Raw genomic sequence first — 57671 nt, forward strand, 5'->3', positions numbered from 1 at the left:
CGTCGTTGCCGCCACGACCGTCAATCCAGTCACCGCCCTGGAAACCCTCCATCCAATCTTCACGATCGGTGCCGATGAGTGTTTCTGCACCCGCGCCACCCTCGATAATGTTTGCCATCGAAAAATACTCCTAATGATGTCCCTGCCTGAGTCGTTCATATTCGTCATCGGACAATTGGAGAAATCGATTGCTTGGATAGGCACACATTTACGAAATGGATGCACTCTCGTTCGCTTCGCCCTTCTGCTGAGCAGTTGCGGGCTCGCAGGCGGCGGGGACCGGAAACAAGCGCTCTCGCAGCCAATCGTCCAGCCCGTCAACGCGGTCGGCCGAACAGGTTTACCAAACGGAACGGTCCCGCCGTGGCGGAGATACCGACGCACCGTGTTGCGCGCGCACCCGAATTCCTTCGCCCATCGGTTCGCTCCACCAGCCAAGTTCATGCAGCCGCAGCATCGCTGCTACCTCTTAGGCTGAAGCATCAGCTCTCTCCACATCGTTCTCGACAATGCAGGAATCTCCCAATTCCAATCGCCATCCATGCCTCCTCTCATAGTCGAGGGGGGAGCAGTTTCTCAATTTGCGGACAACTGAGACGTCCGGTGCTCTTAGGCAGAGGAATCATACGAGATCCCTCCTGCAACATCATTTCACGCATCCACAAGCTTGCCGGATCACTATTGTGGAGCGCAGGCCATTGGATGGCCTCCGTGAATGCGGGAGGAAGTGGTGGCGGAAGTTGGACAATCCGCAGGGGTGTTGTTTTTGCGAAATGCTGCGCCAGCCGTAAGGGCATGGTCCCGATGCGGCTGGTGCCGGATACAACGGGCGGGATCAGGCTAAAGCCGTGTACGACAACTTCGATACGTCTCTCGAAACCGTGCTCAAGCAGATACCATTCCTCGACGGAGAGCTGCCGGGTGTCCCCGAATTTGAGGACAACCTGCCCCATCGATAAGTATCGCTCCAATGTAAGTGGCTCTGACAGCTGCTTGTTCGTGCGGCAGCCTACGCATACGAGCTTATCTTCGAACAGGGCTGCGCGAGGATGTTTCGACATGAATACTTCCGGCATGATCAGAAAATCAACGTCGCCGCGCCGGAGAAGCTCCTCGGGGTCGTCGGAAATAGGGAGACATTCAAAGCGGACGGCGGGAGCTTCCCGCGCAGCACGTTCTACGATCTTCTTAAAAAATACGAGCGTGATGTAATCGGAAAGGATGATCCGGAAGCGACGATCCGATTGGGCTGGGTTGAAGGCGTCCCAGGAAATAATCGATAGCTGGATGTGCAGCAATGCCTCCCTGACTGCTGGGGCGAGCCCCTCAGCGCGCGGTGTCAAAATGAGCTCGCGGCCGCTCATCGTAAATAGCTCATCGCTGAAATAGGCGCGTAACCGAGCAACGGCGGCGCTCATTGCCGGCTGGCTCAGGTTAATACTGCGGGCCGCCGCGGTGACTTTACGTTCCCTGACCAGAGCGTCCAACACAACGAGGAGGTTCAGATCGAGTCCTTTAAAACGCATGTCTTGATCTAGGCGGCGTGTGAATGGGTTGCGCCCAAACATCCAATTCGAATGGTGAGTAGCGTCAACGCATCAGCCTTCGACGAAAAAGAGCAATCGAAAAGAAGAAGGGCAAAACCGTGTATATGCAAAGCGCGCCGATATGCAGGCCCATTTTGTCAATCGGACGGCCAAGCATCGCTGGACGAATGAGGTCGACTGCATGTGCGAGCGGCAATAAGGAGGCAGCATACTGAAAAGCGCCGGGCAATTGGTTGACCGGAAACATCGCGCCGCAAAGGAACAGCATGGGTGTAATAACAAGCGTATTATAAAATATGAAATATTCATAGCTGGGCGCAAGCGCCGTGACGACCATCGCTAGACTCGCGAAGGCGAGGCCATTGAGAGCGATGACTGGCAGCAAGCAGAGGATGGATGGCCACGATGCGTATCCGAGCGTGGTGGCAACAATAGTGATTGCTGTGCCCGCCATGAGGGCCTTCGTGGCTGCCCACGCCAATTCGCCGAGTAAGATATCGCCGAGCGTCAGCTGAGTGCATAGCATTCCTTCCCAGGTGCGCTGGTCGCCCATGCGGCCGAAACTCCCGTAGACCGTTTCAGCGGTCGCCGATGCCATCACGCTTGTGGCAACCATGCCAGCCGCGAGAAACGCAATGTACGAAGTGCCCTCAACAGGACCTATCATTGTTCCGATGCCAAAGCCGAGACCGAACAGATAGATCATCGGATCGGCGAGGTTGCCGAGAACCGATGCAAGCCCGATTTTCTTCCATCCAAGATAGTTGCGGCGCCAAACCGCGACCCAATTCCACGCATTGGCGGGCATGCCCGCCGCATAACGTTCGCCCATTGTTCAGTCCTCCATCTCGCGCCCGGTTAACCGCAAAAACACATCCTCGAGATTGGGGGGACGCTGCAGAAGGCGTAGACCCGTGCGCCCGCGTAGCTGCGCCAGCACCTGCTCCGGATCGGGTGCATAGCAAAAAAGCGTCTCACCGCTCACCTCGATGCGCTGTGCGTACGGCCGGATCAGCGCACCCAGTTCATGCGGATTGCCGCCGTAGACCTCGACCACGTCACAGCCGATCTGCTCGTCAATGAGTTCGGACGGGCGACCTTCGGCGATCTTGCGCCCCTCCTCCATAACGCACAGCCGATCGCACAGCCGCTCGGCCTCTTCCATGAAATGGGTAGTCAAAAGAATAGTCTTGCCCCGCGCCAGCAGCGATCGCAGCCGATCCCAGATCAGGTGGCGGGCCTGCGGATCGAGGCCGGTGGTCGGCTCGTCCATCACCAGCAAGTGCGGGTCATTGATCAGCGCACGCGCGAGCGTCAGGCGCCGCTTCATGCCGCCGGACAGTTCGGCGACGCGCGCATCCGCTTTGTTCTCGAGGCGGGCGAACTCAAGCAGCGATGGTATGACCGCATCGATCTGGCGTCTGCTCATCCGGAAGTAGCGCCCGAACACCAACAGGTTCTCGCGTACAGTGAACGCGGCATCAAGATTGTCGAACTGCGGGACCACGCCGATGCGCATACGTGCCAAACGCGCGCGCGCCGGCACTGGAGCGCCGAGCACAGTAATCTTCCCCGCATCAGGCGATGTCATGCCGAGGACCATACGCGCAATCGTGCTTTTGCCCGCGCCGTTCGGTCCCAAGAGCCCGAAGCATTCCCCCGCCGCAACGCGGAACGACAGCCTGTCGACAACGAGCTTGTCATAAGTTTTGCTTACGTCAGTAAGGTCGATCGCTACCATGGACATGGGTTCATTTTACCGAGAGGGACGACAAAACTGGCGGTTGCTTGGTTGCCTGCCGACCTGAAACTGTGACTCGTCTTCGCCATCCCCGCCGTCGATAACGAACTGATCGACATCACAAGGATCTAGCCGCTGCTCCGCTAAAGCGGCAACAATTGCGTCGAGATTATCGATGGATTGGTAACGCGGATCGTTGTGCCGCTTTTCCTGGTCAACGCAGAAGACGAGCCGTCCATCCTCGACCAGGGCGATCGCCCCATCATGGGTCAGCTTGGTACCACAGATGCGCATAGTGTCTCCACGTTAACGGCGATAGATTCGATTCATCAGGAAGCGGAAATCGGGTTCCGGAAACGGACGAGCAAGCAGTCTTCGTTGACCGACTCGCCCCGACACTCAAGACGCTCTACCTCGATCAACGTTTCGTTCAGCATGGCGATGACCGGCTCAGCACCAGCGGCGTGACCCCAGCGACGGCAATTAGCATCCCTTGCCGATCCGAAGATCAGATGCCCGCCTGGCGCAAGCACCCGCACCAGGTTTTTGACGGCCGCGCGCATCTCGGCTATGTCTCCGAGGTAGTAGAGGACCTCCGCCACAACGATCAGGTCAAACAACTCGTTGGTCGAAAACTGTTGAACATCGGAGACTATCCAGTTGATGCGCGACGGCTCCTTTATCCGTTGACGTGCTCGAGCAATCGCTTGCGCCACGACATCGATGACGGTGAGCCCTTGGCAGTAGGGGGCTAGTTTTTCCGTGAATGCGCCGGCAGCGCACCCGACTTCGAGGGCATTTGTAATGGAGCCTTGGGCAAGCGCCAGCTGGAGCATTTGCGTGTGGCGCTTCTGCTCGAACGGATTGCCGTCGAGGCGCCACGGATCGTCTGCGGCCAATTCCCGATCAAGCAACTGATGATTCGCGTTCTGGGTCAAACTCGTGCACCTCTCGTCCATCAGGTAAGTAGCGATCACTCGTCGCCGCAAATGTTGTCCGACAGGACTAATTCCGAAGAATCCCGCGCAAGATTGAGCCTGCGAAGCGGAGCCGAATGGGGCGAGAATTCTGCCCTGCTGGAACCAGTGATCGGAGTTTGGGTGGGGGCCTGTTTTCCCCCAGTGTTCGATGTAGCGACAGCAGAGCTTCGTGACAGCCAATCGCTATTGCTCAAGGTACACAGCGCGTAGGCCTTCAACGGAAGCAAGAGAAAGACGTTGATGAACGTGTGCAGCGAAAAGCCAAGAAATCGAAATTGTCGAGCACGAAATGCTACCACGCTGCATCGGAGCATGGTCATGGACACAATCATCAGTCCTGTCCACCAAGGCACAGTGCCTGTCAGTGCGAAATGTGCGAGGCCCGTTAATACCGATAGGGCGAGGAGTAGCGCGCCGAGATTCTGTCCGACCACGTCCAACGTGAGATAGCTATTTAGGCTAGGCAGCAAGCGCAGCCCAAGCAGCGTGTCCCGGAATGTGCTTCGTGCCCAACGGAGTTGTTGGCGCAGATACGGTCCGAGTCTGTTCGGAACGACTGTGGCCGCGATGGCGCTCGGAACGTATTCGGTTCGAAAGCCTGCTTTCAGCATCAGGATAGTGAGATGGCGATCCTCACCGAAGTCGCTTGGCTTGCCCCGAAAAAATTGCGACTCGTACTGGTCCAGTAACAAAAGGAGCGCAGACCGGCGGTACATGGCACATGGGCCGCAACAGCACATAACGGCACCGAAGCGAGCCTGTGCCGCGCGCTCCTCGTTGCAAGCCAGCCAGTACTCCATGTCTATCAGCCTGGTCAGCCAGCTCTCGGTTCGGTTACTGGCCGTCAACTGACCCATGACTGCGCCGACCGCTGAATCTCGCATCTTCGGTACAAGCTTGGAAATGACGTCGGGTGCGAGTACCGTGTCTGAATCAACGTTAAGCACCAGATCCCCTGATGAGCGGCGTATCGCGGCGATCTGCGCCTTGCGCTTTCCAACATTCTCGGGAAGCAAAATGATGTCGAACCTAGGGTCGCGCGCGTAGTCTTCGTGGACAGTTCCTAAGGCTTCGCGATTTCCAGAACCGTCATCAACCAAATAGACCCGAAGTCTTCCGGCGTATTCTTGGTCTGCAATGGAAGCCAGGCACTCTGAAAGCGTGCGCGGATCCTCGTTGAAGCAGGGGACGATGACATCCACGCTGGGCAGTTTGTCGGAGCCGACGAGAACCTCCAACGCCGACGAATCCTTTGTCGGCATAGCATAAAGCCCTTGCATGCTCTTATAGGCAGTCGAGAGCAGTGCATAAAGCGAAATGGCCACAGTGCTGGTTGTACCAAGAAGTGTCATGGGATCTCGTTTGTTCAGTGATGTTGAGGAAGTGAGCGGATTACAAATCCGCGCTCACGCAGTGCTGGAATCAGCCGGGACAGCGCCGTGACCGTCTGGTCGCGCATGCCGGCGTGAGCGCCCTGGCTCAACTCGCCGGGAGGGCATCCGTCGTGCAAGAGTACAATTGCGCCCGGCCGGACAGAGGCGAGCACTGTATCAATAATCGCCTCGACTCCAGGGCGAGACCAATCTCGAGGGTCGACGGACCAATGAAGGGCCGCCAGCCCGGCGATCTGTGATGCTGTGCAGACTTCTTCGCTCCAGGCGCCGTAGGGCGCGCGAACAAAGCGGACCGAGGCCTGCGGGCACGCTCTCACGATGGCGTCGTTCGCTTCAAAGACCTCACGTTGCACTTCGCCGAAACCGCATTGGTACAGGTCCGGATGAGACATCGTGTGGTTGCCTACCTCGTGCCCTTCTGCGATCATCCGTTGGATTAGATCTGGGTGCTCTAAGGCGTAGGCGCCGATGACGAAGAAAGTCGCCGGCACCCGCTGCTCTGCCAGCACGTCGAGAATCTCCGGTGTGAAAAGTGGATTGGGACCGTCGTCAAACGTCAGATAAACGCTTCGACGGCCGGTGCCGTCAGAGCACTCACGGCGCACTTCGTACAAGCAATCGGACCGGCTCATAGCTCTGGTCCGTTCCGATCTATCATCGTGCCCGTGGGCCATTCGCTGATCGGCCGTCCAACTGGCAGAACAATGGTGAGTGCGTCATCGATGCGTGTGGGCGGCAGGTCGAGGCGGGCCTCTGGTCGGGTGGAGCGCACGCGAATTCCCGACAAAACGGCCATAGGGCTGTATCGCCGTCCGAACCTCTCAACATGATTCCGCAGCGCGTCCCTGACCGTTCCGAAAGCGAATGGAACGCCAAGCTCCTGCAGTATTGGAAGCATGACATGGATTGAATGGGCGATTCCCAGACCCTCAAGGTCCGGACGTACCCCGTACAGGCCCAGCTCAGCCACCAACAGGTCGACCGCGTCGACCTTGATGAAACGGCGCAGTATGCCCATGTGAGCCGCTACACCGCTTGAATCATAGGCGATTACGCGGAGTTCAGGCCTGGCTCCGGCCCAGCTTCGACTACCTTCGAACGGTTCTGCGTTGGACGCCCCAGTCGGCCCGTACGTATCACGAAAGAACTCGGCGAGCTTAACGTGATCGGAGAGCTGCAACTCGTTTTCCCAGCACAACTTCCACTGCACCTGATGGCGCATTCAGGACCTCTCTTCATATTGGTTTTTGCGGCCGCATTACTCGACCAAAGCGGCGTTGGTGGCTGCACTCAGCCGTTGTCGTTGGCGAAGGTGAGCCAGACGCTCTCTCGAGTTCCGGCCCGTGTCGTCGATTTGAGCTTGACGTCGCTCACTTTCCGTTCCTCTAATGCATGGCTCGTAAATTCGTAAAATTGATTGTTTGAATGATACGCATCCACACGTTGGATAGAACATGACATGCGTTTTAAAGGGCTGGATCTAAATCTCCTCGTTGTGCTGGACGCTCTGATGAGGGAGCGTAAAGTCACTGCCGCGGCTCGCAGTATCAACCTGAGCCAGCCGGCCATGAGCGCCGCCGTTGCTCGGCTACGCGCCTATTTTAACGATGAGCTATTTACGATGAACGGCCGCGAGCTCATTTTGACGCCGCGCGCCGACGGGCTCGCCCCAGCAGTCCGGGACGCATTGCTGCACATCCAGCTATCGATTATTTCCCCCGACGCCTTCAACCCGGCCCAATCGGATCGTCTCTTCCGAATCATGCTTTCCGATTACATCACGCTCGTATTTTTTAGGAAGATAGTAGAGCGCGCTGCGCGGGAAGCTCCCGCCGTTCGCTTTGAATGTCTGCCTATTTGCGACGACCCCGAGGAGCTTCTCCGGCGCGGCGACGTTGATTTTCTGATCATGCCGGAAGTGTTCATGTCGAAACATCCTCGCGCAGCCCTGTTCGAAGATAAGCTCGTAGGCGTAGGCTGCGGCACGAACAAGCAGCTGTCGGAGCCACTTACATTCGAGCGATACTTGTGCATGGGACATGTTGTGCTCAAATTCAGGCACACCCGGCAGCCCACCATGGAGGAATGGTATTTGCTCGAGCACGGTTTCGAGAGACGTATCGAAGTTGTCGTACAGGGCTTTAGCCTGATCCCGCCCGTCCTGTCAGGCACCAACCGCATCGGGACCATGCCCTTACGGCTGGCGCAGCATTTCGCAAAAGCAACACCCCTGCGGATTGTCCAACTTCCGCCGCCACTTCCTCCTCCTGCATTCACGGAAGCCGTCCAATGGCCTGAGCTTCACAATAGTGATCCGGCAAGCATGTGGATGCGGGAAATGATGTTGCAGGAGGCATCTCGCCTGGCGCCTTTGCCTGAAATCATTGAGCGTCTCGTGCACGCCGATCCGACCTTTCGTTTCTTGGTACCGACTGCCACCTCGAAATCGCGTGCGAAGTCCCGGAAGATGTTGAGCCCCACCTAATCACCGCCTGTAAGACAGGCTGATCAGCATGTTCGACAAGCGCCGGCGCGGCGCGTGTTACCTACGTTCTGGGGCTGATCTCAGGCGAGTTGCTCGTCGAGGATGTGTGGCAGAGTGATGCCAGCTGCCTTGATTGCCCGCTTTGGCCGTAGGTGGTGACGACGCGAGCATTCTTTTCGATGGCGGCTTCTGGAGGCGGACGCGATCGCGTAGGAGCGGTTGCCCTTCGGGCGTCGGGCCTTTGGCCCGGCAGAGCGGCGCAGTTCCTTGCTAAGTGCGAGGGGCCGGAACGAGCAGAACACACGCCCGGGCTGCTACTGAATTGACTGCCGCCTCGATTTGCGTGCGAAGTCCCAGAAGATGGTTAGCCCGGTTAAATTCCTACCTTGCCGGCTGTGCCGCGGCTTTTCACGTGCAGCCAGGCGAGGAGATGGCGGTCGACGAGGTCGACCCCAAATGGACTGTGCTGGCCTCGCTCGGCTCTTGCCGTGCGGGATCATTGACCACACCCCCTGCACGAGAACGTGGGGCATGTTGGCAAGTGAAGCCGGTGGAGGTTGACGCTGCGGATCTAGGCAATCTACCTCGCGCTTCCGCCTTCATATATTTTCCGGCAGATGGATGTCGAACGGCAGAAATGTCTGTCCGGGTGTTTCAGCGGTGCCGGTCTCGATAGCCCGTGTCATCAGCGTTATCAGCTCCTGGCAAAGCCGGCGCATTGGCGTGGCGACCGCCATCGTGACGATGTTATCTGCGAGCGCTGCCCGAGACTCAGGTGTGATTTCATTCACGATCGCGACGAGATCCCGACTTTTGCCCTCTTCTCGGAGCGCGGAGATCGCGCCCTCCATGCCGCCGCCGGCGACATAGAAGCCGACGAGCTCGGGCTCCCGCTGCATGAGATCAAGCGTTGCCTCGTAGGTGATCTGCCGTTTCTCGAGGTTCATGACCGGATCCAGCACCTCGAACGTGGGCGCGTTCTCACGGCAATAGGAGCGAAAGCCGACGTCACGGAGCTCGTGCCCCTGGAAACGATGGCTGCCGACAAACACCGCCACTTTGCCGGGCCGTTTTGCGACCTTGGACACCATCCAAGCGGCCGTGCGCCCCACCTTGCGGTTGTTAAGGCCGATATACCCCTGTCGCACGCCGGCGGCGAAGTCGGAAAGCAGCGAGAAAACCGGAATGCCCTTGGCCTTGAGGTCCTCAACCGCTGCTGTGATTTTCGGGTGGTCCGGTGCCACCATCGCGATTGCATGGCAGCGTGCGCCCAACTCCTTGAGCGGCGCGATCAGGTCGCTCGGCATATGTGACGGGGCGAATTCGACGAGCGGAATGCCGTGGAAGGACTGGGCCAAATTGACCGATGCTTCGACCTCGCGCGCAAAATCTTGGTAGAAATGCTGGGCCGGTTTTCTCAAGATGAAGCCCAGACGGTAGTGCGGAAGGTCTCGCCGCAACCGCTGCTTGATTAGCCCGGCAGCATGATAGCCGATCGCCTGGGCGGCGTCGTGGACCCGCCGCGCGGTCTCCTCGCGCACCGGATGGCGGGCGTTCAGAACCCGATCGATCGTTGCTACGCTGACTCGGGCTTCGCGGGCGAGATCGGCAATTGTGGGGCGCTTGGTCATAGGTCCTATTCTGATTGGTTTTTGACGCGGGCCGGCTCTCTGTCCGCCTAACGCGTTTCGGTTTCGGGTGGCAAAACGAAGACGTCCCCATACGAATGGGCACAGCGTGTTGGACGAACATCATTGCAGACGTAAACCGGCCGGGTATACTGAAAGGCTCATTCGCTTAAAGGGCGGTGAAGATTTGCACTCACACATTTAGCGCTTCTGATACATGGTCCGTGAGGAGCCGTTTAGAGGCTGCGGGTCGGTCGTTCAGTTATGTGGCCAGCTAAGCGACTTGACAGGTCGTGGGCCGCCCACCTTACTTGCAGGAGGGTAGCCGGTTTGATGCCTCGGTAAGCTGATGACCGCTGAAGGCAGCTTTCATCTGTGCTCGGTCCAACTCTCCTTCCCAGCGTGCGACGACGAGGGATGCCACTGCGTTGCCGACGCAATTCGTCAGCGCCCGGCATTCGGACATGAATCGGTCGATGCCGAGTATCAGTGCCATCCCAGCAACGGGAACACTCGGAACTACCGCGAGCGTAGCCGCCAGGGTGATGAAGCCCGCACCTGTCACACCTGCAGCGCCCTTGGAGGAAAGCATTGCTACGAGCAGCAGCAGCACCTGATCGCCGATGGACAGATCCGTGTTCGTCGCCTGTGCGATGAAGAGAGCCGCTAGCGTCATGTAGATATTCGTGCCATCCAGATTGAACGAATATCCGGCCGGGATGACGAGACCCACAACCGAACGCCTGGCGCCCGCCTTCTCCATTTTCTCCATCAGCGACGGGAGCGCCGCCTCCGAGGAGGACGTTGCGAGGACAAGCAGCAGCTCTTCCTTGATGTAACGAATGAGAGAACAAATCGAAAAGCCGTTGTAACGGCAGACTGCGCCGAGAACCCCGAACACGAAGAGGAAGGCGGTGAAATAGAACGTCGCGACCAGCATCGCGAGGTTGACTACCGAACCGATGCCATATCTGCCGATGGTGAAGGCCATCGCGCCAAAAGCGCCGATCGGCGCGGCCTTCATCAGAATTCCGACGAGCTTGAAGACAGGCACAATGAGCGCCTGGAGGAAGGAAACGACAGGCTTGCCCGTCTCTCCGGCCATCGCAAGCGCCATACCGAACAGAACCGAGAAGAACAGCACCTGCAGGATGTCGCCTTCCGCGAAGGCACCGACGATCGTTGGCGGGATGATGTTCATCAGGAAGCCGGTGACCGACTGCGCTTTGGCTTTTGCGGCATAGGTATTCACGGCCTGGACATCGAGCGAGGCCGGATCGATGTTCAGGCCGTCGCCAGGCTGGACGACATTGGCGACGATGAGGCCGACGATCAGCGCGAGCGTTGAGAAGGTGAGGAAATAAACCATTGCCTTGCCGGCGACCCGGCCGACCTTATGAAGATCGTTCATGCCGGCAATGCCGGTCGCAATTGTCAGGAAGATGACAGGCGCGATGATCATCTTGACCAGCTTGATGAAGGCATCACCCAGCGGCTTCAGGCTCTCGCCGGTCTCCGGATAAAAATAGCCAATTGCGACGCCGAGCGCGATGGCGGCAAGCACCTGGGCGTAGAGCTTGGTGTAGAAGGGTTTGCGGGGCGCGGGACTCGCGCCGCGGACTTGTGCAGCTGACACTGTTTCTCTCTCCCTGACCGGATCGAGGTGGCGTGACTTCTCCCGGGCTTCTCCCTATCGCGGCGCTCCGGTCGAACGCTGCACCAACGCCGTCGCAATACCCATGCCAGATGAATCCGCATCACCTGAACTGATGTGGGCTCGCCAATGATGGAGGAATGCGGTGTCAGACCAGCGGGCAAGGCCGCGGTCCGAACGCCCTTGATGGTCTGTGGCAGAGTGCTGCCGGTCGATCCCTCTGGCTAGCGGTTTTGCTGCACAGAGCGTGGTGGGTTCCTCGTTAGCCGGCTTTGGACCGGGCCCCATCGTTGGCGCCAGCGCGTACCAATAGGTCGCCTGTTCAAGGCCGTCCAGATGACAGGCTAACTTACCCCTGTTCGGAAGCGCTCGTTTCTAGACAGCCTACGACCATGCAGCCACTGCAATGCACAGAATAAATTCGGACGGCCTTTGGACGACCCATTTTGCAAATCAACGCCCGCAGCAGGGGCAGCCGTTTTCAAGCGGTCGCATCGTAATCCGTTCAGACTTTTCGATACGCTCATTGAGTGTGCCGATTTCGGCCCCAGGCTGGTGATGGTGCTGACCACGACGATGCGATTCATAAAGTTGCGAGCACCGCCTACGAAGTCGTACTCGACGCCAGCTTCGCGCCTTCACACGCGACATCGCCGCCGCCTGATCAACTCGAGAAAGATGGCGGTTGCGGCAGCAACGGACCAGTACCGTTGGCTGTTATTATCGCTCCCGCCCCTCCTTCGCGGGCGCTGGTGAATGGCACGGCCCCGCATTTACACTCCGCGCGGTCAGCCGCTCGGGCAAGGCATGGCCGGCCCAGGTATTTCTGCTTCAACGCAAAGATAGAACTGATGAATCCTATCATAGGCCGCGAGGTTTCCTTTCACAGATGAAAGAAAGCTCGATTGACTATGCCGCCTCGCTCCAGTCTTTTGAAAACAACGTGTGTTTGCCCGGGGCAAGCCAATAACATGGCCAAGCTTCGTGGAGGGAGTAGCCAAGCGATGCGTCAGGGCTGGACTCGCTTTGCGCTCGACCACACGGCGGCGGCACGAGTTCACGTCGGAGCATTTTCGCGCGTGCCCGCGACGTCGCGGGCGCACATGCCGCCAGCCTAGATTTGATGGCGCGAGATCGAGGATCACATGCACCACAACATTAGCAAGTCAGAACAGAATGCCCGCGACTGCGGCATATCGCTGCCGAATGCGATAAAGGGTTGTCCAAAGTCCGACACGAATCCTGCGAATGTGGCATTGCACGAGCGCGCGCTAACCGGCGTCTTCGAAATATCGAAAGTACTCGCCGATGCCGCCCGGCTCGAACTCAAGTTGGCCAAGGTAGTCGATCTCCTGCACTCGTTTGTGCAGATGCGGCACGGCATCATCGCTCTCTGCGATGCCGAGGGCGGACTGGACGTCACAGTGGCCAGCGGCTGCGGCACGAACGGCAATGAGCCCTCCCGGTCGCGCCTGCCGCGCAACGCCATCGATCAGATTGTGACGACCGACACGCCGCTCGTCGCCGAGGACATAGCGATGCATCCGACCTTCACTGCCGCTGATATCGAGGTGCTTGGGGCCTCCGACACCGTGTCGTTCATCGGCGTTCCCATTCGTGTTGATGGGAACGCCATAGGCGCGCTGACTTTGGACTGGGTTTTGGAAAGCAGGTCAAGCTATCGGCTCGACGATGATGTCCGGCTGCTTACCATGATTGCCAACATGGTGGGACAGACAGTCAAGTTGCATCGCTTCTCCGCGGCCGACCGCGAGCGAACGCCGGAGCTGGAACATCGGCTGCAAACGAAATTTTCTGATGTTAAGCACCCTGCACCCCGGCGCAAAAAGGTTCACGTCGAGGGGATGATTGGTGACAGTCCGGCGATAAGCGCCCTGCTGGAGAAGATCGCGGTCGTAGCCAAGGCAAAAACCACAGTTCTGCTGCGAGGTGAGTCCGGTACCGGGAAGGAGCTGGCTGCCAAGGCAATTCACGAGTTGTCGCCGCGCGCCAAGCGGCCCTTCGTTAAACTCAATTGTGCAGCGCTCCCAGAGACAGTCCTGGAATCCGAATTGTTCGGTCATGAGAAGGGTGCCTTCACAAGCGCATTCAATTCCCGCAAGGGGCGCTTTGAGCTCGCTGACAAGGGGACGTTGTTTCTCGATGAGATTGGCGAGATCTCGGCCTCGTTCCAGGCAAAGCTACTGCGCGTGCTGCAGGAGCAGGAGTTTGAGCGCGTCGGCAGCAATCAGACCATCAAGGTCGATGTTCGCGTGATTGCCGCCACGAACAGGAACCTGGAAGAGGCGGTTGCAAGGAATGAGTTCCGCGCCGACCTATACTACCGCATCAACGTGGTTCCCTTGCTGGTACCAGCATTGCGCCAAAGGCGCAGCGATATTCCGCTCCTCGCAGCTGAGTTTCTCAAGAAGTTCAACGACGAGAACGGCTGTACGCTCACCTTCGATCCGCGTGCGATTGAAGTGCTGATGAAATGTGAGTTTCCCGGCAACATTCGCGAGCTTGAAAATTGCGTGCACCGGACAGCGATCCTGGCCGAGGGACTGTCAATCGGGAGAAACGACTTTGCCTGCTCCCAAGGCCAATGCTTTGCCGAGGCGCTGTGGAAGTGCAGATCGGGCAAGGCCGCGCTGCAACCACCGCCGATCCTGTCGGAGTCAGCGAATTTGGCCACGCCGCCGGACGCGGCCGCCAGTTCGGCCGCGAGTACAGTCCCGCTTGCCGGCGCAACCCACCCAATTGGGGCGAGGACGCCCGACATAGAGCGCGTCATTGCTGCCATGGAAAGATGTGGCTGGGTGCAGGCAAAGGCAGCGCGCCTGCTTGGGCTGACCCCGCGTCAGATTGGCTACGTGCTGAGGAAATATGGCGTCGAGATCAAGCGTCTTTGAAAGCATGACCCTGGGCATGAGCTGAGCCGCTTAGCGCCTTGGCGCCGCGCAGCGATGCAGATCCGCGTCCGCGTCAACTCGATTCGACCGAGGACAGCCTGGCCGAATTCCCATGTCAGCCGGCGCTGCGACCATTGTGTGAAAGGCAACCCTGCCATCGTCAATCTCGTCCGCCATGTTGCTCTCGTTGCGAGCTCATACGGATGCCCCCTGTGTGACTGAAACGGAGTAAAATATGTCCGATGCAAAACTGCAAACTGTGCTTTCGGCTCTTTCGCAAGTGACACGACAGTTAGATGCTCTGCCGTCCAACGGACCAGCGCCGGACGGAAATTTTATCAAGCTGAATACGAATGAGAACCCGTTTCCGTTGCCGCCAATCATAATGCAAAGTGCAGTGGCGGCCCTCAAGCGCCAGTATCTATATCCGGATGACGACAACTCCAGACTGAGGGAAGCAGCGTCCAGCGCCTATGGCGTTTCCAGGGATCAGGTCATCGCTGGCAACGGGTCGTCTGAACTGCTCGGACTGATCTACAGAGCTTTCCTCGCACACGGCGACAAGGTTGCGATGATGTCGCCAGGGTTTTCGTTCAACCGCAAACTTGCCATGCTTCAGGGCGCTGAGTTCCTCGAAATCGGATGTCAAGCTCATTCCCTGCCAATGGAGCAATTGCTTTCCGGTCCGGCAAAAGACGCCAAGTTTATTATGTTGGCCAATCCAAACAATCCGACCGGAACATTCCTCCCGATCAGCGATATCGAACGCCTCGTAGCACAATCGGACCGCTTGATTGTCCTTGATGAGGCATACGTCGACTTTGCACCCGATCACGGACTGCGCCTCATCAACCGGTATTCGAACCTTCTGATCTTGAGGTCATTCTCGAAAAGCTATGCCGCCGCCGGCATTCGCGTCGGTTTCGGTTTCGGTCACCCTGAAATTATTGGAAGGCTGCGAAACATACAGAACGTCTTCAACATGAACGTGATCGGGCATGCCGTAGGTATCAGCGTGCTTGCGCATCGCGGCGCCTACGCAGACAACCACAAGCACATCAAGGATGAACGAGAGCGAGTGACAGTTGCACTATCGCAACTCGGATTTTCCGTAACACCCTCCCGCGCAAATTTCTTGCTGGCCCGTGTGCCCGCGGGACAGGACGGCTCATGGTGGCAAGCAGCATTGGAGAGGCAAAAGATACTTGTCGCGTTTTTTCCGGACAAAGGCTTGGAACACTGTATCCGCGTCAGCATCGGCACAAAAGAGCAGATGGATGAATTTCTTGCTGCCGCTGGCGACATTGCTGGAAGCTTAACGGTGCCAAGCTCCAGAGGCAGGGAAGCGTCAGGCTCTGCTTCTTCGTTACGCTGACGCTAATCGGCGATCACACACATCTCTTCCGACTTGCTGGTGATCCCAGCAAGAAAAACAGCCTGCTTTTAAAATCGGGGACTTAAAGAGTGACAAACGTCTTTCCTTCAAACCTGGCTTTCGGCATCTTCGATCATTTGGATGAGGATGGCCGCGATATAGGCCGGCAGTACGAAGATCGCCTGATATTAGCAGAGGCGTGCGATCAGCTAGGGTTCTATGCCTATCATCTCGCAGAACACCACTGTACTCCCCATGGGAGAGGTCCATCGCCGAATCTGTTCTTATCGAGCGTCGCCCAGCGCACCCGGCGCTTGCGTCTCGGACCCTTGGTGATGCTGCTTGCGCTTTATCATCCGCTGCGTGCGTTCGAAGAGATCTGTATGCTGGACCAGTTGAGCGGTGGCAGGCTCGAACTGGGCATAGGGCGCGGTGCTCTCCCGACCGAATTGGGCTACTTCGGGATTGGTGCGGACGCGGTGCCGGGCCGTTATGCCGAAGCCAGCGAAATTCTTATGCAAATACTTGTGAATTCGAGGGAGGTCGGCACGCTATGCTATCAAGGCCGCCATTTTGATCTCAATGACGTTCCTTTGACGCTAAGACCTCATCAGCGTCCACATCCGCCCACATGGGTCGCTGCCAATCGACCCGAGTCCACAGCTTGGGCCGCTGCGAATGGAACAAATATCGCGTGTGTAGGACCTTCCTCTTCTGTTCGCAAAACTACTGATGCGTTCCGCGCCTATCGAGAGGACAACGCAGGCGGGGGGGATCAAGGGAGATTTGTCGGATTGCTCCGCATGGTCGTGATTGGGCGTTGTGACACACATGCCTATTCGCTCGCGGCACCTGCTTACGCACGCTGGCTCAAGAGCTTCCAATTCCTTTACGAGCTTAACGCTATCCCCACTCCACCAAACTTGCCGCTAACCTTCGATGCGGCAGTCGAGAGTGAATTGTGCGTGGTAGGATCAGCAGAGTCTGTGCGAAAAGCTCTGCTAGATCAGTTGGAAGAGGCAGGTGCCAACTACCTGCTTTGTCAAATGGCATTTGGAAATCTGCCGCTAGATGCTTCCCTTTACACCGCGAGGACCATTCAATCCGAAATCATGGCTCGACTTGGCTGACCATGTGCTCGAGCTTGCACGTGGTGGGGCGGGCAATCGGGAGGAGGCCAAACTGACGACGAGCAGGCGGCACAGAATACCAGCTTTGTGCGTTGGCTGGCGTCTGGGCCATCGTGTGAACATGCACGATCCTAAGGAGAGGGTAGCCGAGCGCGTCACGATGCCGGCACGCGTCTGCTCGTCGCGCTGGCGCTAGTCGTTGCCCATAGCCAGCCGCAGGAGGTTCTTCTCGCCCGGGGCGGCGTCGGTGCGGCGCCCACTAATCCAGCTTCATCAGCGGCCCGTCGGTGGCAAAGCCGTCACTCGCTACGGCGCTATTGAGGGCGCGCTCGCGAGCGGCTTTGCGACGCCCAGCCAACACCTCCAGCGAGCTCGCCCGATGATGGTGGTGCACCGCGGTCGGATACGATGCTGGAGGAAATCGTTCGCAGCCGGTCTTCACGAATTGCGAGGAGTGCTCGTTCTTGAATGCTGGCTGCTGGCCGGATGCGGTGGCCTGAGTGGTCTGCCGACACGCCCGAAAGTCAACGCCACTACCACAAGGCCGCCAAGATGTCAGGTCTGAGAGCCAGCTTGGACGGTGGTATCGTGTTCGGGAAGGTCGTCGAAGGAGGCGTAGTTGAGATAGTAGAGTTTGGAATACAGGCCGCCCATGGCTATTAACTCATCGTGGTTGCCAGTCGCAATAACTTGGCCATTCTGAAGCACGATGATGCGCTCGGCCCCCCGGACCGTGGCGAGACGGTGGGCGATGACGAGGCCAGTCCGCCCTTCAAGCAGCTTGATCAGAGCCTTCTGAATCTGCAATTCCGTGTAGCTGTCGATATTGGCGGTAGCTTCGTCGAGCACGAGGATCTTGGCGTCAGCGACGAGGGCGCGGGCGAAACTGATAAGCTGGCGCTGGCCGAGAGATAAGTTGTCGCCGCGTTCGCCAAGTTGGGTCTCATACCCGTCGGCGAGGCTCATGACGAAGTCATGCGCGCCGACAGCCTTGGCCGCCTCGATCACCTTGTCGCGCGTGGCTTCCGTCTTCTGGTATCGAATGTTCTCGAAGACCGTCCCGGTGAACAGGAATGGCTCCTGCAGCACCATGGCGACCTGGCGGCCGAGCGATTCCTGGGTGAGGTCGCGTACATCATGTCCGCCGACCAGCACCTGACCCTGCTGAACATCATAGAAGCGGTGGACCAGGGCCATCGCACTCGATTTGCCAGAACCGCTCGGTCCGACTAGTGCGACCGTCTCGCCCGGATTGACCTTGAACGAGACATTTTTCAGAACCGAACGGTTCGGATCGTAGCCGAAGGTGACGTCCCTAAACTCGACCGAGCCGTCCATTTCGGGCGAAAGCACCTCGGCATTGGGTTTGTCCTTAACATCGATCTTGACGTCGAGCACATCCGTCAGGCGCTTGCCTGAGGCCATGGCGCGCTGCATGACCGAATATTGCAGGGTGAGTGAGCGGATCGGGTCAAAGAAGCGCTGGATGTAAAATAGGTAGGCTACCAACACGCCCACATCTATACGGCTATTCATGACCATCGAGCCGCCGACCACAATAACGGCGGCCAAGGCGAGGCCGGTGATGCCATCGACGATGGGCACCATGACCAGTGCATATCTGGCAGCGATCAGGTGGGTCCTGAGGTTGGCATGGGCCCGATCGTCAAAAAGACTGAAATTCACCTGCTGGCGGTCCATTGACTGTATGGTCCGCACGCCGTGAATGGCTTCGGCCAGCGCGCCATTGACGACGGAATTGGTTTCGTGTGCAGCCATGAAGGCGTCGCGGGCACGCGGCAACCAGACAATGCGGACGATCACCAGGATCGGCAGAACCGATAGCGTCAGGAGGCCGAGGCGAAAGTCGAGCCACAGCATTACGAAAACGATGCCGAAGAGAAGCGCAACATCGCCTAGGGAATATACCGAGGTTTCCAGGAACTCCTGTATGGAGTTAACGTCGCCTTGCAGGCGCGACATCAGGCGTCCGACCTCGGTCTTGTCCATGAAAGAGAGCGAAACCTTTTGCAGATGGCCAAACATGGCGCGGCGGATGTCGAACAGGACAGTTTCGGCCATTTTCCCATCCAAGGCTTCCTGCATGTAGCCGGCGGCGAAATTGACCAAAATCGCCGAAAGGAACGCGCCGACGGCCGCAAGCTGGGCTGAGCGATCGGGCCTTGCCGGGTTCATGCCGAGGTCGATCGCGTAGCGGATGATCAAGGGGATGAGAAGCTGCGTCCCGGTGAAGATCAGCATCGCGACAATCGTGACAACTACCTTTGCCCGGTAGGGATGGACGAAGCCCCAGATGCGACGGAGGATGCTCTTGTCGAAAGCCCGGCCGAACATCTCCTCCTCGATCCGGTGCGAGCCGACGACCGCGCGCGGAGGGCGTCTCCCGTCGTCAGGTTCGGCTTCGAGTTCGCCGCGGCCCTGGTCCATCAGCGGGCGCCCCCATCCTGGCTAATAATGCTATCACCCGGGCACGTCTGGAGATCGTAAAGGGCCCTGTAGCGTCCCCGCTTCGCCAGAAGCTCTTCATGCGTGCCGCGTTCTACGATTTCGCCGTTATCGACAAAAAGGATTTGATCGGCATGCTTAAGCGCACTCAGCCGGTGCGCGATGATGATCGTCACCCGATCCTTTGCGAAGCGCCGCATCGCCGCGCGAATGCGCAGCTCGGTGCCGGCATCGATCGCGGCCATCGAGTCGTCGAAAATGATGACGGAGGGGCGCAGCATCATGGTGCGAGCAATCGTGAGACGCTGGCGCTGGCCGCCAGAGAGAGAAACGCCGCGTTCGCCCACGACCGTCTCATACCCTGCCGGGAGCCCGAGGATGTAGTCGTGGAGCTGGGCGAATTCTCCAGCGCGTTCAATTCGCTGTCTCTTCGCCCAGGGATCGCCATAAGCGATGTTGTTCTCGATCGTTGTGGTGAATAGGAACGCATCCTGCTGTACAACCGCGACCGCCTTGCGAAGGCTCTCGAGGGTGACATTGCGTATGTCCTGGCCGTCCAACGTGATGGCGCCACCGGTCACGTCGTAAAAGCGGGGGACCAGATGAGCCATCGTCGATTTGCCGGAACCCGGCGGACCGACGATCGCGATCGTCTCGCCTCTCCGGGCCTCAAAGCTGAGGTTCTTCAGAATGGCGCGGTTTTCGGCGTTGGGGTAGGCAAATGAGACATTGTGGAAGCGCAGAGTGCCGTCACTTATCTCAAGCGGTCTGGCCTCGAGAGCATCCCTGATGGTGATCTCCTGATCGAGGAGACCGAAAAGCCGCGAACCGCAGCTAGAAGCGCGGGCAAACGCATTGACCATGAGACCGATCTGGCGGACTGGCATTTGCATCATGGTCATGAAGGTCAGGAAGGTCGCCATGGTTCCGACGCTGATCTCGCCAGCGACGAGCTTGTTGCCACCGATCCCAAGCACCAATCCCATTGCGAAAAAGTAGGACAAGGTCATCGCCGACGTGTTGGGTACGTAGATGTCAACGAGATCGTTGGCGAGGTCGAGCGCGTTCTTGGAAGCGCCGTCGAACTTCAGCATCTCATAGGATTGAGCCGCAAAAGCGCGGACCACACGGATACCTGCGAGATTTTCCTTCATCACGCGGCTTAGTACCGAAAGGCGCTCATAGAGGTCGAGCCAGGTGGCGCGCAGCTTAAGCTGTGTGGTCGATGAGCGCCAAGCGACAAAAGGCACGAAGCTGAGCGCGGCCAAGCCGAGCACGGGATCGGTCGAGATCATCATGTAAGCGCCAATCCCGATCAGCATCGTCAGCAGGAGCACCCGCATGAGCCCGGTGGAAAAATACATCCGCACGCCTTCGAGATCGAGCATTCCGGCGGTTATCAGATCGCCTGAATGGGCCCGGTCGTGAAAGGAAAAGCTGAGACGCTGGATCTTGTCGTAGTAGGCGAGCCGCAATTCGTACGCGACATGATGCCCGACGGCTTCGGCAAAATAGTTCTGCGCCATCGTGAAAACGCCGCGTAGCGCGCTGACGGCGAGCAGCAGGAGAGCCGGGGCCCAGAGCGCTTGTCCTGCCGCGGCCCCCGCGACACCGCCCCCGATAGCTGTCTGGGTCTGGTCGACAGCCCGGCCGAGAAGCTGGGGAATGAGCAACTGGAGGATTGCCGCCATGATCGTCGAGCCCATAGCGAGGGCAACCTGCCACGGGTGGCGCAGATTCATACGCGTGATGCGCAACAGCGTACTCAAATCCCGGCCCCAGTGCGCCGCTTCAACATGGGTCAACGAATTCAGTGCGTTCGTTGCGCTGCTGACAGCATCACTGTTCACGGGTGTATTCCCGACTGCATTTTGCGTCTTCGAGGAAAGCCGAAGCAGACATCATCAAAGGCATCCGCCATTGTTAATCCCGTCCCCAACCTGCAGCCGTGCCCGTTCCCACAAGCCGAGCCGCCGCTTGACTTAGTGGCATGTCGATCACCGTGATTCCGCTTGCCGCAAGGAAACGCGCTTCGTTTCTGGTAAGGGTTTCCGCGTCCATTACGGTGCAATAGGGACCGCGGGAGCGCTTCATGATCTGTCTGGCGTAGGTGCGCAGCATCTGATCGTTGAAGCGGCAGCCAACGAAGAAAAATCCACGGGTGATGCGCCGTTCCTTCACAGCGTCTGGGATCGGTGTCTGGATATCAATTTCGGACAGGACTTCGACGTAGTCGGAATCTGCGACGAGAAAGTTTTGCGCGGGCGTAATACTCCCGTGAGGTGAATAGAGAACCGTCTTGGCCCCCAATCGGGGGTCGAGCTCCCTCCCGGACAAATCGTAGGTTTTCGTCCAAATGTTGCCGATTTCATTCGCGCGCGTGACGCCTTGTATCTCAACGACGTCCGTTCGGCCGGTCTCTACCAGAGCCGTGCGCATCGCGCTGTCATACCAGCTGTCGATGATGAGGGAGAGTGGCAGCCTTGCGAGCCAGGCGTGGAAGGGGGTCGGCCCCACCGGCGCTGCGAATATGTCGGTCATCCAAGCTTGAAGCGTCCGGCGATGCCGGCGCTGTTCGATGAACTGTGCAACCGACCACATATTGGTGCGGATCCTGGAAGGGGCTGGAGCCCGTGCATTGAGTGCCGCGGCAACAACCTCCGGGGTATGCGGCACAGGCGGTTCCACACAGTTCAACTCAAGAAGACCCGGACCGAGATAGGGGATCACCTCATCGGCGGCGAGCGCTTCCTTCGCCAGGTCAAGCAGCTTTTCAGCAAAACTGTCCCGCACGATGACGAGGTGGCCCGATGTCAGAATCGTGTTCATCTCGTTTCCTCGCGACGCACCCAGGGGCAGCATCAGCCCTCTTCGGAAATCTTCCTTGCCTCGACGGTGATCGGCAGACGCGTATCACGTGGGAGATCGGGTAGGAGGAGCCGCCACCCGTTCCTGAGCGTGACCGTTCCGCCCCACAACTCTTCCTTCTCGAGTTTGATGATCGGCTCTTCGAGGTCCTTTTTGGGGACATACGCCGACAAACCAGCATCGGTCCTGCGGATCATGACTTTCATCTGGCCGTCCCTTCATTGGTATTGCTTTCAGCACTGCAGGGCGCCTCGGCCTTGTCGAGGCTCATCAGTTCACGCGCTCGCATACCGACGACGGTGCCACGGTCGATCCACTCGACCGCATAGATGAAGAACTGCTGGAGAAAGGTGCCAATGTCGCGCACATATCCCTCGTCCCCCTTCCGCACGAGATTTTCGCCGATCTCCCTGCCAGGATAGGTGCCGTCATTCTTTATGTGGCGAGTGGCACGTACCCGCTCTCCCGGCATGAATCGTGGAGGCCTGCGGATTTCGATCTCCTCTTCGCGTCCGAGCGACATGTCCGTTCCCTGATTTCTCTTGCGGCTGAGATTGCGAACAAGGCGTTCCAGGCGTCCTGCGTAGGCAGCCCCCAACCATGTCGGCAGTCCAATGTCCGTTACGCAGGAACGCAGGTCTTCGGCACCGGACATACCGAGGCACATTGCTGCGCATCGAAGACCCCCTCGCATTCGGTGCACTTCTGTGACTCGATCACGTAGCTCTCGCCTTTGAACTTGATCGCGCCGGAAGGACATTCGAATTCGCAGGCGCCGCATTGGGTGCATTGGGATGCGATGATCTTGAAAGCCATTTTAACTCCTGGTCCGAATGAATGAGACAGCTCAGGCCGTCGCCGCGAGTGTGGGGGTCCCAGATGCGGCGATGTAAATCGCGCTGATTGCTGTCTCGATATAGTCATGGGCACAGGCGTCGGTGGCTCTGATTCCAGCCTCCGCGAGCTGATCCTGCGGGCAATTTCCAATCTTGGCGCACAGCACGATATCTATGCCTTGAAGCGCTGCGATGACGCCATCGAGGGCCGCTTCTGCGCCCCAGCCGCCAAGGCAATACTTGTCCACCTTCCGATGCCCGACGAAGCTGATCCCTTTCAGCGAGGCTTGATAAACCTGGAATTCCTTCGCATGGCCGAAATGCTCATTGACGCGGCCGCCGCCCTTGGTCGCCACCGCGAAGAGAAGGGACTTGCCGGGGCTCGCTGCCTTGACCAATCCGATCGCTTCTCTCCTAGCCTCGACGTGATCACGGCGCTCCTCCGCGACCAGCTCCCGATAGGCCTTGCGTTTGCTGGCATCGTAGGTGACCTCGCCGGGAATCCGGTCGACTGTGAATTCCTGGCCACGATCTTCTCCGAGCAGGCCCACGGCATCTGCCCGGCACTGCCGGCAGTGGCGCATCAACTGGGCGCCGTTTTCGACACGATCCTGAAGAGCCTTCATCTCCATTGCGTTTGGGCCGCGCTGCCCGCTCAGACCGTAGTGCGTGCCGTGGGCCGGGTCCGAAATCAGCGGCATAAGGTTGTGCAGGAACGCGCCTCGCTCCTTAATCCATCTATTCACCTCGATCAGATGCTCATCATTCACGCCCGGGATCACCACCGAGTTGATTTTGGTGAGGATGCCCCGCGCGGTCAGCATCTCCAGGCCCAACATCTGCCGCTGGTGCAGGATCCGGGTGGCTTCAATGCCGACGTAGCGGCGATGATCGTGAAAGATCCAAGGATAGATCTTTGCACCGACCTCAGGGTCGACCATGTTGATCGTGATCGTCACGTGATCGACATTCATGTCAGCAAGCTCATCGACATGGTCGGGCAGCGCCAGCCCATTCGTGGATATGCAAAACTTGATGTCTGGGATTTCCCTGGCGACCCTGGCGAAGGTCGCCTTCGTCTTCTTCCAGTCGTAGCAGGCGTCGCCCGGTCCGGCGATGCCGAGCACGGAAAGCTGCGGCACCTCATTGGCGACCGCGATCACCTTGCGTAGCGCCTGATCGGGCGTCAGCTTTTCAGAGGCCACCCCAGGCCGGCTTTCGTTGGCGCAGTCATATTTGCGATTGCAGTAGTTGCACTGGATGTTGCAGCCCGGCGCGACCGCGACGTGCATACGCGCGAAATAGTGATGCGCCTCTTCTGAAAAGCAGGGGTGATCCTTGATCTTCTCCCAGACAGCCGGATCCGTGTCGTCGGGCTTTGTCGACGAGCCGCAGGACGAAGACGCGCAGCCCCCGAGTTTCATGGTGCCAAGCAACTGGTCACCGAATGTCGTGCTGAGGCTCTCAAGCGAAATTGCCGGTGCAGACATGAACGGCTCCGTTGCTGCGTGATGTCGCAGTTCAAAGCGCAAGAGCTATGCCAGCCCAAAGAGCTGTTTCGGTTCATTGAATAGGCTTCCCGTGTCACATTCCTTCGGATTGCTCCGACACACCTGTCGGGCTTACGACAGTGGACAGGCAAATGGGGTCGCGAGGCTTAGCAGCCTCGGGCGCGCAGAGTGTGAGCGAGACCACTCCGGGCTGCTTACGCTTGACGTCATCACGACGTCCCGAATTTCTTAACCTTGATACCATGCCGGCGCAGGGCGTAGCCGATTATCCAGGGCGTGAGGCCAGGATTACGAGCCGCCCTGGCAAAACCCAACCGGCCTTGTCAATCGCGTCGATCAGCCACTAGCGTTCCGTCAGATGCGGGCGACAAGCGGCATGGTTCGGACGCCGGCCGTAAGGGGAGATACCTTGCTGCGGAGGCGCCGATGCGACTGGCCGGCAGCCGCAATCCGCTCGATCTGGTACAGCCTGTGGTATGAGGCGGCGAGTGCCTGATTGAGGTGCGTGGGTGTTGCCGGCAGTGGCGGCAATCTCCGGCTCTCCTTCAGCGTCCAGACGACGACTTCTCCATCACCCGTCTGCAGAAACGTGGGCAGGACGTTCACGACAATTGCCCAGCGTATGGCGAGCGTAATCTCCAGCTCGCTTGGCGCGGTCAGCACCTTCACATATCGTAGAGTCCCTGAGCGCGGTATCTGCTTAGGGCATGCGTGCGCCGGTCATCCGAATTTAAAGAGGATTCCGAAACCGCCGCGTGGATAGTTCCACTCGATCTCACCAGTCGTCCCGCACAAAATCCGGCAGGTGCCGCACTCCATGCAGCCGTCGGCAGTGATCTCCACTTGACCCTTGTCGTTCAACTCATAACATTTCGCCGGGCAGACGTGGGTCAGCGCGAGCAAATTCGCGCTCGGCTTCTGGTGCGGTCGCACTTTGATGTGCGGGCGGCCGGAATCCACCAAGTAGCGGTTCTGGTAAAGCTTGTCCTCGACACGTGACTTCGTCGCTGCGCTGGTCATTTCGTCTCCCCTCAGCGCCACGCCAATGCAAGGCGGACCGCGTCGCTGACCAGCCCCCAGCGCGAGCGCGCCTTGATGAAGGCCGCCGTGGTCGCCTTTTCCTTCTCGATCTTCGGCGTGCCGTCGACACGCATGAAGTTCTGCGCAGCTTGCGACATCAACCGCGGATAAGTCGTGAAATAATTGCATGAATTGGTGTGGAGCAAGGCCGGCATGTCTTTGTATTTCCTCAGGTCCTTGACCACGAAGGACTTGTCCAGCATGGCTTTGTAAAGGGCGAGATTCCGTTTGTTCATCGGACCGTTGCGGCTCTTGACCTCGACGATTGCCTCAGCCGCAATGCGGCCGGAGGTCATGGCGAGGTTCGAACCCTCGCGGTGAATGGCGTTGTTCAGTTGCGCGGCATCGCCGACCACGACCCAACCATCGCCAAAGAGCTGCGGAATAGCCTTGTAGCCGCCTTCGGGAATGAGGTGTGCGGAATATTCTTTCACTTCCGAGCCGGCGATCAGCGGCCGGATCGAAGGATGGCTCTTCAAGGCATCAAGGAGAACGTAGGGGCTCTCGACCATCGCGGCAAAATCGGAGACGAGGCAGCCAATGCCCAGTGAGATGGACTCCTTGTTGGTATAGAGGAAGCCGAGCCCGGCCATGCTGCGGGAGGTCGTGCCCACCGCCTCGATCACGCAGCCCTCATCGCCCTTTACGCCGAACCGCTGCTCAATGACCTCTTCGGGCAAGAAATGCATTTCCTTGACGGCGAGGGCCACGGTTTGCGGCTTTGGCATCTCGCGCAGGCCGGCTCGAGTGCCAAGCAGTCCGCAGACACCTTCTGCGAGAACGACCACGTCCGCGTAGATGGCTCCGCCTGCCCGGTCTGTGCGGACGCCGATCACCCTGTCATTGGCATCACGGATGAGTTCCGTCACGGTCGTCTCGCACAGAACGGTCGCGCCGGCCGCGCGCACCTTACGCGAAAACCATTTATCGAACTGGGCACGGATGATCGTGTACCGGTTGGGCTTCGCCTCATTGAAGTCGTCCGACCTATAGTGAATCCCTGTATGGGATGTGTCGTCCATCACCCAAAGCCGCTGTTCAACCAAATGCCGCTCGAGAGGCGCATCATCCCGGAAATCCGGGATGATCTTCTCCAGCATGTTGGCGTACATGATGGCACCCTGGACATTCTTGGAGCCCGGATATTCACCCCGCTCCAACTGCAGCACCTTCAGGCCATGGCTGGCCATGGTGTAAGCAGCTGCGTTTCCGGACATGCCTGCCCCAACAACAATGGCGTCGAAGTTTTCCTCGATCATGTCCATCCCCTTAGCTCGAAAGCTTATCGCGACTGTGGGGCGACAGCCGCCGGGTGAAGGCTTCCGTCAGTGCGGGCAGGAAGCGGATCGCGTCGGTGACGATTCCGAGGTGAGCGAAATCGAAAATCGGCGCGTTCGGGTCGGTGTTGATGGCCACGATGAGATCCGCCCCCTCCACGCCAACCCGATGCTGGACGGCGCCGGAAATCCCGGCCGCTATGTAAAGCTTCGGCCGGATCGTCTTGCCAGTTTGGCCGATCTGCCGATCAGCTGGCATCCAGCTCTTCTGGACCAACGGACGCGAACAGCCGTGCTCGGCGCCGATTGCTCGTGCGAGGTTCTTCACAAGCTGCAGGTTCTCCGCCGCGCCAAGACCAAGGCCTCCCGCAACCACGACGTCGGCATAGGCAAGGTTTGCCTTCGCCGACTGATTGTCCGGCAGGAAGCCGAGGACTTTGGTAGCGATCTCGTCCTCGGCAAGCGAAAGCTTGTGCCGGATGACCCGCCCGACCGGTTTATCCGTCCGCTGCGGCATGGGCATGACCCTCGGCCGCACGGTCGCCATCTGCGGGCGGAAATTGAGCGTATAGATCGTGCACAACAAGGAACCGCCGAAAGTCGGACGCGTGGCGGCGAGCGAACTGTCGGTATCCACGTCGAGTTCGGTGCAGTCGGCCGTGAGCCCCGTCTGCAAGGTCGTCGCCACGGAGCCGGCAAGATCCCTGCCCAGTGTGGTGGCACCGAGAAGAAGGATTTCGGGTTTGTGGGTATCGACCAGATCCGTCAGCGCCTTGGTGAAAGGTTCATTCCGATAGTCGGCGAGCAGGGGCGCCTCGGCGATGTAGACAAGGTCAGCGCCATACGCGAATGCTTCGGCAACGGCGTTCCCGACGGCCTCTCCCGGCGGTCCAAGCACGACGCCTGCAAGCTGGACCTGAAGCTTGTCTGCTAAGTTGCGGCCTTCGCCGAGCAGTTCGAATGATACCGGATGGACCTCGCCACGTTCGAGCTCGATCAAAACCCAAACGTGCCGATAGTCCTTGAAATGGGCGGGCAATTCCTTCTTTATGCCGGCGCGGCCGGCGGCAGGGCGAGGGGTTTCTCCGTTCGCGGTCGACATCGTTGTGCTCCTTGCCGTCACGCGCCGCCGTTAAAGGCGAGCTCATGTTCCAGCGCCGGCTGGCGGGTGAAGATTGCGGTGATGAGTTCGTCAGCGACATCGCGCAAGGCCTTCTCGGCGGTGTCGATTTGTGCCGCCTTTTCAGCTCGAGCAGGAGGGGCGAAAACACGTTTGACGACCGTCGGTGAACCGCGCAGGCCGCATTTGGTGAGATCCTCAATGCCGGCGTCGGCCGCGCTCCATTTCAAGACCTGGCTGCGCGCGGCGCACAAGGCGTCCTGGATCGAGCCCCGGCGGATCTCGTTTGTGCCTTCCAGCATGGTGATGAGGCAAGGGAGCCTGCTCTTCAGCATCTGTGTGCCGCCTTCGGAACGGCGCTCGAGCTTGATCTCGCGTGCAGCAAGGTCGACAGAAGGGATCTTCGCGACATAGGTCAGTTGCAGGAGTCCGAGGCGCTTGGCGATGCCGGGCCCGACCTGGGCGGTGTCGCCATCGATCGTCTGCTTGCCGGTAAAGACGAGGTCTGGCGTGCCGAACGTCTCGCCAATCTTCGCGATTGCCTGGGAAAGGGCGAACGAGGTTGCCAGCGTGTCGGAGCCGGCAAAATAGCGGTCGGTCAAGAGCACCGCTCGGTCGGCGCCGTAACCGAGCGCCTTGCGCAGCGCGTCCTCTGCCATGGGCGGACCCATGGTGAGCACAGTGACTTCGCCGCCATGTGCGTCGCGCAGTCTGAGCGCTTCTTCGAGGGCGAACAGGTCGTAAGGGTTGATGATGGTCGGAACACCCTGGCGCATGATCGTGTTCGTGACCGGATGGACCCTTATCTGTGCCGAGTCCGGCACCTGCTTGATGCAGATTACGATGTGCATTGGCGGTTTCTCTAGGCTCCTGTCCGGGTCCGGCATTGCGGTTATCTCCTTTGTCCGCATTATTCGTGCCAAGTCTCTAGCGCTCCCCCTTTCCTACAACTTCGGCTGGTTGCTTCTGACGGCGCTGTGGTGATGACCGCATTTGGCGGCTGCTCGACATTGTCGCGTCGCACCCTTGTCGCCGATCATTCCCGTCCGAACCGCTTCAGTACCGAGTCGAACGGAACAAAGGTGTGACCCGGCGCGGCAGGTTTGTTCGGATCGTGGTCCTTGAGCACCTTGAAAATCCGATGCGTGAGCGGCGAGGAAATCGCAAAGTCCTCGTAAGCTCGTTCGAGCGTCGCGCGCACCCTCGCGGCAATCACCTGGTCGGGCAGACCGGAGAAATCTTCTTCGGCGAGGTATTGGCCCACACGCTTCATGATATGGAGCCGCGAGACATTCAGTACCTTCGGGTCATAGGCGACGCCTAGGACTGAGAAGAATTCCTCTGCAGCCGACAAGCGCTTCAGTCGTGCGAGGATGTCGGTGACATCCATGGGGCGGCTGTCAGCGGAACAATTCATTGCATTCTTCCTGGTCGCAAAACTGTGGCCTCTGTGCGCTCGCGCACGGCTGACTTGGACCCGCACAGCTCGATGAGGGATGCCTCGCTGCACATTCCATCGTAGAGCTCGACCAGTCGAGTTGCAGTGACGGTCGATTTGGTCTCGGCCGCCTCGCGTCGGACGCGGGCCACCATCGCGGCTGCCAGATCCGGGTCGAGATCGCGACCGCTTTCGCTCAGCACATGGGCAATCGCAGTGGCGCCGGAATGCTTGCCGATGACGATCCGCCGGCAGCGGCCCACGAGAGTCGGATCGAGCCCCTGATAAGTACGCGAGTCCTTCAGCAGCCCTGCGACGTGAATGCCGGATTCGTGGGTGAAAACATCGGCGCCGACGACCGGCTTAGTGGCTGCGGTCTGCCGGCGGGCGGCCCAAGCCACCTGGGCGGCGAGGCCGGGCAATGCGGTCAGCTCAATGCCGGTGTCTGCGCCGTCGAAGACTGCCATTGCGGCGGCCACCTCCTCCAGCGCGGCATTGCCCGCACGCTCGCCGAGCCCCAGGACGGTGACGGAGGCATGGCGCGCGCCTGCGCGGATCGCCGCCAGCGTGTTGGCGCCAGCAAGTCCGAGATCGTTGTGCGCATGAAATTCAAGGTCGATTGGAGACTGCACCACGAGCTGGGCGACAAGTTCGAAGGTCGAAAACGGGTCGAGAACACCGACTGTGTCGGCCAGCCTCACGCGGCTTGCGCCGGCGCGTGCGGCCGTCTCGATGACGCGGGCGAGATGATCCCGATTGGCCCGCGAGGCATCCTCGCAGCCCACCGCGACGAAGAAGCCGGCATCGGCGGCGCGCCTGACCATATGATCGATGACCTGGAGCGCTCCCGCCTTGTCGAGGCCGAGCTTGGCGGCAAGTTGGATGTCCGACGCAGGCAGCGACAAATTGACCGCTTGGACGCCGCTCTCGATCGCTGCATCGAGATCCAACGACGTCATCCGGCACCAGGCCATGAGCCGAACCGGAAGACGCCGCGCTACCACGGCGCGAATTGTTTCCATCTCGTCGACGCCCATGACCGGCGTGCCGATCTCGATCTCTGTCACGCCAGCCGCCGCAAGAGACTCAGCGATCTCCAGCTTTTCCGTCGTGGTGAAGGCGACGCCCGGCGCCTGCTCGCCATCGCGCAAGGTCGTATCGTTGAGGGAGACATGACCGGTCATGACAGGCAGCCTGTTCTTCTGCGGCTCACGCATAGACCGGACTACCCGGCCCAGAACCGGAAAAGCTGCGCAGCTTCCCCACGATTCCCGGCATGACCTCGAGCACCCGGTCGATGTCCTCTTCGCTGTTGTCCCGCGCCAAGGAGAAGCGGACTGCCGCGTGTGGCGTTTTCATCGCGCTTAGGACATGGCTTGGTTCCAGAGACCCGGAGGTGCAGGCCGAGCCAGAGGAACACGCGATGCCAATGCGGCTGAGGAGAAGTGGAATTCCATCACTTTCGACATGTTCGAAGGAGATGTTTGCGGTGTTGGGCAACCGTTGCAAGGGATCACCAGTGACACAGGTGCTTGGGATGCGCTGGAGGATCCCGCCCTCCAGGCGATCGCGGAGCGACTTTACCCGTGTGGTCTCGTCGTCCATGAATTTCAAGGCGAGTTCGGCCGCCGTGCCGAGCCCGGCTATGCCGGGCGTATTCTCGGTGCCAGCACGCCGGTTGTGCTCTTGGTGACCCCCCTTGATCAGCGAATGGAAATCGACGCCACGTTTTACGAAAAGCGCACCGATCCCTTTCGGCCCGTGCAGCTTGTGGCCGGAGAGCGACAGCATGTCGATTGCGGTCGACTTCAGGTCCATCGGAAGCTTGCCGACCGCCTGCACAGCATCGGTATGGAATAGGGCGCCCACTTCCTTGGCCAACTCGGAAAGCCTTGTCACGGGGAAGATCACACCAGTCTCGTTGTTCGCCCACATTATTGACACGATTGCAACCTGTGGGGTTAGGGCGGCCATATAGGCGTCGAGATCGAGCCGACCACGGCAATCCACCGGGATCCTGTGCACCTTGAGGCGGCGGGTCTTCTCAAGATGCGCGCAGAGCGTCAGCACGGCGGGATGCTCGACCGCGGACGTCACGATCTCGGTCCGGTTGGGCGCCGCCTCGAGCGCTGAAAGAAGCGCTGCATTGTCGCTTTCTGTCCCACCCGAGGTGAAAGTGATCTCATCCTCGAACTCCGCGCCGATCAGAGCTTGCAACTGACTCCGCGCCTTTCTCACCGCCGCACTGACTGAGGCGCCAAGAGCGTGTGCCGACGAAGGGTTGCCGAATTGATCCCTAAAGAACGGCAACATCGCTTGCACGACCTCAGGATCGACCCGTGTGGTTGCGTTGTTGTCGAGGTAGACAGGCTTCATAGGTGCGATCCTCAGTTAAACAGAATGACGCGAGCGCTAGACCGACTCGTTGAGCCTCTGGCGCATGCCGTTGATGATCATTTGAACTGGCAGCGCGCGCAGGCGCCCGGAGTGTTTGACGTAAACCGGATCTCCGTCGATATGGACATGTTCGCAGTGGCCGTAGGTCAGCCGGCAGGTAAGGACGCCCGAACGCGATAACGCTACCGATGAGCCGAATTTGGCGCAGCGGCGCGATTTGTCCGCAAGCAGCTCGGGTGCCACCAGGAACCGAGCTGCTTCGGGAGGCGACGTTCTTTGAATCCTACTGGGAGCGAATGGCGGTCCCGAGATCGGCTTTGACCTTGTCTTGTTTTTTAGGACGGGGGCATCTGTTGTGCCGGCCATATAAGTCTCCTCTGCCGCAAAATCACTCTGTCGGCCGCACAGGCGCTTCGGGCGTTTAACTGAAGGACTTGCCGCAGCCGCACTTTTCGCGCGCATTGGGGTTATCGAAGACAAAACCGGAAGATTGGAGCCCGGTGAGGAAGTCGACGGTCATGCCGGCTACATGGGGTTGGGAGCCCGCGTCCACGAACAGCTTGACCCCATCTGTGTCAGTGATCGCGTCGCCCTCGCGCGACACGCTCTCCAGGCCCATTAAGTATTTGAAGCCTGCGCAGCCGCCGGCCTCGACCATAATGCGAAAGCCTTCCGCCGGCTCGCTGGCACGGCAAAGAGCAGTCTTGAAGGCGGCAACAGCGTTGTCGGTGAGCGTAATCATGGCTCCATTCTCCTCAGTCCGCGACCTGCTTGCCCATCACGTTGCATGCACCGTGCCAAAGCCAAAAAACGTTTCAACACAGCGCGGCATCTCTCGCACTGGTGCCTCTTGATTGCTGATAAGGTGTCGGCCAATCGACACGTGCTGTCGGGTTTGTCGGGTCCGGCACGAGGGATGTTGGCCTGAGTTCTTGGGTGAACTCACATCACCAAGGACAGAACTTCTTCTGAGCTTGCCTCGGCGCAATTGGCACGGTTTTTGAAGCTCCGTTTGGCGAGACGGCAAGAGCATGCCGATCCACAACCATGCCGTGGGTGCCATCGCGATGGATGGGGCGAAGCAAGGGAGTAACATGTCAGGACCGTGGTCAGATACGCGTTGTTGGCAAAGCAGCGCCGCTCGTGGCATCCGAATGCCCGCTTGGCCGATTGCGACAACATCCATACTGGCTCACCACCGCCCAGTAGCCGCCGACCGGCTCGATGGGATGCCATCGGCATGTGGCTGCTCGCCGGTTTTCGCATCGGTGCGACGCCGTGCGCACGCTGTCCAGCGACACCTTGTTCATGGGCCAGCAGCAGATCAGGATCGAGCATTTCGGCGCGCCTTATCGGCTGAAGATTCCCGGGCAGGGCAGATGATCCTCACACGTCGTAGAAACAGGGGTAAGCATGGACCAACGCGAGAAACCGTCGCCCGACGAAATCCGGCGGGCGTGCAAAGACAATCCGAAGATCCGGGAGCATGATCTCGCCGCTCGATTGGGCATTTCGGAAGCCGAGTTGGTCGCGGCGCATTGTGGTCACGGCGCGGTGCGCATCGAGCCGCGCGTCGATGATCTGCTGACCGGCCTCGAAGCGGTCGGCGAGGTGATGGCGGTCACCAGCAACGAAAGTGCCGTGCACCAAAAGATTGGCGTCTACGGCAAAGTGGTCACCGGCAACCAGCATGCCATACTGCTCGGCGACGAGATCGACCTGCGCATCTTCCCGAAAGCGTGGGCGTATGGCTTCGCCGTCGAGAAGCGCGAGGGGGCCGAGATCCGCCGCAGCCTGCAATTCTTTGATGCCACCGGCGAGGCGATGCACAAAGCTCATCTCACGCCCGCCTCGAACCTGCAGGCCTATCAGGATCTGACGGCAGAGCTTGTATCCCCCGACCAGGAGCCGATCATATCGCTCGAGGCGAGCGGGGCGCGCGATAACGCAGTGAGTCCAGACCACGCCACCACGGTCGACGACCTACGCGAGCACTGGGGCCGGCTAAGCGACGTGCATCAGTTCTACCATATGTTGAAGACACTGAAGCTCAGCCGCTGCCAGGCGATGCGTATGGCCGACGAGGATGACGCCTGGCTACTCGACAATGATGCCATTGGCGCCCTGTTCCAACAGGCGGCCGAAGACGAGATGCCGATCATGTGCTTTGTCGGCAATCGTGGTTGCATTCAGATCCATTCCGGCCCGATCAGGTCGGTCAAGCAGATCGGGCCGCGGATCAATGTGCTCGAAGAGACCTTCCATCTGCATCTTAGGACCCATCGCATCCGCGAGGTCTGGGCCGTGCGCAAGCCGACGAGGGATGGTCACGTTACGTCCATTGAAGCCTATGGCGCGGACGGCAAGATGATCATCCAGTTCTTCGGCACGCGCAAGGAAGGCGAACGCGAGGGCAGCGACTGGCGGTTTCTGGCCGAGAGTCTGCCACGCGTTCCCGGTCCGACCTCCAGGGGTGTGTTGACTGCCGACAGGTCCTCGGATTGAATTGGCCGCGATAGGACTCAGCACCACGTTCCGACAGCGGCTCGCGAGCAAATCTAGGTCCATGAGCGGAAAGGATGCCGTCGTAGCGCATGCGCATGGTCAGGTGATGCACGCCGGAATGGACCGCATCTATACAGTCAAGCTGGTCGCCGGTCGGCACCGGTGCGCACGAGTGCATCGCCGTCTGCCGGAAAAGCCTTGCAGCGCCTGCGAGCGATAAAACGCATACGCCATCAGCGCCGAACCGAAGCGCGGCTTGACCTTTTTGATATTTCCGATCGTCTCGCGCAAGCGCCGTCGGGTCTTCTCGGACCGCACCCGATCCTTGCGCTGGATCGCGTCATTGCTCAATCCGGGCCGTGCGAGCGATCTACTCGCTCGTCGACCGGCAGGCTGTGCAGCAACAGCCAAGCCGAACAGCCCGATGTCGCGGGCTCGACAAAACCGACCACGGATGTCGGTTGTCGGACGTTGTCATAAGAATGATGGACAGGTGATCATCAGCGGCAGACCCAGCGCAGGCTGGCATTGCTTGGTGCACCGCCATGGCTACCCTATCCGGCACGCGACTTGCTTCGACAATTTGATCAGCAGGGCAGAGGTGATTGACCAGTCTCTCAACCCTAACGGGGAAGCGGCCGCTTTGCTTCATGACCGGAGCGCGGCGGAGATGCCCCTCTGATCGACTTCGCAACCCATCTCATCCGCGCTGGTGCAGGTGGGCTGTATCAGGCGACAGAATCTAGAAGGCGCCCGACAAGAGACGTGCCCATGCTGGAAATCGACTTTATGAACAGCGGTGCAATCTCAATTGAGCCATGAACGCCAATGTAGAGAAAACAAAATGGCGACCAACCCCGTTCCAGATCATGTCCCGCCCGAAATGGTGAGGGACTTCAGCCTGTTTACATCGCCAGGGATGCCACCAACACCCAACGGGGATCCACACGCAGCTGTCGCTTGCGTACATGACGGGCCTCCGATCTTTTACTCCCGCTACAACACGCAAGATGGCCGGGGTACCTGGGTCATCACCCGTGCCGCGGACCAGCGGAAGGTGCTGCAGGACGCAGAGACTTTTTCCAGCCATCGCAGCATCTTCTCCTCCATACTGGGTGAGAACTGGCCGACGATCCCGCTTGAGCTCGATCCACCGGCCCATGGCGTCTTTCGCTCACTGCTTAATCCGCTGCTTTCGCCAAAGCGGGTGTTGGCTTTGGAACCGGCTGTCCGCGAACGGGCGGTCGAGCTGATCGAAAGGATCGCCGCGTCGCGCACAAGCTGCGACGTGATGAAGGATTTTGCCTTTCCTTTCGCGGTGAGCACCTTTCTTCGCTTTCTGGGGTTGCCTGATGACCGACTCGATACATTCGTCGGCTGGGGGAAAGATCTGCTCCACGGCGACGATAAGGAACGACCTGTGGCTGCCCGGACGATCGTGGCATTCATCGACGAACTTGCAGCCATGCGCCGCGATGAGGCGGTTGACGATTTCATGACCTTTATAGTGCAGGCACAGGTCGAGGGCCGCCGGCTGACTGACACCCAAGTCCGCGGCATCGGCGTGCTTGTCTTCGTCGCTGGGCTCGACACGGTCGCAGCAGCTATAGGCTTTGACTTGGCGTACCTCGCACGCAACCTCAAAGATCAGCAATTGCTGCGGAGCGAACCGGACCGCATCCCGCTCGCAACCGAAGAATTGCTGCGGGCCTATCCGCCCATTCAGTTGATCCGCGTGGCCACGAAAGATATCGACTTCGAAGGCGCGCCGATCCGGAAGGGGGACTATGTTTCCTGCGCCACGATGATTGCCAATCGTGACCCGGCGGAATTCGAATGCCCCAACACGATTGATTTGGAGCGGGAGGACAACCGCCACGCAGCGTTTGGCTATGGTCCCCACCGTTGCCTTGGCTCACACCTTGCCCGGCGCGAGATTGTCATTGGCCTGGAGGAGTGGCTGGCGCGCATCCCGGCTTTCAGGATCAAGCAGGGTACGGCGCCGATAACTTCTGGCGGCCATGTGTTCGGGATCGAAAATTTGATCCTGGACTGGTCTTAGGCCCGCCCCGAGCCCGGGCACAGACAATGGAGGCAGCGCCATGCGCATCATCGTCCAAAAGGCCAAATGCCAGGGCCACGCGCGATGCGCGGCGCAAGCGCCGGACATCTTTAAACTCGATAATGACGGTTACATCCTGCCTGGTGACATTGAAGTTGCGGAAGGGGAGGAACTGCCTGCATCACGAGGCGCGCGATCCTGTCCTGAACGTGCGCTGGAACTCACCCGCTGCGCGTTTTGAATCGGCCTCATTCAACCGTGAGTCTGGCGGCTTGAACCATGTGGCCGCACTCAGCACGCGACCTCTGTCCCGCACGGTTCACGTCCAACTCTGCAGGGGCATTTCCGGCGCCAGTGTTCCCCGTGAGGCGCAAACGGCAGGGCAGGGGTTCGCGAACAACTCTTCCAATCACACAATTTGCGTCAGAGCCGATGGACCAGACGAGAATTGCCGGACTACTCGACGCGAGGCGACCGGAGTGCCACACCGAAGAACTGCCCGACCCATGTTGCGGCAGGCCGGGTCTGTGCATGATTTGATAGGACCATAGCAGGAGAACGCACCATATTTGCCCAACATTATGCCCGGCTCAGCACCGGCCAATGGCCGCAGCTGGAGAGGAGGTTCGACCAGCATGTGCTTGCCTGTGTGCTTTCACGTGCGCTCGAGGAGATCGAGGCCGGCGAGGCGACGGCGACGGAGGCAACCGGACTTTCGCGCGCCGAGTTGCGCGATGTCCTGGTCCGCTGTTTCCCTGCTTTTCCGATCAACGCGTTTGCCTTGGAAGAGGGGAGCGAGCCCGAGCCGGATCTGGAAGAAGAACTTCTGCGCGGACTGCTGCTGGCGCATGCCCGGCCCGACGACAAGGCAGGCGCCCGCTTCGCCAAGATCATCGCCCGGCGTGCCATGCGCAATGACCACCTCTGGCAAGACCTTGGCCTCTTTAGTCGAAGCGACCTCGGCCGCCTGCTCGCCTCGCATTTTCCGACGCTGGCGGCCGGCAACACCCAAAACATGAAATGGAAAAAATACTTTTACCGAAAGCTCTGCGAGGCCGAAGGTTTTTCGCTGTGCAACTCCCCCAGTTGCCGGGACTGTAATGATTTCGAAAGCTGCTTCGGCCCGGAGGAAGGCGAAAGCCGGCTCACACGGACCGAGGACAACGCCCAGGATTGAGAGCCGCTTGCGTCAGTCGTACAGCGTCAGAGCTCGCGCCACGCCATATGTCTGTTGTCAAATCTCGACGGAGGCCTTGGGGGATTTGAATACTGTGCGCTCGCGATGCTCGCTTCGGCGGGTCGTCGTCATGGCAGGCGCGAGTCGAATGTTTGTTAGATGCCGCCACAACCTAAGCCGGCATCATCAATCGCTACAAGCGCAAGGAGTTGAAGGACACGTTGCGCGATCTTGAGCAGGCCGGACTTGGTGACCAGCTCGTTAGGTTTTCCAATTCATGAGTGGCTAGAGCGATGGCTGTACTGGCGTTCGATCTCGTTTATTTTTCCGGCCTGACGGCAGACCAACTGCTAGGCAGCGTCATCTCACTTCTGGCGTGTTTGCTCCTTTATAACGCTCTGGCTCCGGACCGAGTTAATCGATAGGTCGGCGGCCGCTCGGCGTCACTGCTAATGCCCTGATACGATTTTAGGAAACGGGGTCTGCAGTGTTTCTTCCGCTTCGGCGCCACATAGCTTTCAACCAGGCGAAATGCTCGACGTCGACAGTTACCAGCGGCCGTAGGTTGATGGTCACCGTGTTTGGCGCTCAGGACTTCCTCCGTGCTAGTCAATGGCGAGCATCGGAAGCGATTTTGCAGGTTTTGCGCAGACGGGATTCTGGCTCTGCCCGCCGGTCGGGTTCGTCAAAAGGTGCTAATATAGCGTTGTATGTCCGATCGGCGGTAGTAGCCGCTTACTGATCGCCGGACGGTCGATCCCTGAACCTTGTTGCACCCGCACCTGGGGTGCTTAGGGAATGATATTATCTGACAAATGGAAAAATCACGTAGGAGCCAAAGTAAAATTTTATTATATCTGACTCCTGAGAATTGCCAAGTAATGATCCAAGAACGCATCTTTCGCGGGTCGTTAGCTTGTTTTTAAACTCTAGTGCGTCACTATCGGGTCCGTAGATCCCAAAAATGTCCCATCCTTTGCAGGGCAACAAGGAGGCGTACTATGGCAAGAATTTTTGAAATTCTTTTGGGCAGTCTGACTGCCGGATCTGTTCTCGCAATTCTTTGCATGCCAGCGACTGCAGCTGGAATTAATGTCGGAGGCGTCGGCGGGGTATCCGTCGGCAGCGGAGACGCCAGCGCTAATGTGGGCGGCAACAGCGGCGCTACGGCTAGCGTATCCCTAGGCGGTTCTGGGGCAAATGCCGCAGCCTCCGTCGGCGACACTGGCGGAGCGACTGCTTCCATCGGCACTGGCAGCGCCAATGTCGGTGTCGTCACCGGGGTTGGTACCGACGTAAATGTCGGCGTTGGAACCAATCCAGCCGCCAACCCCAGCAACCCGACCGCTTCGAGCAACCCGAATCTGGCTAGCGTTGTCGGCGATATGTCGAACGCCCAGGTCACTCGGATGAAGAAGCGCTGCGTCGAAGTGCTTAGCAACGAAGACACCTATGATCGTGACCTGCGCCGGCTCTGCCTGCTGATCTCGCGCCGCTAACCAGCGACCCCTTTCCGACCTGTCGGGGCTGTCGACATGACACTCTCCAGTTCCGGCAGTGGAAGCCCGCCCGCCGAAAGGTTGGCGGGCTTTTACAGTCAGCGTTTTTCCATCCGCAGCAGCCAGGATGTTTAGGCACTTTCGCGTATGTAAACGTTGACAGTTAAGGCGCTTTCGCCTCGTAGGCAAGTTGTGTAACGCCTTGTTCTTGAACAAAAAATGTGAGAACGCCTAGTTGCTTAAGCGAAAAGCGCCTTACCGAGCGGATATCAAAAATAAACATTGTAGCGATCTTGCAACCGCCCGAGGCCGCTTTTACGCGTTCGGAGCAAGTCTAAGGCCGATAAGTCATCGTTTTGCTTATGTTTCTTCACGTCACGGCGGCGGTAGTGTAGCCGGGAATGTCCTGCAAATGGAACGTATTGCCGGGAGGCGAGTAGCGGTAGATAAATCCGAATTGGTCGGTGATCCCGTTGACGCTCGTATAAGTGATCTCGCCATACAGATACATATGGAAGGGAACCCGCCCCTATGTGAGTATCGGACAGGAAAAGCTCATTCAGCACATTGTTTGTGATAGGGCCGCCGCGATCAAAAGCTGCAGGGCTAAGAGCATCGTCTGCCCCGAGCACCCGTTCAACGTCATTGATTTCTCCGGGATGGTAATGCGGAGTTGGCGGCAAGTTGCAAAGCCGGAGGCTCGCCCGAATCTCGTTTATGATGGCAGGAGTGCGTCCGAAATTCTTGATCGAGTATGCCGCTTCCGGAATTGGTCTTTTGTTGTCGGGCTTGTCAGCCCAATCGTGCGTCACCCCCACCAACGGTTTGGTGGCGGTGACGAACAAATACGGGCGCTCGATATCGAGCAAACGCCTTTTCGGCAATGTCGGCGCTGCGCTGGGTGTGCCTAGCAGCCTCTTTGGCGTAGTAAGCAGCGGCCATAGCAGCGGCGAGCGTGAAAGCACCCACGATAGCGCCAATGGTGGTCCAGTTCGCCGACTGTTGGGCAGCGTCGGCAGCCTTCCACTGGGCACACAGATCGGAACTGCGATCATCGTGACCTGCTTGGCATGGGTTAGTGTAACTTGGGGGTTCATTTGCCTGTTGGACTGGCGGAGGACTCGCCGCAACAGGGTTGCCTATGGTCTCTTGATGCTGTTCGGAATGTTGGGGCTGGAGTGCTCTTGCGCTCGTCTGGCGGTAAAGCCGCCCCGAGTAAAACTACTCCGAAAGCCGCAATGAGGATGCCCCGATAGCGTCTCAGCATTGCAGTAAGAACGCAGCGCTAAAGCCCCCCCGGCTTATTTTGTTGTTCAAATTACGCTCGGTTTCGTGAATGTCCATAGTCGCCAATTTTTCGGCGAGTTGGGCATAGGTAACGCCCTTCCGCTTCAACTCTGACTTCAAAAGGTTCTTGGCTTTCGTCTCGTATTCGACGGTCTGCGGGTCGTCCTTGCCTGCCATAGCCTCGCCTCAAAAAATATCATCACAGTCGGTGGTACAGGCCCCTGTATTTGGCGATACAAGCCCCGCATATAACCGGATATGATGACAATGGCCCAACACTTCCTCCTTTCCGCCGAAAGCCGCTCCCTTTCTCTGAAAGAGATTTACAAGGGTGGCGAGGAAAAGGCTTACGACGCGTTCAAGGCTTCGACTCAAGGCGAGCCTGTTTGCCGGAAATGCGGGTGCCTGGATCATTACGACATTCCGACCCGTCGCAAGTTCAAGTGCGCCGCTTGCGGGGGCGCAGTTCTCGGTTACGAGCGGCACGATCTTCGCCTTGGCGCAAGCTGTCGTTTGTCGATCTGCTCGCCGCGATCTGCCTGTTTGTTAACGGCGCGAAGGGCATGTCGGCGGTCCAGTTCTCTCGCGATCTGGACGTGCAGTACAAGACCGCCTTTGTGCTGGCTCACAAGCTGCGCGAAGCCTGTCGGCTGAAACCAAGAACGAAACCCTTGAAGGCGAGGTCGAGATTGACGGCGCTTACTTTGGTGGCGTGGTGCGCGCCCCGGGCGCCCGCTTCTGCTACTGCGCGAACGCCTCTGGAGTCGATTTTTAGCAGCTCATTGGCGTGATCTTCAGTTCCTTCGCCACAAAGCCCGGCGGAGAAGAGTATGCTGCCTGGCCTATTCATTGGCCCAAGTCCGCTTGCCACGGCACCTATCGTTGTCATTTTTACATCAGACGATCGTCTCGTGAGCAGTGGACCGCAAAGTTGCGAAGACGCAGTTGCCCTTTGCTTCTACTGTGCATAGAAGCCATTTGTGCGGGCAGAGGTACAAAAATGGGTGCGGTGCTGTGGGAATAAAATTCGAAAAGCTAAATAAACTGCGGGAGTCTCTACTAGAGGCAAATCACGATTTCCGCGCCAGCACCCAATTGTTCAATAGCTTGGATGTCGCAAAAATTGATCGCGAAATGGATCTTGAAGGTCGTGGAACGCAGCGAGGCGAGGCTAACCAGCCCCCGAAAACGGCCAAGAATTTCGACGATATAGAGCACACAGTTATCGAGAGGGTCGAGGACGAAAAGAAGGCCGCACATCACACACTCGAAGACAGCCTACAGCTACTCTCCGGCCGATTGGCTGGCCTCGACTTTGAAGAGCAGTTTGGTCTGATCCGTCAGGCGAACGCCGCCAGTGTTTCCGATTTCAAGGCCTCGATCGCGGTGGGCCTGGACGAACTTCACGGATTGCGCAAATCGCTCAACGATGCGGAGAAAGAACACGACTGGTTCAAACAGAAGCACGGGCTTGTCCGGGCTGTGAGGGTTCAACACGGAGCGGCCCATGTTTTCCGAGTGTCCCTGCTAATCTTCCTGTTCCTCATTGAAACGGCGATGAACGGAAATTTCCTCGCAAAGGGAAATGAACAGGGATTCTTTGGCGGGCTCCTCGAAGCCGCCGCTTTCTCGTTTTTGAACATCGGCGCCGCTCTGCTGTTCGCAATATTCTGTGCACGCCTGGTGACTCACAGATCGCTTTTTGTGAAGTTGATCGGCGCGCTGTCGATAGTGGCCTATATCGGCTTGGCATTGACCATAAACCTAGCGCTTGCGCATTACCGCGAGGTTAGCGGGTCCTTTGTGGACGGAGCCGGCGTCGAGGTCGTGCGCAGCATGCTCGCCAATCCGGCTGGCCTTATGGACGTGAAATCCTGGCTTCTGTTCGGCATTGGTCTCATGTTTTCGATCTTTGCGTTTATCGACGGCTGGTTCGTTCTCGACCCATACCCGGGCTATGCGGGTGTCGAAAACAGATTGGTGGCTCGCCGGGAAGACTACATCGAGCGCAAGAGCGAGCTCATCGAGGCTCTGCAAGAGGTGCGCGATGAGCACAACGAGAAGGTGGAGGACATCGTCAAGCGGCTGGGGAGCAGACGCAGGGAGCATCGAGCGATCATCGACCATCGGTCGAGGCTGCTGACGCTCTTTGTGCAGCATCAAGACCAGCTGGAGCGAGCCTGCAACCAGCTTCTCTCAAAGTACAGGGAGGCCAATTTCCAGGCCCGCACAGAGCCAGCGCCAAAACATTTTGCCACACCCTACAAACTTGAGCGCATAAAACCCCTGATATCGTCCGACGATGAATGGAGCGAGAAGGACCTGGGCGCCTCAATTCGTGACGCGCAGGAAGAACTCAACGCTCAAGTGCGGCTCATCGGGCTGGAATGCGAGCGCGGGATCGAACAGTACCGAGATCTCGACAAGCTTCATCCGGATAGCGTGAATGGCTAGGCGGGGTCGCAGAAGAAAGAAAGGCAGTGGCGGCACAATTGTCGCAGCAGCCGGATTGGCCGTGCTGTCGGCTGTGATGCTGGCCGGTTTTGTTTGGATGTGGTCGAGATCCGGGAAGGACCAAATCGACATCAGCACGAATTGCCCACTGAACGGACCTGTGAGCCTGACAGCGGTCTTGATCGACGCCACCGACCCGATTTCGCCGATAACCATGGCGGATCTGAAGAATGAATTCCGCAAGACCATTGGGCGCGTCGAGCCTGGCGGCTATCTCAAGATATTGACGCTGGGCGCGAGGCCCGGCGACCTGACTGTGATGTTTGATGGATGCAATCCGGGCGACGGCTCGACGGTCGACAGCTGGACGAACAATCCGTCTCGGCGGCAGAAGAAATGGGAAGATGCGTTCGAGGACCCTTTGACGAACCTTCCCGACCAGATTCCCAATGGAGAATCCGCGAGCCAATCTCCGATCATGGCCGGAATTCAGAAAATCAAACTGTCGCTATTCGATAGCAGTTTGGCGAAAGAGAAGACCGCTAAGCGAATAATAGTCGCGTCAGATATGATCGAACATACGGCGCTGTACTCACAATATCGTTCGGGTCTCGATTATCAGAAGTACCTTGATAGCGCGGCTGACAGGACTTACGGGACATCGCTCGATGGCGTCGGGTTTACGATACTCTACGTCGATAGGGCGAAGAAGCCATTTGGCTCTTTCGAACATGCAGAGTTCTGGACCCGGTGGGTTCAAAGCCATCATGGTGATTTTGAGAAGCTGGTAGGGTTGGAGGGGTTAAACTAATGGCCAAGAAGCGAGGGGAGTCGTTCTTAGGACATCCGAGCCTGCCCCTTTTCGTCTTTGCGACGCTAACCCTGGGTGGCTGCGTGTTCATCGCAATAGCCAAGCTGTCGGGCGTAGACCCTATAATGGCGGCGAGCGCACCGGTGTGCCTGATGCTCATCTATCTTGCCGCGTCCGTCTTCACCGGCAAGCTACGGCTCCACGATGAGCAAACAGGCGACAATCTCTACTACATGGGTTTCCTGTTTACGTTGACGAGTCTCGGCGTATCGCTGTTTCAGTTTGGTTCCGAAGGATCCACCGACACAATCGTGAGGAACTTTGGTATCGCGGTGACGTCGACGATCACGGGCATTGCTTTGCGGATCTTTTACAATCAGATGCGCCGCGATCCTGCCGACATCGAACGGACGGTCAGGCACGAACTCGCGGATATGACGCGGCGTGTAAGAGCCGAGATGGAAAGTGTAACCAGGGAATTCGCTGACTTTCGCCGCGTAAGCAATCAGATGTTGGAGGAGGGTTTTGCCGAAATCGCCGTTCAAGCGGAGCGGAACGGAGAGCACATAAGATCGGCCCTGGATAAAATCGCGATGGAATCGATCAGACCAGTTCAAGAGGCCTCGGGAAAGCTCAGCAATGCTTTGAGCCACAATTTTGGGCAGATCGAAAGTCAGTTCTCGTCGATCGCACAGCGCGTCGAGGCGGCAGCCGATCTGCTCGACAAAGCCAACAGCTCAATGTCCTCTTCAGTTGGCAGACTGGGTGAACAGGCCGAAAGCGTAGCCACCAAGTTGGAGAAGGTTGTCGTCCCTGATGAGGTCCTTAAGAACGATCTGGCGCCGATGGTGAAACTTCTTGGCAGCGCGGTCGCTCAGTATGCTGTCAAAACAGAGACGGCTTCGCAGGAACAGCAAGCCCGCATGGCGGGCATCGTTGATGCTGTGGCTAAAGTGGCCGCAGGTGTGGAAAAGGCTGTGGCAGCCGCAGAGCAAACAGCGGAGAGCGTCCAAGCGCAACAACGCTTGACCCAGGCGCTTGCCGCAGTGGTGCAAAAGCAAAGCAAGGACACCGGAGACCTTGTCGCAACCTTGGCAGGAAGAACCCTTCACGCGCCGAGGCCTGTTCCCCCTCTCAACGCTCCTATCGCGATTGAACAGCCACTGGCAAATCTGGCCGCAAATGACACCGTCGAGAGCGCACCAATTCGGGTCGAGCGTGAGCCCCAACCAGACGCTTTCCAAACTCTGGGAAGCGAGCCTCCCGCCGAACGAACGGAACCGCCTAAGCGAACCAGTTGGTGGGGCAGGTGAGTGACGCTGGCGGGACTTCGGTCGCCTTCGAGCGCAAGGGTTTTGGCCGCGGTTTGATACTGGGCCTGACCATGGCCGAGACGATGCTGCTTTTGGTGTTCTGCCTGTTGCTAGCAGCCGGTGCTATCATCACGAAAAAGCAGAAAGAGACCGATGAGGCACTGCGAGCCACTCAATCAAACAAGGAAAACGTGCAGAGGCTCGAAGCCGAGAACAAGCGGCTTCTGGCTCAGATAAAAGCGGTGTTTCAGCCCACGAGGGGAGGAACCGTTCCCGACGAACAATGGCGCGAGCTGGTCCTGGCCAAGGATGCTGTTAAGTCGGTCAAGGAAGCAGGTATTTCTCTGGAGGAGGTCGTGCGAAATGCCCCTGTCGCGAAAGTCCTTGCGGACAACGACATAAGCGTTGATCAGACCAAGGCCATGATAGATGCGGCGAAGGTCTTGAGAGAATTTGGTTACGCCGGCACCGACAAAGGGCTGCAGGATCTGGCTGATGTGCTCAAGGAGGCTGCAGAGCCGACGCAAGCAGCAAAACCTCACGATTGGCCGCCGATCATCAGTCTCAGCGAACTGGATGGCTATAATTTCGATACCGGAAGCGCAGAGCTTTCGAATGCCTTCAAAACAAAGTTGCGCGATCTTGCGAAGACCATCGCCGGGACTGCGACCTCGTACGGTGTCGACGTGATTGAGGTAATTGGACACACGGACGAACAGGCAATGGCGGGCGAATCCTCCAACATGGACAAGGGGCTCCAACCGGTCCTGTCAGGGAAAGTGGAAATCGGCTCACTCCATCCCGCCGACAATGCCGGTCTTGGGCTGGCCCGCGCGATTTCAGTTACAAGTGTGCTCAGTGACATGCCCGCATTAAAGGGGTTTACGATTTTGCCGATGTCTGGTGGTCAGCTCATCCTGCCCGGCGATCATCTCACCGACGGAGCGCAGATTGGCGATGTACGGGCTCGAAGGCGCATCGAGATTAGGGTGAGGCAGCGATCAAAATTGGCGCCGGTTGGTGGCGCCAAGCCATGAATGGGGACGAGAGACTGGCGCCTTAGCCGGTACGGCAGTTGAGTTGGGGGGATTGGGCTATGGGGTTTTACGTTCGAAAATCGATCAGTGCGGGACCATTCCGCTTTAACTTTTCGTCCGGTGGGGTTGGCGCTTCCGTTGGCGTGAAGGGCCTCCGCATCGGCACTGGGCCAAGAGGTCACTACATCCACGCCGGCGTGGGTGGGCTCTACTATCGTGGCACTTTAGGCAAGGCCAGCGCGAAGAAGGTAGTCCAGCTCTCTCAGACCCCATCTGCGCCGCAACCCCGTCCACAATCCTCGCGCCCGGAATACGTCTCTGATGGCGTCGTGATGAGAGAAATCGAGTCCCGCGATGTGGTGGAAATGCGTGACGAGACATTCGCCAATGTGCTCGATGAAATCAATGCCAGGCAATCGCAGACGCGGCTGTCCGTAGCACTCGCGGTTTTGTTCGGGATCGCAGGTTTCCTTGCGGGGACCAAGCTCGGAGGTGCCGCACCGGTGCTGGGCATCGGTGCCTTTGTGCCGGGTATGCTCATTGGCAAATGGTTTGACAGTTACCGCCGGGTGAGCGTGCTCTATTACGATCTGGAAAAAGACGCGGAGGCCGCCTACGGGCGACTTGTCGGCGCGTTCGAAACTCTCACCGGCTGCGCAGGGAGATGGCATGTCGCTGCCGACGGCAAGATAGAGGATCTGACTGCTTGGAAGCGAAATGCCGGGGCCAGCATGCTGGTCGACAAAAAGCCCACGACACTTACAAGCTCCTTGCCGAAGGTTGTACGCAGCAACGTTACTCCTCCTTCAATCCATGTGGGTCGGCAGGTGCTCTTCTTCATGCCTGACCTAGTGCTGGTGAAGGACGGAAACCGATACGGCGCAGTCGGATATGCCGATCTGCAGACCCAATTCGCCCCGAGTAATTTTATCGAGACCGGCAAAGTTCCATCTGATGCGGAGATCGTGAGCTACACCTGGGCTCACCCAAACAAAAACGGCGGGCCTGACAAGCGCTTCAAAGACAATCGGCAGATCCCTGTATGCCGCTACGAAGCGTTGCGGTTTTCTAGCCCGTCCGGACTTAACGAGCTGGTGGAATTTTCCAAGACAAACGTCAGCCAGCCCTTTTGCCAGGCTCTATCGGCACTCGCGCAATTGCATCGAAGCTCCGACCGCCAATTCACAACGCGAAATGCGCACACTAGGGAGTGATGGTTGGGGATGGGCTCAAAGCGTGAGCCCAGGTCAGCAAACGCCTTCGCACGGAATCCCGTCGCTATCTCGATCCAACTTGCTCCCCCATGTGCAGTTGGCGAGATACCAACGTGCTTCTTCGCAAGAAGAAATCTGCGTGCACAACCGGCGAGGTTGGCATGAGTAGCTCTGTGCTACTTGGCGACGGCTGACAAGCCCAAAGGGGCTTTTGGTTGGGCTCGCAGATTCGGCATGTTGTTCGCGCCAATCCCAAGGGTTGTCAAACGTCCCAATCCAGATTCCAACCTTTGCGGTTTCAGCATTAGTTTGCTGTTGCGCATAGGCGCCGTGGCTATAGCGGGGCCAGTCCAAGGCTTGGCCATGTTCGACCATCCAGGACGCGACGCTGACACCGTCCGCGCGCCGACAATCGCCGACGAAGCGACGGTACCGATCCCATGAAACAAATGTGCATTGGACAGGCTGCGAAGCCGCAAGGAAATTCGCCAATGCTTCGGCCGCCCGGCGCCCGCAGGGGTATTGATGTGCGCTAGCGTCATTGCAGTATTGGCGGCTTTCGGGTGCATCGATGCCGTTGAAGCGGACGCGCTGCCCGTGGATCTCTATCGTGTCTCCATCAATCACCGATGCTATGCCTACAATCGGCGCCCGTCTCGACCCGGCCGAGTTTGCTATATCGAGACCACGTAACTGGTCACCCGAGCCTGTAAAATAGTGGGTCGCGTAAGCAGCCAAGGCCACCACGATCACCACGATCAGAGGCAAGCGCACATCTGGAGAGAAACGTCTGCGGACGATTGGTTCCGCGCCGCGCCTTGGTCGCGCGCGGCGACGATAAGAATAGCGATTGTTATTCAATTTCCGATCCTTTGCGAAACGCAAGCTGCATGATTTGTAACGTGCCTCTGCACCATTCATAGGCGCTTTTTTCGCTGGCGCTGGTTTGCCTTGTAGTTCGGCGCTTTGAACACCATGGTGCCTTCGCAGATCAGCCCGAAGTCACGACTCTGTAGTTACCTTTTCCGTAAACACGACCATCTTTCCGCGCTGGAGCCTACAAGTTTTCTCGGAATGAAATTAGGAGGCCGATTCAAAAAGAAGTCGGCTTGTGCGCCAGTTGGTCGTGGCCGGCGAGGCGGATGCCAGAGCTGCCAATACCTCGTCCACACGTATGATGGCATTTTGTCCGAAAGGGAACCTCGAGATCAAGGTGGGGATGCGAAGTGTCCGGAACATTAAACAAACATCCGCAATTTTTCCACCAAGCCGCAGTGCTCACAATACTAAACGATTGAAGTGTTGGTGGTTGCCATTCGAGGTTGAAAAACCAGCATTTTATGTTGCGGACAGCCCTTGTCTAGGCTCTATGTGTCCAGCCTATCAGGGGGGTGTGAGTGTCGGAAGTTGAAAAATCGGTCTTCCAAAGCGATCTGCCTTTAAAGGAAAAGCTCGAGCGAGCCAGGATGGAATTGCTCGACCTTTCTGCTCGCAACCGACTTTTGAATGTGCCACGGTTTTCAAAGAGCGCGAAGACGATCGATATTGTCGACGAGAGGTCGTCTGAGATCTATCGATTGCTGGTGAGCGAAGGAAAGGCTTTTACCTTCCTGGCCGGCAAGCCGGATCGGCCGAAGGCAGGCCAGGTTGAAAGCAGCCCTCCAGACGAGGAAATCGACTATTCCCCCGTTGCTCTTGCTCAGCCTGAGGACGAAGGATTCGACGATAGAGGGGTATCTGCGCGACATTCTGACACCAAGCTTCAGACGAGGATGACCCCAACGGGGCTGCAGCGCCGGCTCCTTGATCTCTACCACGATGCCCGCACACTTGAGGAAGAGCAGGGCGTCAATATCCTCTTTCTGGCCCTTGGCATGCTGAAGTGGATTGACCCGAGCAACAAAGAAAACATCCGTCAGGCTCCTCTCATTTTGGTCCCGGTACGGCTGGAGCGAGGGGCCGCTGGAGAAAAGTTTCGGCTGCGAGCTCGTACGGAAGATCTTACCGCAAACCTCTCCTTGGAACTCTATCTCGACCGCATTCACAAGCTCGCCCTGCCGCGTTTTGAAGTAGGAGACGACTTCGACGTCTCGGCCTATCTCGATGCCGTTGCCGAAGCAGTGTCGACCAAAGAGGGTTGGCAGGTGCTTGCCGATGATATGGTGCTCGGCTTCTTCTCGTTCGCTAAGTTCTTGATGTACCGTGACCTGGATCCGGATCTCTGGCCGGATGGCGCAAAGATTATCGAACAACCGAAGATCCGCTCGCTTCTTTCAGATGGTTTCGAAACACGCGAACCGCTGATGTCGGACGACATTGCGATTGATCCGCATATCGCGCCTGCCGAAATGTTGCATATCGTCGACAGTGACAGTTCTCAGACGCTGGCGATCCATGATGCAAGAAAGGGTCGCGACCTCGTTATCCAAGGTCCTCCCGGGACAGGAAAATCGCAGACGATCGCAAACATTATCGGGTCGGCCGTTGCCGATGGAAAGACCGTGCTGTTCGTTGCGGAAAAAATGGCCGCACTTGAGGTCGTGAAGCGACGGCTTGACACTGCGGGGGTGGGGGACGCCTGCCTTGAGCTCCATAGCAACAAGGCAAACAAGCGCATGATGCTGGAGGAGTTGCGGCGCACCTGGCAACTCGGATCGCCTCGCGGACAGCTTGCTTCTTCCCTTACTGAACGCCTGCTGGAGGCTAGGGACAAACTCAATGCACATGCTACAAGGATGCATGTTCCATTTGGAACGTCCGAACTCACTCCATACCAGGTTCTTGGCCAGCTAACCCGACTAAGGCAGAACGGGCAAAAGCCAGTTGACATTGAACTTGAGGATGCCACCGCTTGGACGAATGACGGTGTCTCGCAACGTCGCAAACTTCTCGATGACGTGTCTCAGCGGATCAACGAGATCGGCTTGCCGATCCACCACCCATGGCGGGGAGTTGGCCTGGATGTCGTTCTACCAACGACCATTGAGAGGCTCGTCCCACGCATTGCGTCGTCGCTGGATCAAGCAAAGGCTCTGCACGCCAAACTGGCCGATATTGCTGAGCGGATCGAGGCGAAGCCTCCGCAAATCCTCAGCGACAGCGGCGAGGTAGAAGATCGCGCTGAACTTCTCGCGTCCGCACCTGGACTTCCTGCCGAGGCGCTAGTCTCGCCGGTTTGGGATGAGCGTCCAAAGGACATTGCATCGCTTCTCTGGACAGGAACAGATTTCAACCGCAAATCCGAGGAACTGTCGGAGCAGTTGGTGGCGACGGCTATCGATACGCCAATTGAAGGTCTCGAGACAGAGCTTGCTAAGCTTCCTTCAGACTTTCCGAAAGATGGTTTCGTTCGTGCGCGCCAGCTAACCGTGTTGCTCCCACGCTTAAGAGAAGAAGCTGAGCGGCTAAATCAAGAACTGGGGTCTACCGTTTTACCGGACACGCTTGGAGGACTCCTCAGGTTAGTGATGACCGGCGAGAGAGTTGCGGCAGCCCCCGATGCGAGCCCTGAGGCATTCGCAGCCACAGTTTGGGACTCCGGGCTGGAACAGGCTGGTGACCTTGCCGACAGCGTAGCAACGCTAGAGACTGCTAGAGCCGAGCTTCAGGGCAAAGTTGTTGATGCCGCGTGGAGTACCAACGTGGCCGCGGCGCGGCAAGCGCTCGCCGAGCACACGGGAATATTGAAAGCATTGAATGGTGACTACCGTCGTGCCACTGCACTTGTGCGGACTATTTTGGTGGCCCCTAGCGCGCCTGCGGCGGAGATAGTGGGTCTCCTCGACATTCTAATGAAGGGCCAAGCGGCCGCAGCAAAAGTGCGCGAAGGCGACGCCTTTGGCGGTTCCGCCTTCGGAGCCGATTGGCGCGGTGAGAGATCGTCTTCGGCACCACTCCAGGCCTTAGTGGAGTGGATGCGCACGCTGAGGGGACTTGGCTCGGAACCGCGAATTATAGCCGGGCGGATGGCGGAGCGCTCTGAAGCGGGCGCGCGTGCGGTGCGAGTTCGTAAGGTGATCGACATCGGTCAGCCGATCATCGAGGGGTTTTGGAACGATTTAGGCCACCTTGCGTCATCCATGCAAGGTGACGTGGCTTCCCCCGAGCGGGCCTCGCTGCAACTGATGGAAGCGAAGGCAAGCACTGTAGCTCAAGCCGATGACGCGTCACGACAGGTGCTGACTGACGTTCCAGATCTGATCAGTGAGCGGGTGGAGATACTGCGCCGACTAGGCAGACTACAAGCGCTTGATCAAGAGATCGAGGACGGGGAAAGCCTTGGCAAGTTCGCATTTGGCTCGTCGTGGCTCGGTCGAGGATCCGATTGGGCCGCGCTCGCGCAAGCCGAACTTTGGCTGAGAGAAAATGGCTCAATCCGGCATTTGGCTGCGCGGTTGCCTGAAAGAAAAGAGATCGCAAACTTGGCGCGTTCAGCGCGTGAAGCGGCCCAAGCGGCAGCGCGGGAATTGAAGGCGCTTGCAGGGGATTTGAAAGCCGATGCTCCCTCCTTGTTTGGAGTAGACGATTTTCCAGACGTCGCGATAGTCGAGGTTGTTTCTCGACTGGAGGGGTGGCTCGATCATCAGGAACAGCTCTCGAAATGGGTTGCCTATGGAGAGCGATCCGAAACAGCCCGAAAGGCTGGACTGGGACAGTTGATAGACGGCCTGGCCGACGGCCAGATTACAACAGGATCGGCGCGATCAGTCTTCGATATGGCCTACTACGAACGGATGTTTCTAGCGATGGCGACCGATGAGCCGGAGCTGGCAAGGTTCGACGGGGAACTGCATTCCAGGGCTGTACGTGACTTCGCCGATCTGGACCGACAGAGGATCAAGGCCGGTGCCATCGAAGTTGTGACGGCTCATCACCGAAAAATTCCTTCAAGAGACGGCGGAGCTGGACCAGTCGGACTGCTTCGTTCTGAGATGGCGCGCAGACGGGGCCACATGCCTATCCGGCAGTTGATGCAGAAGGCAGGGCCTGCCATCCAGGCACTCAAGCCAGTGTTCATGATGAGCCCGCTTTCGGTGGCCCAATTCCTGTCGCCCGGCAGGATGTCCTTCGATCTTCTTGTGATGGACGAGGCGTCTCAGATACAGCCTGTGGACGCGCTTGGCTCGATCGCCAGGGCCAATCAGGTGGTCGTTGTTGGCGACGAACGCCAACTGCCACCCACGACATTCTTCGCGAAGGTGACAGGCTCGCAGTCTGAAGATGACGAGGGTGAGGGCGCGCAGGTCGCCGACATAGAAAGCATCCTCGGCCTGTTCACGGCCCGCGGCTTGCCGCAGCGTATGCTCCGCTGGCACTACCGTAGCCGTCACCAATCTCTGATCGCCGTATCGAACAGCCAGTTCTACGAGAACCGGCTTTTCATCGTGCCAAGCCCCTATACCCAAGAGGCAGGCATGGGGTTGCGGTTTCAGCATGTGCCAGAGGGGGTCTTCGATTCCGGTGGCACAGGAACCAATCCGGTAGAGGCGAGAGCAGTAGCCGAAGCGATCATCCGTCATGCGAAGGTGAACCCGCGAGAGACTCTAGGCGTTGCAACATTTTCGGTTAGCCAACGCCGCGCGATCCAGGATGAACTCGAAGGGCTGCGGCGACTAAATCCCGATACGGAGGAGTTCTTTCACGCGCACCCCAGCGAGCCATTCTTCGTCAAGAGCCTTGAAAATGTTCAAGGCGATGAGCGCGACGTGATCATGATCTCAGTGGGGTATGCCAAGAATGCGCAGGGGTACATGGCCATGCGTTTCGGCCCTCTTGGTGCGGAAGGCGGCGAGCGTCGGCTCAACGTCCTCATAAGCCGCGCCAAGCGCAGCTGCGAAGTATTCGCGTCCATCACAGACGAGGACATCGACCTGGAGCGTGGCAAAGGGAAAGGCATCTTCGCCTTCAAGCTCTTCTTGCACTACGCGAGAACAGGGCGAATTTCGCTTGCCCAGGCCACGGTTCGCGAAATGGATTCAATCTTTGAAGAGCAGGTAGCCAACGCGCTGATCGGAAAGGGTTACCAGGTTCATGCTCAGGTTGGCATTGCAGGCTTCTTCATCGATCTCGCGGTTGCTGATCCGGAGAGGCCAGGCCGCTATATTCTTGGCATCGAATGTGATGGCGCAGAATATCATTCATCGCGCTCGGCCCGAGATCGAGACCGGCTACGGCAGTCTGTTCTGGAAGACCATGGTTGGATAATCCATCGCATCTGGAACGCTGACTGGTTTCAGAGGCCACGCGAGCAGCTGGAGCGAACCATATTAGCGATTGAGGCTGCGAGAAAAGAGCTCGATGAGCGGGCCGAATTGGGGGTCCAGAGAAATCGTGCTGTAGCCGTGCAGGTTGTTACGGTCGACAGAGGCAACGTGACGGAAATCGGTCTCGAAAGCACAAAGGGATCCGAGATACCCAATCGAGCCTACGAAGAGGCCGAACTAAACCGACCGGGATCGTTCGAACTCCACGAGACGCCCAGCGGAATCATGGCCGGACTGGTCGAGCAGGTGGTGGCTATAGAAACACCAATCCATGTCGACGAAATAGTTTCGCGTATTCGGGGCGCGTGGGGTCTGCAGCGGGCCGGTGGCAGGATTCAGGATGCAATCGAGCGAGGGGTAGGCATAGCGCAGAGAGGTGGTGCAGTAGCCCGTCGGGGCAGCTTCTGCTTCAAGCCAGGTGCTCCTGTTAGTCTCAGGGATCGCAGCGGCGTCGTGTCCGCTGGATTGCGCAAGCCCGAAATGATTGCGCAGGACGAAGTCGCCCAAGGCGCCATGGAAGTCGTGAAATCCAACCTCGGTGCGACGGAGGAAGAAATCGCAATAACCGTTGCGAGAATGCTGGGCTTCAAAGCCACAAGTGCACAATTGCGGCAGTTGATTTCAGCTGGGGTCGCCGATTTGATTGCCAAGGGCTTGCTGCGGCCCCAAGACGGTTTGTTGGTGGCCGGCGAGTCCGCGAGCGAGGCATTAGCTGAAGTGTGACCGGGCATTGTAGAGCCCTCGTTGCAATCTCTGTTGAAGCTCGGAACACCTCTTTTGCTGGCGGAGGCTGAATGGCATTTCGATTCGTACACACGGCCGATATTCATCTCGACTCGCCGCTGCGTTCGCTCGCGATGCGTAATCCCGATCTTGCCGGGCTCGTGGGCGACGCCAGCCGCCAGGCATTCGTTTCGATAGTGGATCTCTGCCTAGAGGAACGCGTGGATGCGTTGGTAATAGCCGGCGACCTATACGATGGTGATCAAACCTCGATGAAGACGGCGCGGTTCCTGGCAGCGCAGATGACACGCCTGCACCAGGCCGGCATCAGGGTTTTCAAGATCCGCGGCAATCATGACGCCCTGTCGCGGATTTCCAAACAGCTGGTGTTTCCTGACACCGTGACCATTTTTGGCGGTCGTGCTCAGTCGGTATTGCAGACAGCCGGCGGTGTGGACGTCGTTTTCCATGGTTTGAGCTTTGCGAACCCTAAGGCGCCGGACAGCCTGCTGCCCAAATATCCGGCTGCTCGCGAAGGAGCCGTCAATATTGGCATCATGCATACCAGTCTGGCCGGATCGCCCGGTCACGACGTTTACGCGCCCTGCAGCATCGCTGACCTGCACGCCCACGGTTTCGACTATTGGGGGCTTGGCCACATTCATCTTCGCCAAGTCCATTCCGGCGCAAGCACGGTGGTGATGCCGGGAATACCGCAGGGGAGGGACATTAACGAGGCCAGTGAGAAATCAGTTTCCCTAGTAACGGTGCGCGACGACCGTTCGGTGGAGGTCGAGGAAAGGCTGACCAGCGTTGCGCAGTTCGAGCGGGTCAGCGTCGACCTTACCGGAGCAGTTGAGTGGCCGGAAGCCGTCGCGCGTGTTCGCTACGCACTCGAAGAGATGCGGGCCACCGTCCGCTCGCGTCATGCTGTGGCCCGCGTTGGCCTAACAGGAACATCACCATTCTTATGGGCGCTGATCCGCGACAGAGATCTCCTTCTTGCCGAAGCCGAACAGGCTGCGGAACAGCTAGGCCATACGTGGGTGGAGAAGCTCGAGCTTGACCTCGCGCCACCTCGGGCGGAGACGGCCGAGGATACTGCTGATCCGATTTTCGAACTCGAGCAATCCATGCGCGCCGATGCCACCTCGGATGCCTTCCGCGCCGAGGCGAGGGCGTTCGTCCAAAGGATGGTCGCCGACCTTCCGGCCGACGGACGGGATTTTGCTGGGAAGGACGAAGCCGGGCTGGAACGGTTCCTCGATCAGGTGCTTTCCAAGGGCGCAGACTTGGTGACTTCCCGCCTTAAGTCCGGTGGATCGTCATGAGGCTGCAGCGCCTTGACCTCATTCGCTATGGAAAGTTCACCGATGGTACGATCGACTTCGGACCCAAACCGGAATCCGGACCTGATCTGCATATCGTGTTTGGCCTGAATGAGGCCGGCAAATCGACAGCGCTTTCCGCCTATCTAGATTTGCTGTTCGGCATCGAGGAACGGAGCCGCTACAACTTCCTGCATGAGTACAGCGCCATGCGCATCGGTGGGGTGCTGGAACTGGCCGGCTCCGAGCACACGTTCACGCGTACGAAACAGCGTACTAATTCGCTATTGAACGCGACGGGCCAATCGGTGAGCGAGGTGGCGATCACGGCGCATCTCGCCGGACTGTCGCGTGACGCTTACACGACTATGTTTTCACTCGATGACGAGACGCTGGAAGCCGGCGGAAAATCGATCCTGGAGTCGCGGGGCGACCTCGGCAAGCTCCTCTTCACGGCCAGCGCCGGTCTTGGGAACGCAAGCGATACGTTGAACGCCCTCGAGGCCGAAGCAGACGCGCTGTATCGGAAGCAGGCGCATGGCACCGAACTGGCGCTGCTGAAGAAGCGCCTTGTTGACGTGAAGTCGCGCAGGGATGCGATCGACACACTTGCATCGACCTATGAGGGGCTGGAGGCCGAACGTCTCGATGCATCGCAGCAGTACGGCCGAACCATCAGCGATCGGGCGGTGCTGGTGGCCAGGCTGGATACCATTGCTCGTTACGTACGTGCTGCGCCGATGCTGGCGGATATGCGCCGCAAGATTGCCCGGCTGGATCAGCTGCCGGACATCACCTCCCCAGCCCGGACATGGACGGGAAGTGTCACCGAACTGATCGATGACGATGCCAGCCTCAGAACGCGACTGTCCGCAAACATCGATGAGATCGAGCGGCTGTCGGCAAAAGTCACTGCGGTCCACGAGGACGAACGGATCCTGTCGATTTCCGAACGCATTCGCAGCCTGGCGGAGGGCAAGGTGCGCCATACCGCGGCTGGCTTTGACTTGCCCACTCGCAGGATGGGGCTGCAAATCCTCAACAACACCGTGGCAAGCTGCCTTGCCGCGTTGGGCCGGTCTTCCGAGCCGGATCCTGCCGCACTGCTTCTGCCTGCCGTCACAGTTGGCGTCGTTCGCGCTATGGTCGAGCAGAGGTCCGGTATTGCTACGGGGGCGCGCGCCGCCCGCGACGAGGCGGCGGCAGCACTCGATGCGTTGCAGGTGGCAAGGCAGCGGGTCGGCGAGGAAAGGGCGGTGCCCGAACCCGCCAGGGCAAGGCTGGGCTCGGCTTTGTCGAAAGCGCGAGCAAGCGGACACAAGGCAGAGATCAAGACGGCTCGCGAGGCGGGAGATGCGGGAACAATCCGATGGAAGGCATTGCTGGCTCGCTTGCGTCCATGGAACGGAGATGCCCTCGCTCTCGCCAACGTTGCGGTTCCGAGCGCCGGGCAGATTGCCGCCTGGAAGACAGTAGCGTCAGTACTGGCAAGGAACACCGCGGTACTTGCCGAACGCCTCGCCGAATACGAGGGCAACCATGCAATGCTCGCCGCACGATTGGATGCCCTTCGAGCCTCGGTCGACGTTGTCGACGATGAAGCGGCTGCCGCCATCCGCCGTCTCCGCGATGATGCGTGGGCAACGCACCGCGCAGTGTTGACTGGTGACACCGCTGACGATTTCGCCGTGGCACTGACGCGCGATGACGTTGCCAGCGCAGGCCGGCTGGCCGGCGCGGCGGATATGGCCGAGATCCGGGCAATGACGCGTGCCCTGGCCGAGGCCACTGCCAACCTGTCACGAAACGGCATCCAAAGCCAACAGCTCGTCAAGGATGCGGATACCCAATTGTTGGAAATCCGTGTGGCCGCCAGCGACCTCCTCGGAGAAGCCCTGGAACCTTCGTCTGAGCGCCTGATCGAAAGGATCGAGGATCAGATCGAGGCGCGCAGCGATGCGCTCGCTGCCTGGGAGCAGATCGAACTTGCTCGCTTGAAAGCCGAGCGAGCCGCTGACGCCGGCGAGCAGATACACTTGGAAATGAGAGCGGCGCTGGAAAGCGTCGGCATAGTATCAGAGCCCGGCGACACCCTCGAAGCAATCATGGCCATCGCGGAGCTGTTTCTGGACCGGCAGCGCAAGGTGGACGCCGAGTAT

General features: G+C 58.6%; 46 protein-coding genes and 6 pseudogenes (1 of these 52 running past the window's edge). 19 read left to right on the forward strand and 33 right to left on the reverse strand.

What is annotated here, in order from left to right:
- The 10 genes and pseudogenes from NKJ75_RS30335 to NKJ75_RS30380 all read right to left on the reverse strand — a co-directional run.
- Positions 1–118: pseudogene (locus tag NKJ75_RS30335) on the reverse strand (calcium-binding protein); the annotation flags it as partial.
- Between the two features lie 165 nt (positions 119–283).
- A pseudogene (locus NKJ75_RS30340) lies at positions 284–543 on the reverse strand (hypothetical protein); the annotation flags it as partial.
- Positions 544–551: 8 nt separating this feature from the next.
- Positions 552–1526, reverse strand: a complete 975-nt coding sequence (locus tag NKJ75_RS30345; protein ID WP_023806356.1) for a LysR family transcriptional regulator — start codon at positions 1524–1526, stop codon at positions 552–554.
- Between the two features lie 64 nt (positions 1527–1590).
- Positions 1591–2379, reverse strand: a complete 789-nt coding sequence (locus tag NKJ75_RS30350; protein WP_023806355.1) for an ABC transporter permease — start codon at positions 2377–2379, stop codon at positions 1591–1593.
- 3 nt (positions 2380–2382) lie between these two features.
- Complete coding sequence (nodI, locus tag NKJ75_RS30355; RefSeq protein WP_023706355.1) at positions 2383–3294, reverse strand: nodulation factor ABC transporter ATP-binding protein NodI; 912 nt, start codon at positions 3292–3294, stop codon at positions 2383–2385.
- A gap of 54 nt (positions 3295–3348) precedes the next feature.
- A pseudogene (locus NKJ75_RS30360) lies at positions 3349–3582 on the reverse strand (carbamoyltransferase N-terminal domain-containing protein); the annotation flags it as partial.
- A 35-nt stretch (positions 3583–3617) separates the two neighbouring features.
- Positions 3618–4226, reverse strand: coding sequence for a nodulation methyltransferase NodS (nodS, locus tag NKJ75_RS30365; RefSeq protein ID WP_023806353.1), 609 nt, complete (start codon positions 4224–4226; stop codon positions 3618–3620).
- Between the two features lie 35 nt (positions 4227–4261).
- Positions 4262–5620: a chitooligosaccharide synthase NodC gene (gene nodC / locus NKJ75_RS30370; RefSeq protein ID WP_023806352.1), complete on the reverse strand. Its 1359-nt coding sequence runs from the start codon at positions 5618–5620 to the stop codon at positions 4262–4264.
- 14 nt (positions 5621–5634) lie between these two features.
- Positions 5635–6294 carry a chitooligosaccharide deacetylase NodB gene (nodB, locus tag NKJ75_RS30375; protein WP_352500560.1) on the reverse strand — a complete coding sequence of 220 codons (660 nt, stop codon included), beginning with the start codon at positions 6292–6294 and terminating at the stop codon, positions 5635–5637.
- On the reverse strand, positions 6291–6884 hold the full coding sequence (locus tag NKJ75_RS30380) for a NodA family N-acyltransferase (protein ID WP_023694280.1): 594 nt from the start codon (positions 6882–6884) through the stop codon (positions 6291–6293). Before NKJ75_RS30380 ends, nodB begins: the two co-directional genes overlap by 4 nt.
- A gap of 237 nt (positions 6885–7121) precedes the next feature.
- Here NKJ75_RS30380 and NKJ75_RS30385 point away from each other — a divergent pair.
- Positions 7122–8021 (forward strand): annotated as a pseudogene (locus NKJ75_RS30385) (LysR family transcriptional regulator); the annotation flags it as partial.
- 206 nt (positions 8022–8227) lie between these two features.
- On the opposite strand, the pseudogene NKJ75_RS32910 reads toward NKJ75_RS30385, so the two are convergent.
- From NKJ75_RS32910 to NKJ75_RS30395, 3 genes and pseudogenes are all read right to left on the reverse strand, one after another.
- Positions 8228–8455: pseudogene (locus NKJ75_RS32910) on the reverse strand (IS1634 family transposase); the annotation flags it as partial.
- 291 nt (positions 8456–8746) lie between these two features.
- Entirely contained in the window at positions 8747–9778 is a 1032-nt protein-coding gene (locus tag NKJ75_RS30390; protein WP_023672231.1) for a LacI family DNA-binding transcriptional regulator, read from the reverse strand.
- A 304-nt stretch (positions 9779–10082) separates the two neighbouring features.
- Positions 10083–11411, reverse strand: a complete 1329-nt coding sequence (locus NKJ75_RS30395) for a dicarboxylate/amino acid:cation symporter (RefSeq protein ID WP_023706359.1) — start codon at positions 11409–11411, stop codon at positions 10083–10085.
- A 1163-nt stretch (positions 11412–12574) separates the two neighbouring features.
- On the opposite strand from NKJ75_RS30395, the gene nifA reads away from it, so the two are divergent.
- The 3 genes from nifA to NKJ75_RS30410 all read left to right on the forward strand — a co-directional run bounded on the left by nifA (position 12575) and on the right by NKJ75_RS30410 (position 16846).
- Positions 12575–14341 (forward strand): nif-specific transcriptional activator NifA, encoded by a 1767-nt coding sequence (gene nifA / locus NKJ75_RS30400; RefSeq protein ID WP_352500561.1) that lies wholly within the window; start codon positions 12575–12577, stop codon positions 14339–14341.
- Between the two features lie 235 nt (positions 14342–14576).
- Positions 14577–15716 (forward strand): histidinol-phosphate transaminase, encoded by a 1140-nt coding sequence (gene hisC / locus NKJ75_RS30405; RefSeq protein ID WP_352500562.1) that lies wholly within the window; start codon positions 14577–14579, stop codon positions 15714–15716.
- Between the two features lie 89 nt (positions 15717–15805).
- Positions 15806–16846, forward strand: a complete 1041-nt coding sequence (locus NKJ75_RS30410) for an LLM class flavin-dependent oxidoreductase (protein ID WP_031194208.1) — start codon at positions 15806–15808, stop codon at positions 16844–16846.
- A 555-nt stretch (positions 16847–17401) separates the two neighbouring features.
- Here NKJ75_RS30410 and NKJ75_RS30415 read toward each other — a convergent pair.
- The 17 genes from NKJ75_RS30415 to NKJ75_RS30495 form a co-directional block, all read right to left on the reverse strand.
- Positions 17402–19294 carry an ABC transporter ATP-binding protein gene (locus tag NKJ75_RS30415; protein WP_352500563.1) on the reverse strand — a complete coding sequence of 631 codons (1893 nt, stop codon included), beginning with the start codon at positions 19292–19294 and terminating at the stop codon, positions 17402–17404.
- Positions 19294–21162: an ABC transporter ATP-binding protein gene (locus NKJ75_RS30420; RefSeq protein WP_352500564.1), complete on the reverse strand. Its 1869-nt coding sequence runs from the start codon at positions 21160–21162 to the stop codon at positions 19294–19296. Before NKJ75_RS30420 ends, NKJ75_RS30415 begins: the two co-directional genes overlap by 1 nt.
- A gap of 73 nt (positions 21163–21235) precedes the next feature.
- Positions 21236–22141: an SIR2 family NAD-dependent protein deacylase gene (locus NKJ75_RS30425; RefSeq protein ID WP_023835189.1), complete on the reverse strand. Its 906-nt coding sequence runs from the start codon at positions 22139–22141 to the stop codon at positions 21236–21238.
- A 32-nt stretch (positions 22142–22173) separates the two neighbouring features.
- Positions 22174–22386: a putative nitrogen fixation protein NifT gene (gene nifT / locus NKJ75_RS30430; RefSeq protein ID WP_023807985.1), complete on the reverse strand. Its 213-nt coding sequence runs from the start codon at positions 22384–22386 to the stop codon at positions 22174–22176.
- Positions 22383–22703: a nitrogen fixation protein NifZ gene (locus tag NKJ75_RS30435; RefSeq protein ID WP_023687354.1), complete on the reverse strand. Its 321-nt coding sequence runs from the start codon at positions 22701–22703 to the stop codon at positions 22383–22385. Before NKJ75_RS30435 ends, nifT begins: the two co-directional genes overlap by 4 nt.
- A gap of 98 nt (positions 22704–22801) precedes the next feature.
- Positions 22802–22996, reverse strand: coding sequence for a 4Fe-4S dicluster domain-containing protein (locus NKJ75_RS30440; RefSeq protein ID WP_023672218.1), 195 nt, complete (start codon positions 22994–22996; stop codon positions 22802–22804).
- 31 nt (positions 22997–23027) lie between these two features.
- Positions 23028–24506, reverse strand: coding sequence for a nitrogenase cofactor biosynthesis protein NifB (gene nifB, locus NKJ75_RS30445; protein ID WP_023708818.1), 1479 nt, complete (start codon positions 24504–24506; stop codon positions 23028–23030).
- 375 nt (positions 24507–24881) lie between these two features.
- Positions 24882–25196: a hypothetical protein gene (locus tag NKJ75_RS30450; RefSeq protein ID WP_023672216.1), complete on the reverse strand. Its 315-nt coding sequence runs from the start codon at positions 25194–25196 to the stop codon at positions 24882–24884.
- Positions 25197–25247: 51 nt separating this feature from the next.
- Positions 25248–25547, reverse strand: coding sequence for a ferredoxin family protein (locus tag NKJ75_RS30455; RefSeq protein WP_023806340.1), 300 nt, complete (start codon positions 25545–25547; stop codon positions 25248–25250).
- A gap of 11 nt (positions 25548–25558) precedes the next feature.
- On the reverse strand, positions 25559–26866 hold the full coding sequence (locus NKJ75_RS30460) for an FAD-binding protein (RefSeq protein WP_023712672.1): 1308 nt from the start codon (positions 26864–26866) through the stop codon (positions 25559–25561).
- A 10-nt stretch (positions 26867–26876) separates the two neighbouring features.
- Positions 26877–27986: an electron transfer flavoprotein subunit alpha/FixB family protein gene (locus NKJ75_RS30465; protein ID WP_352500565.1), complete on the reverse strand. Its 1110-nt coding sequence runs from the start codon at positions 27984–27986 to the stop codon at positions 26877–26879.
- Positions 27987–28003: 17 nt separating this feature from the next.
- Complete coding sequence (locus NKJ75_RS30470) at positions 28004–28855, reverse strand: electron transfer flavoprotein subunit beta/FixA family protein (protein ID WP_352500566.1); 852 nt, start codon at positions 28853–28855, stop codon at positions 28004–28006.
- Positions 28856–29040: 185 nt separating this feature from the next.
- The gene (gene nifW, locus NKJ75_RS30475) at positions 29041–29421 is read right to left on the reverse strand and encodes a nitrogenase stabilizing/protective protein NifW (RefSeq protein WP_023687348.1); all 381 of its coding nucleotides are present in this window, start codon (positions 29419–29421) and stop codon (positions 29041–29043) included.
- Positions 29418–30626 carry a homocitrate synthase gene (gene nifV, locus NKJ75_RS30480; protein ID WP_023727119.1) on the reverse strand — a complete coding sequence of 403 codons (1209 nt, stop codon included), beginning with the start codon at positions 30624–30626 and terminating at the stop codon, positions 29418–29420. Before nifV ends, nifW begins: the two co-directional genes overlap by 4 nt.
- Positions 30627–30651: 25 nt before the next feature.
- On the reverse strand, positions 30652–31818 hold the full coding sequence (nifS, locus tag NKJ75_RS30485) for a cysteine desulfurase NifS (RefSeq protein ID WP_352500567.1): 1167 nt from the start codon (positions 31816–31818) through the stop codon (positions 30652–30654).
- Positions 31819–31854: 36 nt separating this feature from the next.
- Positions 31855–32205, reverse strand: a complete 351-nt coding sequence (locus NKJ75_RS30490) for a hypothetical protein (protein ID WP_352500568.1) — start codon at positions 32203–32205, stop codon at positions 31855–31857.
- A gap of 55 nt (positions 32206–32260) precedes the next feature.
- A complete protein-coding gene (locus NKJ75_RS30495) occupies positions 32261–32581 on the reverse strand; it encodes a HesB/IscA family protein (RefSeq protein ID WP_023672207.1) in 321 nt (106 codons plus the stop codon).
- 536 nt (positions 32582–33117) lie between these two features.
- Here NKJ75_RS30495 and hemP point away from each other — a divergent pair.
- The 6 genes from hemP to NKJ75_RS30525 all read left to right on the forward strand — a co-directional run bounded on the left by hemP (position 33118) and on the right by NKJ75_RS30525 (position 39082).
- Positions 33118–33222: a hemin uptake protein HemP gene (hemP, locus tag NKJ75_RS30500; RefSeq protein WP_023685012.1), complete on the forward strand. Its 105-nt coding sequence runs from the start codon at positions 33118–33120 to the stop codon at positions 33220–33222.
- A gap of 30 nt (positions 33223–33252) precedes the next feature.
- Positions 33253–34344 (forward strand): hemin-degrading factor, encoded by a 1092-nt coding sequence (locus NKJ75_RS30505; protein WP_023672205.1) that lies wholly within the window; start codon positions 33253–33255, stop codon positions 34342–34344.
- Positions 34345–35188: 844 nt separating this feature from the next.
- A complete protein-coding gene (locus NKJ75_RS30510) occupies positions 35189–36406 on the forward strand; it encodes a cytochrome P450 (RefSeq protein ID WP_023727121.1) in 1218 nt (405 codons plus the stop codon).
- Between the two features lie 40 nt (positions 36407–36446).
- On the forward strand, positions 36447–36647 hold the full coding sequence (locus NKJ75_RS30515) for a ferredoxin (RefSeq protein WP_352461019.1): 201 nt from the start codon (positions 36447–36449) through the stop codon (positions 36645–36647).
- A gap of 324 nt (positions 36648–36971) precedes the next feature.
- Entirely contained in the window at positions 36972–37583 is a 612-nt protein-coding gene (locus NKJ75_RS30520; RefSeq protein WP_352500576.1) for a nitrogen fixation protein NifQ, read from the forward strand.
- Between the two features lie 1001 nt (positions 37584–38584).
- Positions 38585–39082 (forward strand): hypothetical protein, encoded by a 498-nt coding sequence (locus NKJ75_RS30525; RefSeq protein ID WP_352500569.1) that lies wholly within the window; start codon positions 38585–38587, stop codon positions 39080–39082.
- 269 nt (positions 39083–39351) lie between these two features.
- On the opposite strand, the gene NKJ75_RS30530 is transcribed toward NKJ75_RS30525, so the two are convergent.
- Together NKJ75_RS30530 and NKJ75_RS30535 are read right to left on the reverse strand one after the other, a co-directional pair.
- Positions 39352–39951 (reverse strand): hypothetical protein, encoded by a 600-nt coding sequence (locus NKJ75_RS30530; RefSeq protein ID WP_352500570.1) that lies wholly within the window; start codon positions 39949–39951, stop codon positions 39352–39354.
- A 391-nt stretch (positions 39952–40342) separates the two neighbouring features.
- Positions 40343–40546 carry a DUF6471 domain-containing protein gene (locus NKJ75_RS30535; protein ID WP_023822625.1) on the reverse strand — a complete coding sequence of 68 codons (204 nt, stop codon included), beginning with the start codon at positions 40544–40546 and terminating at the stop codon, positions 40343–40345.
- 90 nt (positions 40547–40636) lie between these two features.
- On the opposite strand from NKJ75_RS30535, the pseudogene NKJ75_RS30540 reads away from it, so the two are divergent.
- The 6 genes and pseudogenes from NKJ75_RS30540 to NKJ75_RS30565 form a co-directional block, all read left to right on the forward strand.
- A pseudogene (locus NKJ75_RS30540) lies at positions 40637–41090 on the forward strand (transposase family protein); the annotation flags it as partial.
- Positions 41091–41389: 299 nt separating this feature from the next.
- Positions 41390–42823, forward strand: a complete 1434-nt coding sequence (locus NKJ75_RS30545) for a hypothetical protein (RefSeq protein WP_352446534.1) — start codon at positions 41390–41392, stop codon at positions 42821–42823.
- Positions 42816–43634, forward strand: a complete 819-nt coding sequence (locus tag NKJ75_RS30550) for a hypothetical protein (RefSeq protein ID WP_023687338.1) — start codon at positions 42816–42818, stop codon at positions 43632–43634. The genes NKJ75_RS30545 and NKJ75_RS30550 overlap by 8 nt, the downstream gene beginning before the upstream one ends.
- Positions 43634–44947 (forward strand): hypothetical protein, encoded by a 1314-nt coding sequence (locus tag NKJ75_RS30555; protein ID WP_352500571.1) that lies wholly within the window; start codon positions 43634–43636, stop codon positions 44945–44947. Before NKJ75_RS30550 ends, NKJ75_RS30555 begins: the two co-directional genes overlap by 1 nt.
- A complete protein-coding gene (locus NKJ75_RS30560; protein ID WP_031198812.1) occupies positions 44944–45984 on the forward strand; it encodes an OmpA family protein in 1041 nt (346 codons plus the stop codon). The genes NKJ75_RS30555 and NKJ75_RS30560 overlap by 4 nt, the downstream gene beginning before the upstream one ends.
- Before the next feature lie 59 nt (positions 45985–46043).
- Positions 46044–47198, forward strand: coding sequence for a DUF4236 domain-containing protein (locus NKJ75_RS30565; protein ID WP_031206206.1), 1155 nt, complete (start codon positions 46044–46046; stop codon positions 47196–47198).
- Between the two features lie 33 nt (positions 47199–47231).
- On the opposite strand, the gene NKJ75_RS30570 is transcribed toward NKJ75_RS30565, so the two are convergent.
- Entirely contained in the window at positions 47232–48059 is an 828-nt protein-coding gene (locus NKJ75_RS30570; RefSeq protein WP_352500572.1) for a thermonuclease family protein, read from the reverse strand.
- A 536-nt stretch (positions 48060–48595) separates the two neighbouring features.
- Between NKJ75_RS30570 and NKJ75_RS30575 the strand changes: the two genes are divergently transcribed.
- The 3 genes from NKJ75_RS30575 to NKJ75_RS30585 form a co-directional block, all read left to right on the forward strand.
- A complete protein-coding gene (locus NKJ75_RS30575) occupies positions 48596–54184 on the forward strand; it encodes a DUF3320 domain-containing protein (RefSeq protein ID WP_352500573.1) in 5589 nt (1862 codons plus the stop codon).
- A gap of 71 nt (positions 54185–54255) precedes the next feature.
- Positions 54256–55515, forward strand: coding sequence for a metallophosphoesterase family protein (locus tag NKJ75_RS30580; protein ID WP_023822629.1), 1260 nt, complete (start codon positions 54256–54258; stop codon positions 55513–55515).
- On the forward strand, positions 55512–57671 hold the 5' portion of the coding sequence (locus NKJ75_RS30585; protein WP_352500574.1) for an AAA family ATPase. The gene runs 1311 nt beyond the window's last position; 2160 of the gene's 3471 nt are visible here — the first part of the coding sequence; it begins with the start codon at positions 55512–55514; the stop codon falls past the right edge of the window. The genes NKJ75_RS30580 and NKJ75_RS30585 overlap by 4 nt, the downstream gene beginning before the upstream one ends.

This window comes from Mesorhizobium sp. M0058 (genome assembly GCF_040323095.1).
In the GTDB taxonomy this organism is placed as follows: Bacteria; Pseudomonadota; Alphaproteobacteria; order Rhizobiales; family Rhizobiaceae; genus Mesorhizobium.

Coding starts and splice junctions, on each gene's coding strand:
- NKJ75_RS30350 (WP_023806355.1), bottom strand. CDS start 2,379: ATGGGCGAACGTTATGCGGCGGGCATGCCCGCCAATGCGTGGAATTGG.
- NKJ75_RS30415 (WP_352500563.1), bottom strand. CDS start 19,294: ATGGACCAGGGCCGCGGCGAACTCGAAGCCGAACCTGACGACGGGAGA.
- NKJ75_RS30555 (WP_352500571.1), top strand. CDS start 43,634: ATGGCCAAGAAGCGAGGGGAGTCGTTCTTAGGACATCCGAGCCTGCCC.
- nodI (WP_023706355.1), bottom strand. CDS start 3,294: ATGTCCATGGTAGCGATCGACCTTACTGACGTAAGCAAAACTTATGAC.
- NKJ75_RS30380 (WP_023694280.1), bottom strand. CDS start 6,884: ATGCGCCATCAGGTGCAGTGGAAGTTGTGCTGGGAAAACGAGTTGCAG.
- NKJ75_RS30565 (WP_031206206.1), top strand. CDS start 46,044: ATGGGGTTTTACGTTCGAAAATCGATCAGTGCGGGACCATTCCGCTTT.
- NKJ75_RS30460 (WP_023712672.1), bottom strand. CDS start 26,866: ATGATCGAGGAAAACTTCGACGCCATTGTTGTTGGGGCAGGCATGTCC.
- NKJ75_RS30510 (WP_023727121.1), top strand. CDS start 35,189: ATGGCGACCAACCCCGTTCCAGATCATGTCCCGCCCGAAATGGTGAGG.
- NKJ75_RS30435 (WP_023687354.1), bottom strand. CDS start 22,703: ATGTCGCTCGGACGCGAAGAGGAGATCGAAATCCGCAGGCCTCCACGA.
- NKJ75_RS30525 (WP_352500569.1), top strand. CDS start 38,585: ATGGCAAGAATTTTTGAAATTCTTTTGGGCAGTCTGACTGCCGGATCT.
- NKJ75_RS30550 (WP_023687338.1), top strand. CDS start 42,816: ATGGCTAGGCGGGGTCGCAGAAGAAAGAAAGGCAGTGGCGGCACAATT.
- NKJ75_RS30345 (WP_023806356.1), bottom strand. CDS start 1,526: ATGCGTTTTAAAGGACTCGATCTGAACCTCCTCGTTGTGTTGGACGCT.
- nifA (WP_352500561.1), top strand. CDS start 12,575: ATGCACCACAACATTAGCAAGTCAGAACAGAATGCCCGCGACTGCGGC.
- NKJ75_RS30455 (WP_023806340.1), bottom strand. CDS start 25,547: ATGACCAGCGCAGCGACGAAGTCACGTGTCGAGGACAAGCTTTACCAG.
- NKJ75_RS30580 (WP_023822629.1), top strand. CDS start 54,256: ATGGCATTTCGATTCGTACACACGGCCGATATTCATCTCGACTCGCCG.
- nifS (WP_352500567.1), bottom strand. CDS start 31,818: ATGAAGCCTGTCTACCTCGACAACAACGCAACCACACGGGTCGATCCT.
- NKJ75_RS30495 (WP_023672207.1), bottom strand. CDS start 32,581: ATGATTACGCTCACCGACAACGCTGTTGCCGCCTTCAAGACTGCTCTT.
- NKJ75_RS30390 (WP_023672231.1), bottom strand. CDS start 9,778: ATGACCAAGCGCCCCACAATTGCCGATCTCGCCCGCGAAGCCCGAGTC.
- nifT (WP_023807985.1), bottom strand. CDS start 22,386: ATGAAAGTCATGATCCGCAGGACCGATGCTGGTTTGTCGGCGTATGTC.
- NKJ75_RS30425 (WP_023835189.1), bottom strand. CDS start 22,141: ATGAACACGATTCTGACATCGGGCCACCTCGTCATCGTGCGGGACAGT.
- NKJ75_RS30440 (WP_023672218.1), bottom strand. CDS start 22,996: ATGGCTTTCAAGATCATCGCATCCCAATGCACCCAATGCGGCGCCTGC.
- nifV (WP_023727119.1), bottom strand. CDS start 30,626: ATGACCGGTCATGTCTCCCTCAACGATACGACCTTGCGCGATGGCGAG.
- nodC (WP_023806352.1), bottom strand. CDS start 5,620: ATGACACTTCTTGGTACAACCAGCACTGTGGCCATTTCGCTTTATGCA.
- hisC (WP_352500562.1), top strand. CDS start 14,577: ATGTCCGATGCAAAACTGCAAACTGTGCTTTCGGCTCTTTCGCAAGTG.
- NKJ75_RS30535 (WP_023822625.1), bottom strand. CDS start 40,546: ATGGCAGGCAAGGACGACCCGCAGACCGTCGAATACGAGACGAAAGCC.
- nifB (WP_023708818.1), bottom strand. CDS start 24,506: ATGTCTGCACCGGCAATTTCGCTTGAGAGCCTCAGCACGACATTCGGT.
- nifW (WP_023687348.1), bottom strand. CDS start 29,421: ATGAATTGTTCCGCTGACAGCCGCCCCATGGATGTCACCGACATCCTC.
- NKJ75_RS30465 (WP_352500565.1), bottom strand. CDS start 27,986: ATGTCGACCGCGAACGGAGAAACCCCTCGCCCTGCCGCCGGCCGCGCC.
- NKJ75_RS30505 (WP_023672205.1), top strand. CDS start 33,253: ATGGACCAACGCGAGAAACCGTCGCCCGACGAAATCCGGCGGGCGTGC.
- NKJ75_RS30470 (WP_352500566.1), bottom strand. CDS start 28,855: ATGCACATCGTAATCTGCATCAAGCAGGTGCCGGACTCGGCACAGATA.
- NKJ75_RS30515 (WP_352461019.1), top strand. CDS start 36,447: ATGCGCATCATCGTCCAAAAGGCCAAATGCCAGGGCCACGCGCGATGC.
- NKJ75_RS30490 (WP_352500568.1), bottom strand. CDS start 32,205: ATGGCCGGCACAACAGATGCCCCCGTCCTAAAAAACAAGACAAGGTCA.
- nodB (WP_352500560.1), bottom strand. CDS start 6,294: ATGAGCCGGTCCGATTGCTTGTACGAAGTGCGCCGTGAGTGCTCTGAC.